This is a genomic window from Flavobacterium psychraerolatum, assembly GCF_025960985.1.
Lineage (GTDB): Bacteria > Bacteroidota > Bacteroidia > Flavobacteriales > Flavobacteriaceae > Flavobacterium.
In genome coordinates this window covers 1-57,671 of the sequence record NZ_JAOQMX010000026.1, presented here as the reverse complement: position 1 = coordinate 57,671, position 57,671 = coordinate 1, and the positions used below count along the sequence as shown (strand labels likewise).

46 protein-coding genes and 1 pseudogene (1 of these 47 running past the window's edge) are annotated in these 57,671 nt (G+C 33.3%); 28 read left to right on the top strand and 19 right to left on the bottom strand.

Features of this window, described 5'->3' with window-relative positions:
- The 3 genes in view from rimO to M2326_RS10895 are tightly spaced (at most 39 nt apart) and all read left to right on the top strand, a layout consistent with a single transcriptional unit that may run on beyond the window.
- A protein-coding gene (rimO, locus tag M2326_RS10905) for a 30S ribosomal protein S12 methylthiotransferase RimO (RefSeq protein WP_264619591.1) crosses the window boundary here: on the top strand, nucleotides 1-129 show its 3' portion. The gene continues 1,185 nt to the left of window position 1, outside the view; 129 of the gene's 1,314 nt are visible here — the last part of the coding sequence; its start codon lies beyond the left edge, outside the window; the stop codon is at nucleotides 127-129.
- 39 nt (nucleotides 130-168) lie between these two features.
- Nucleotides 169-654: a hypothetical protein gene (locus tag M2326_RS10900; protein WP_264619590.1), complete on the top strand. Its 486-nt coding sequence runs from the start codon at nucleotides 169-171 to the stop codon at nucleotides 652-654.
- A gap of 33 nt (nucleotides 655-687) precedes the next feature.
- Nucleotides 688-1,593 carry an N-acetylmuramoyl-L-alanine amidase gene (locus M2326_RS10895; protein ID WP_264619589.1) on the top strand — a complete coding sequence of 302 codons (906 nt, stop codon included), beginning with the start codon at nucleotides 688-690 and terminating at the stop codon, nucleotides 1,591-1,593.
- A gap of 165 nt (nucleotides 1,594-1,758) precedes the next feature.
- Here the strand turns inward: M2326_RS10895 and M2326_RS10890 are convergent, their stop codons facing one another.
- The 4 genes from M2326_RS10890 to M2326_RS10875 form a co-directional block, all read right to left on the bottom strand.
- Nucleotides 1,759-2,346 carry a 2OG-Fe(II) oxygenase gene (locus M2326_RS10890; protein ID WP_264619588.1) on the bottom strand — a complete coding sequence of 196 codons (588 nt, stop codon included), beginning with the start codon at nucleotides 2,344-2,346 and terminating at the stop codon, nucleotides 1,759-1,761.
- A gap of 331 nt (nucleotides 2,347-2,677) precedes the next feature.
- A complete protein-coding gene (locus tag M2326_RS10885; protein ID WP_264619587.1) occupies nucleotides 2,678-3,718 on the bottom strand; it encodes a porin in 1,041 nt (346 codons plus the stop codon).
- 527 nt (nucleotides 3,719-4,245) lie between these two features.
- Nucleotides 4,246-5,211, bottom strand: a complete 966-nt coding sequence (locus tag M2326_RS10880) for an aldo/keto reductase (protein WP_264619599.1) — start codon at nucleotides 5,209-5,211, stop codon at nucleotides 4,246-4,248.
- 6 nt (nucleotides 5,212-5,217) lie between these two features.
- Nucleotides 5,218-7,446 carry a B12-binding domain-containing radical SAM protein gene (locus M2326_RS10875; protein WP_264619586.1) on the bottom strand — a complete coding sequence of 743 codons (2,229 nt, stop codon included), beginning with the start codon at nucleotides 7,444-7,446 and terminating at the stop codon, nucleotides 5,218-5,220.
- A gap of 298 nt (nucleotides 7,447-7,744) precedes the next feature.
- On the opposite strand from M2326_RS10875, the gene M2326_RS10870 reads away from it, so the two are divergent.
- The 4 genes from M2326_RS10870 to M2326_RS10855 all read left to right on the top strand — a co-directional run bounded on the left by M2326_RS10870 (nucleotide 7,745) and on the right by M2326_RS10855 (nucleotide 13,773).
- Nucleotides 7,745-8,551, top strand: a complete 807-nt coding sequence (locus M2326_RS10870; protein ID WP_264619585.1) for an SDR family oxidoreductase — start codon at nucleotides 7,745-7,747, stop codon at nucleotides 8,549-8,551.
- A gap of 2 nt (nucleotides 8,552-8,553) precedes the next feature.
- Nucleotides 8,554-11,148, top strand: coding sequence for an MGH1-like glycoside hydrolase domain-containing protein (locus tag M2326_RS10865; protein WP_264619584.1), 2,595 nt, complete (start codon nucleotides 8,554-8,556; stop codon nucleotides 11,146-11,148).
- Between the two features lie 546 nt (nucleotides 11,149-11,694).
- Nucleotides 11,695-13,284: a bacillithiol biosynthesis cysteine-adding enzyme BshC gene (gene bshC, locus M2326_RS10860; protein ID WP_264619583.1), complete on the top strand. Its 1,590-nt coding sequence runs from the start codon at nucleotides 11,695-11,697 to the stop codon at nucleotides 13,282-13,284.
- 69 nt (nucleotides 13,285-13,353) lie between these two features.
- Complete coding sequence (locus tag M2326_RS10855; RefSeq protein WP_264619582.1) at nucleotides 13,354-13,773, top strand: nucleoside-diphosphate kinase; 420 nt, start codon at nucleotides 13,354-13,356, stop codon at nucleotides 13,771-13,773.
- Between the two features lie 91 nt (nucleotides 13,774-13,864).
- On the opposite strand, the gene M2326_RS10850 is transcribed toward M2326_RS10855, so the two are convergent.
- Nucleotides 13,865-14,161 carry a DciA family protein gene (locus M2326_RS10850; RefSeq protein ID WP_264619581.1) on the bottom strand — a complete coding sequence of 99 codons (297 nt, stop codon included), beginning with the start codon at nucleotides 14,159-14,161 and terminating at the stop codon, nucleotides 13,865-13,867.
- Nucleotides 14,142-14,582: a lipocalin family protein gene (locus M2326_RS10845; RefSeq protein ID WP_264619580.1), complete on the bottom strand. Its 441-nt coding sequence runs from the start codon at nucleotides 14,580-14,582 to the stop codon at nucleotides 14,142-14,144. The genes M2326_RS10850 and M2326_RS10845 overlap by 20 nt, the downstream gene beginning before the upstream one ends.
- A 695-nt stretch (nucleotides 14,583-15,277) precedes the next feature.
- Between M2326_RS10845 and M2326_RS10840 the strand changes: the two genes are divergently transcribed.
- The 7 genes from M2326_RS10840 to uvrB all read left to right on the top strand — a co-directional run bounded on the left by M2326_RS10840 (nucleotide 15,278) and on the right by uvrB (nucleotide 29,058).
- Nucleotides 15,278-17,503, top strand: coding sequence for an NADP-dependent isocitrate dehydrogenase (locus M2326_RS10840; RefSeq protein ID WP_264619579.1), 2,226 nt, complete (start codon nucleotides 15,278-15,280; stop codon nucleotides 17,501-17,503).
- A gap of 136 nt (nucleotides 17,504-17,639) precedes the next feature.
- Nucleotides 17,640-20,048 (top strand): TonB-dependent receptor, encoded by a 2,409-nt coding sequence (locus M2326_RS10835; RefSeq protein ID WP_264619578.1) that lies wholly within the window; start codon nucleotides 17,640-17,642, stop codon nucleotides 20,046-20,048.
- A gap of 4 nt (nucleotides 20,049-20,052) precedes the next feature.
- The gene (locus M2326_RS10830; RefSeq protein ID WP_264619577.1) at nucleotides 20,053-20,874 is read left to right on the top strand and encodes a DUF4249 domain-containing protein; all 822 of its coding nucleotides are present in this window, start codon (nucleotides 20,053-20,055) and stop codon (nucleotides 20,872-20,874) included.
- Between the two features lie 176 nt (nucleotides 20,875-21,050).
- Nucleotides 21,051-21,713, top strand: a complete 663-nt coding sequence (locus tag M2326_RS10825; RefSeq protein ID WP_264619576.1) for a thiamine diphosphokinase — start codon at nucleotides 21,051-21,053, stop codon at nucleotides 21,711-21,713.
- Between the two features lie 100 nt (nucleotides 21,714-21,813).
- Nucleotides 21,814-22,779 (top strand): 23S rRNA (adenine(1618)-N(6))-methyltransferase RlmF, encoded by a 966-nt coding sequence (gene rlmF / locus M2326_RS10820; RefSeq protein WP_264619575.1) that lies wholly within the window; start codon nucleotides 21,814-21,816, stop codon nucleotides 22,777-22,779.
- A gap of 820 nt (nucleotides 22,780-23,599) precedes the next feature.
- Complete coding sequence (locus tag M2326_RS10815; protein ID WP_264619574.1) at nucleotides 23,600-26,938, top strand: TonB-dependent receptor; 3,339 nt, start codon at nucleotides 23,600-23,602, stop codon at nucleotides 26,936-26,938.
- A 131-nt stretch (nucleotides 26,939-27,069) separates the two neighbouring features.
- Nucleotides 27,070-29,058 (top strand): excinuclease ABC subunit UvrB, encoded by a 1,989-nt coding sequence (uvrB, locus tag M2326_RS10810; RefSeq protein WP_319800840.1) that lies wholly within the window; start codon nucleotides 27,070-27,072, stop codon nucleotides 29,056-29,058.
- A gap of 83 nt (nucleotides 29,059-29,141) precedes the next feature.
- On the opposite strand, the gene M2326_RS10805 is transcribed toward uvrB, so the two are convergent.
- Nucleotides 29,142-29,546 carry an excinuclease ABC subunit B gene (locus tag M2326_RS10805; RefSeq protein ID WP_264619573.1) on the bottom strand — a complete coding sequence of 135 codons (405 nt, stop codon included), beginning with the start codon at nucleotides 29,544-29,546 and terminating at the stop codon, nucleotides 29,142-29,144.
- Nucleotides 29,547-29,771: 225 nt separating this feature from the next.
- Between M2326_RS10805 and M2326_RS10800 the strand changes: the two genes are divergently transcribed.
- From M2326_RS10800 to M2326_RS10790, 3 genes are read left to right on the top strand one after another with little or no spacing between them, the layout of a single operon-like run.
- Nucleotides 29,772-30,782, top strand: a complete 1,011-nt coding sequence (locus M2326_RS10800; protein WP_264619572.1) for a dipeptide epimerase — start codon at nucleotides 29,772-29,774, stop codon at nucleotides 30,780-30,782.
- 4 nt (nucleotides 30,783-30,786) lie between these two features.
- Nucleotides 30,787-31,809, top strand: a complete 1,023-nt coding sequence (locus M2326_RS10795) for an aminotransferase class I/II-fold pyridoxal phosphate-dependent enzyme (protein WP_264619571.1) — start codon at nucleotides 30,787-30,789, stop codon at nucleotides 31,807-31,809.
- Nucleotides 31,810-31,859: 50 nt separating this feature from the next.
- On the top strand, nucleotides 31,860-32,330 hold the full coding sequence (locus M2326_RS10790; RefSeq protein ID WP_264619597.1) for a DUF1456 family protein: 471 nt from the start codon (nucleotides 31,860-31,862) through the stop codon (nucleotides 32,328-32,330).
- Between the two features lie 42 nt (nucleotides 32,331-32,372).
- Here the strand turns inward: M2326_RS10790 and M2326_RS10785 are convergent, their stop codons facing one another.
- From M2326_RS10785 to M2326_RS10750, 8 genes are all read right to left on the bottom strand, one after another.
- Nucleotides 32,373-32,711 carry a hypothetical protein gene (locus tag M2326_RS10785; RefSeq protein WP_264619570.1) on the bottom strand — a complete coding sequence of 113 codons (339 nt, stop codon included), beginning with the start codon at nucleotides 32,709-32,711 and terminating at the stop codon, nucleotides 32,373-32,375.
- 695 nt (nucleotides 32,712-33,406) lie between these two features.
- A complete protein-coding gene (locus tag M2326_RS10780; RefSeq protein WP_264619569.1) occupies nucleotides 33,407-33,745 on the bottom strand; it encodes a hypothetical protein in 339 nt (112 codons plus the stop codon).
- Nucleotides 33,746-34,400: 655 nt separating this feature from the next.
- The gene (locus M2326_RS10775; RefSeq protein WP_264619568.1) at nucleotides 34,401-35,852 is read right to left on the bottom strand and encodes a lipopolysaccharide biosynthesis protein; all 1,452 of its coding nucleotides are present in this window, start codon (nucleotides 35,850-35,852) and stop codon (nucleotides 34,401-34,403) included.
- A 111-nt stretch (nucleotides 35,853-35,963) separates the two neighbouring features.
- Entirely contained in the window at nucleotides 35,964-37,322 is a 1,359-nt protein-coding gene (locus M2326_RS10770; protein WP_264619567.1) for a bifunctional cytidylyltransferase/SDR family oxidoreductase, read from the bottom strand.
- A gap of 57 nt (nucleotides 37,323-37,379) precedes the next feature.
- The gene (locus tag M2326_RS10765; protein WP_264619566.1) at nucleotides 37,380-38,696 is read right to left on the bottom strand and encodes a CDP-glycerol glycerophosphotransferase family protein; all 1,317 of its coding nucleotides are present in this window, start codon (nucleotides 38,694-38,696) and stop codon (nucleotides 37,380-37,382) included.
- A gap of 2 nt (nucleotides 38,697-38,698) precedes the next feature.
- A complete protein-coding gene (locus M2326_RS10760) occupies nucleotides 38,699-39,796 on the bottom strand; it encodes a DegT/DnrJ/EryC1/StrS family aminotransferase (protein ID WP_264619565.1) in 1,098 nt (365 codons plus the stop codon).
- Nucleotides 39,793-40,764, bottom strand: coding sequence for a GNAT family N-acetyltransferase (locus M2326_RS10755; protein ID WP_264619564.1), 972 nt, complete (start codon nucleotides 40,762-40,764; stop codon nucleotides 39,793-39,795). The genes M2326_RS10760 and M2326_RS10755 overlap by 4 nt, the downstream gene beginning before the upstream one ends.
- Before the next feature lie 181 nt (nucleotides 40,765-40,945).
- Nucleotides 40,946-41,548, bottom strand: coding sequence for a trimeric intracellular cation channel family protein (locus M2326_RS10750; RefSeq protein ID WP_264619563.1), 603 nt, complete (start codon nucleotides 41,546-41,548; stop codon nucleotides 40,946-40,948).
- A 232-nt stretch (nucleotides 41,549-41,780) separates the two neighbouring features.
- Here M2326_RS10750 and M2326_RS10745 point away from each other — a divergent pair, with 232 nt between their 5' ends.
- The 10 genes from M2326_RS10745 to M2326_RS10700 all read left to right on the top strand — a co-directional run bounded on the left by M2326_RS10745 (nucleotide 41,781) and on the right by M2326_RS10700 (nucleotide 53,916).
- The gene (locus M2326_RS10745; protein ID WP_264619562.1) at nucleotides 41,781-42,566 is read left to right on the top strand and encodes a TrmH family RNA methyltransferase; all 786 of its coding nucleotides are present in this window, start codon (nucleotides 41,781-41,783) and stop codon (nucleotides 42,564-42,566) included.
- 228 nt (nucleotides 42,567-42,794) lie between these two features.
- Entirely contained in the window at nucleotides 42,795-45,014 is a 2,220-nt protein-coding gene (locus M2326_RS10740; protein WP_264619596.1) for a RelA/SpoT family protein, read from the top strand.
- A gap of 189 nt (nucleotides 45,015-45,203) precedes the next feature.
- Nucleotides 45,204-45,713 carry a Fur family transcriptional regulator gene (locus M2326_RS10735; RefSeq protein WP_264619561.1) on the top strand — a complete coding sequence of 170 codons (510 nt, stop codon included), beginning with the start codon at nucleotides 45,204-45,206 and terminating at the stop codon, nucleotides 45,711-45,713.
- A gap of 89 nt (nucleotides 45,714-45,802) precedes the next feature.
- Complete coding sequence (locus M2326_RS10730; RefSeq protein WP_264619560.1) at nucleotides 45,803-47,074, top strand: adenylosuccinate synthase; 1,272 nt, start codon at nucleotides 45,803-45,805, stop codon at nucleotides 47,072-47,074.
- 49 nt (nucleotides 47,075-47,123) lie between these two features.
- Nucleotides 47,124-47,705 carry an NUDIX domain-containing protein gene (locus M2326_RS10725; RefSeq protein WP_264619559.1) on the top strand — a complete coding sequence of 194 codons (582 nt, stop codon included), beginning with the start codon at nucleotides 47,124-47,126 and terminating at the stop codon, nucleotides 47,703-47,705.
- A gap of 304 nt (nucleotides 47,706-48,009) precedes the next feature.
- Nucleotides 48,010-48,471 carry an IS200/IS605 family transposase gene (gene tnpA, locus M2326_RS10720; protein ID WP_264619558.1) on the top strand — a complete coding sequence of 154 codons (462 nt, stop codon included), beginning with the start codon at nucleotides 48,010-48,012 and terminating at the stop codon, nucleotides 48,469-48,471.
- A 1,960-nt stretch (nucleotides 48,472-50,431) separates the two neighbouring features.
- Entirely contained in the window at nucleotides 50,432-51,016 is a 585-nt protein-coding gene (locus tag M2326_RS10715) for a helix-turn-helix domain-containing protein (RefSeq protein WP_264619557.1), read from the top strand.
- Nucleotides 51,017-51,085: 69 nt separating this feature from the next.
- Nucleotides 51,086-51,529 carry a response regulator gene (locus M2326_RS10710; RefSeq protein WP_264619556.1) on the top strand — a complete coding sequence of 148 codons (444 nt, stop codon included), beginning with the start codon at nucleotides 51,086-51,088 and terminating at the stop codon, nucleotides 51,527-51,529.
- Between the two features lie 423 nt (nucleotides 51,530-51,952).
- The gene (locus M2326_RS10705) at nucleotides 51,953-52,120 is read left to right on the top strand and encodes a hypothetical protein (protein WP_264619555.1); all 168 of its coding nucleotides are present in this window, start codon (nucleotides 51,953-51,955) and stop codon (nucleotides 52,118-52,120) included.
- The gene (locus M2326_RS10700; protein ID WP_264619554.1) at nucleotides 52,108-53,916 is read left to right on the top strand and encodes an alpha-amylase family glycosyl hydrolase; all 1,809 of its coding nucleotides are present in this window, start codon (nucleotides 52,108-52,110) and stop codon (nucleotides 53,914-53,916) included. The genes M2326_RS10705 and M2326_RS10700 overlap by 13 nt, the downstream gene beginning before the upstream one ends.
- 243 nt (nucleotides 53,917-54,159) lie before the next feature.
- On the opposite strand, the gene M2326_RS10695 is transcribed toward M2326_RS10700, so the two are convergent.
- The 3 genes from M2326_RS10695 to M2326_RS10685 form a co-directional block, all read right to left on the bottom strand.
- A complete protein-coding gene (locus M2326_RS10695) occupies nucleotides 54,160-54,798 on the bottom strand; it encodes a peroxiredoxin (RefSeq protein ID WP_264619553.1) in 639 nt (212 codons plus the stop codon).
- 91 nt (nucleotides 54,799-54,889) lie between these two features.
- Nucleotides 54,890-55,810: an AEC family transporter gene (locus M2326_RS10690; protein ID WP_264619552.1), complete on the bottom strand. Its 921-nt coding sequence runs from the start codon at nucleotides 55,808-55,810 to the stop codon at nucleotides 54,890-54,892.
- 92 nt (nucleotides 55,811-55,902) lie between these two features.
- Complete coding sequence (locus tag M2326_RS10685; protein WP_264619551.1) at nucleotides 55,903-56,922, bottom strand: quinone-dependent dihydroorotate dehydrogenase; 1,020 nt, start codon at nucleotides 56,920-56,922, stop codon at nucleotides 55,903-55,905.
- A gap of 169 nt (nucleotides 56,923-57,091) precedes the next feature.
- Here M2326_RS10685 and M2326_RS10680 point away from each other — a divergent pair, with 169 nt between their 5' ends.
- Nucleotides 57,092-57,499, top strand: a complete 408-nt coding sequence (locus M2326_RS10680) for a DUF1003 domain-containing protein (RefSeq protein WP_108740616.1) — start codon at nucleotides 57,092-57,094, stop codon at nucleotides 57,497-57,499.
- 64 nt (nucleotides 57,500-57,563) lie between these two features.
- Here M2326_RS10680 and M2326_RS10675 read toward each other — a convergent pair.
- Nucleotides 57,564-57,671 (bottom strand): annotated as a pseudogene (locus M2326_RS10675) (IS1595 family transposase); the annotation flags it as partial.

Here is a 57,671-nt window from a genome sequence, read left to right as displayed (position 1 = left end):
TTTGATAGTCCTGATGTTGATAATGAGGTATTGATTGATGCTTCAAAACATTATGTAAAAACAGGAGAGTTTGCCATGATTAAAATTACGGAAGCAACGGAATTTGATCTTTATGGTGAACCGGTCTAATTATTGATTGTTAAAATTGGTAACTATATTTAAAATATCATGATAAAACAGCACTCATTAGTATTCTTTATCCTTTTCTTATTAACCATTGGAACAGCAAATGCGCAGTATGGAAATGGATACGGAAATGGAGGTGGTTACGGTAACGGATACGGAAATAGTAACGGATACGGAAGTAATCGAATGGACAGATCCAATCAAGTTCAAGATACTCCTGAAAAACCTAAAGAAATTCCGGTAGAAGTTACAGTGGGTGAGATCATGAAGAAAATGACTCCTGAATTAAAACTGGATGCTTTACAAGAAATCGCCATTGGTAATGTTCTAAAAGAAAGTATCCGCGAACAAGGAATAATTATTAAGGATGAAAAAGTAGGTCAAGATCAAAAACTAAAGGAAGTTACTGCGCTTAGCGAAATTACTACTCGAAAAATAAATGAATACTTGAATCCAGATCAAAAAGATCTTTACAAAAAATGGATTGCGCAAAAGACTGATTCTAAAAAATCTAAACGTAAAAAATAATTCCAACGGTAATTTTATCTCGTATTTAATCCAATGAAAAAATTAACATTCACTTTATTATTTGCACTGCTTATTGTTTCTTGCGGGACCAAGAACCCTTATAAAGAAACGGACAAAGTTTATAAAGAAAAAATAAAGGTCTTAAAGAAACAAATTGATTCTCAAGAAGCTAAACCATTACCTGTTGTTACCAAGACTGTAATATCTATCGATACGTCTTACACAAAAGTATTGTATAAATTTAGTGAAGCTATTACCGATGTTGGTTCTAAAACATTAAAAAATGGTCAAGAAACAAAGTGGATTGGTACTGTTAATTTCAATTTAAGAAAACCAAATTTAATTATCCTACATCATACTGCTCAGGATTCTATTCAGCAAACGATTCGTACTTTTACTTTGAGTAGAACACAAGTAAGCGCACATTATATCATTGGTGATGATGGTAGCGTGGTACAAATGCTAAATGATTACCTACGTGCTTGGCATGCGGGTAATGGATCATGGGGTAAAATAAAAGACATTAATTCTTGTTCGATCGGAATTGAATTGGACAACAACGGAAGCGAACCTTTCTCTGAAGCTCAAATTTCGAGTCTAATGGCTTTATTAACAAGGCTTCGAAGTGAATTTGGGATTCCAAGAGAAAATATTATTGGTCACTCAGATATTGCTCCTACCCGAAAAATTGACCCTAGTACTCTATTTCCATGGAAAACATTGGCTGAAAATGGTTTTGGACTTTGGGTTGACGAGATTTTACCTACGGCTCCAGCTGACTTTAATATAGAACAAGGACTTCGTATTATTGGTTATGACACATCCAATCTTTCTGCTGCTATAATGGCTTTCAAACGTCATTTTATTCAAACTGAAACTACAAGTACTCTCGACCAAAAAACAATAAACTCTATCTACAATATTTATTTAAAGAGTTAATTGATTAGAAAGCAAAAGCAATTTGAATTTCAAAAAATCTAGTTTTGATATCTAATGAATTAAGATAATTATTAAGTAGACATAAGATAAAAGCCTCGTTTACTTACAAACGAAACTTTTGTCTGAATTCTATTTATGATCTAATTTATTTCATTACGTTTTTAATCATCTTTTTAACCAACCCGTTATACTCATACGCGGTACGTTTGTTTCTAATACTTCATGAAACAAATCACAACTTTTAAAGAATACAGCTTTTCCAAAATCTGGGCTGATATTTTGAGGAATATCATTCATATAAATACACAGCTCACCTCCATCTCCTATTTTCCAATTTTCGTTCAAATAAATAATCATAGAAAATTGCCTGCTATCACTATTTATAAACTGGTCTTTGTGTTTGCTATAAAAAGTTCCCGGCTTGTATAATGCATAATGAAACTCATGACTTATAATTCCTGCAAAGCATTGTTGATTAAGATAAGCTACAAAGGCATCCATTGTATCTAAGAAAGCATTCTCGAATACATTGTTATGAGAACGGTCCAACCAATAAATAACATCGCTACGAACTGATTTATTCAATACTGCTATATTGTTACTTATTCCTGCTGTACGTAATGCTTGAGAAGCTGTTAAACGTTGAAGATTTAGTTTTAACTGGAAAGCTAAGCTTGTTTCTAAAAAATTATCACAAACTCCAAAATCATCATTAATATACTTGTCAATCAAGTACTCAAATTGGTCTTGCATCGGGCTGATTCTATAATTAAAATTCAGCACCATGCTAAAGATGGTGTGAAGGTAGTTATAATAACCTTTACTTAATCAAAGAATATTTGTAAAAACAAAAATTTAAAAAGCCATTAAAAATAACAAAAGCAATAGCCATTCTACCAAAAATAATGGACCAAAATTTAGTATCAAAATTGTTTTCGAAATCTAAAAATAGCTTCACTATTGGTACTATCTTATTTAGTTAAACAAAAAAAAACTGTCAAAACATCTATTAAAAAATGTCTTGACAGTAAAAAAAAAATATTTTTAAATAAAGCTATCGCTAGTTGCTAGGCTTTTGTATGATTTAGAATCCGTACACACATGCTAATGTAAATTGTGAAGCAGATTTAGAAGTCAAAGGTACTCCTGATGAATTAGCAAAAGTATCTTTCTTGTTACTATCTAATCTAAGTTCAGGAATAAAAGTAAGGCCACCCGATTTCAAGTTTGCTGATAAGGTAAAAGCAGTTACTGATGAATCAGAATTTCCTGCAGCATTTGCATATAAATTTTTATAATCAAAATATTCAGCACGTAATCCTAAACCAAAGTTTTCTGTAACGGTATATGATGGATATAAAGCTATACCTTTATAATCATAATCTAATGCATTACCATGTTTAAAATCAGCAGCATTTAATCCTAATGTAAGTTTATCAGATAAAACGAAAGAGGCAGTCAAATCAATAATGGTTCCTGACTCAGATCCATCCATGAAATTAATATAAGCGCTAACCCCTTCAGTAGGTGTCAGTGATAATTGAGCTCCAATAGTACTCAAACCTTTTACAGAATTAGCTTGGTAACTATTCCATGTATCATTAAAAGCTCCCACCATAAAACCAACTTTATCAGATATAGCATAATTTGCTTTTATCCCTGCATTTTGGAATGGTCCGTTTGTAAATAAGTAAGAAGTTGAATAATGGAAATTTGCTAAAGGAGAAATTACTTCATAACCAACAAATGTACCCATGTATCCAGCTGATAAAGTCAATTTATCCGTTGCAGCATAAGCTACATATAAATTTTGAAGGTGAAATGAATTGGCTGCATTAGAAGCACTTTCATCTCCATTTGGAATTGATTGATATTGACCTCTTGGTCCAAATGAAAGTTCACCTACGAAGGAAGTTTTACCAGTTGTTTTTGATAAAGCAATATCTAACATTCCTAATGATACAGAGTTTTGATCAGTTGCAAAACTCGTTGGTATATTTGCTGTTTTAGCAAAATCATATTTATAGTAAGCATCTGCAGAACCAGAAATTTCTAATGGTGTGTCTTGAGCAAAAGCCATGTTTCCTGTTAGCGCTAAAGCTAAAATAATAATTACTTTCTTCATGTTTAATCTTGTTTTGATTTAATAATTAATTGATGCATTTGTTTTTATCTATTTTTTTTATGATTAGAACTCTAACTTATAATTTTAAAAAAACTCAAATGCACTTTATTTTTTCATTGTTACATGGCGAATATATTAAGTTAATATTAACTAAAATAAGAATGACTTTGTTTTTTGATTCATTTTTGACCGTTTTATTAATATGCCCAAATCAAATCAGAAAAAATAGACTATCCTCATAAAAAAGGTGTAAAATTACACAATTCATAATCACATAATTTACAATTAACCCCATAAATTCAAACAAAAATAGATATTAAAAGTATTTTAAAACGAAATATCAACCAAAAATCAACCATAAAACTAAACAACCCTATAAAAACAGGGGTTAAAAAAATATAATGAATAAATTAAGAAAAAACAATCAACAAGCAAACGGCAATATATTATTTAGAACAGCAAACAAAAAAAACATAAAAAAAGCCTCAAAATAATTTGAGGCCATTTCAACTATTCGTAATACAATGTTAATTCAAACTTTTTAAAATTTGCTCAATAGCACTCATTTCGTCCCCTGTGAATGTTGTATGCTGTAAACTTTCCAAATTATTATTTAACTGTCCTATAGAACTCGCTCCAATTAATACAGAAGTAATTCTACTGTCCTTCATCAACCAAGTCAAAGCCATTTGCGCCAGAGATTGACTCCTGTTTTTTGCAATTTCGTTCAATTGAATTAACTTCTGAATTTTCTCATCCGTTACCTCATCTCTTTTTAAATGACCATTTGGATTGGAAGCACGTGAATTTTCAGGAATCCCTTTTAAGTATTTATCTGTCAATAAACCTTGTGCTAATGGCGAGAAGGCAATGCAGCCAACTCCTTTATCTTCTAACACATCCAGTAATCCATCCTCAACCCAACGTTGCAACATCGAGTATTTGGCTTGATGAATTAAACAAGGTGTTCCTAATTGCTTTAAAACTTCAACAGCCATTTTTGTTTGCTCGGCTGAATAATTACTAATCCCTACATATAATGCTTTCCCGCTACGCACAGCATAATCCAGAGCCATCATAGTTTCTTCTATTGGTGTTTCGGGATCTGGACGGTGAGAATAGAATATATCCACATAATCTAAATTCATTCGTTTCAAGCTTTGATCCAGACTTGATAATAAATATTTTCTAGAACCCCAATCCCCATAAGGACCATCCCACATGGTATATCCCGCTTTGGTCGAAATTACCATTTGGTCTCTTAGATTTCCCTGAAAATTATTTTTTAGAATTTTTCCAAAATTTGTTTCTGCCGAACCCGGAATAGGACCGTAATTATTAGCCAAATCAAAATGAGTGATACCTTTATCAAAAGCTTCCTTGACAATATTTTCTCCATTATTAAAATCATCGACAGATCCAAAGTTATGCCATAAGCCCAAAGAAATTTGTGGTAACAATAAACCACTCTTCCCACATCTATTGTATTTCATCATTTGTTATAGTATTAATAGTCCGTAATCCCTTAATATATGTATTGGTTTTGAATACCAAAACAACTCAAAGTCTTCAAGCTGCTTTTCAAATTCAGTCTTTAATTCTTGAAAAGTGTATACCTTATTATTAGTCACTGTCAATTGTGTCAAAATTGCAACCAACCACTCCCCTTCCTCTTTATTAGTTTGAATATCGAAACTTTCCTTTTTGTGGTGAAAAGTCATCCGCATCATCTCCCAGGTATTTCCTTTTTTAGATTTTGTAAAGTATTCTATTTCGGGTTTTCCACCCAACCATATTATTTTGGCCGTTGGCTTAACCGTAAGTATCGTTTCTTTTGCTAAAGCATTTTTAATAAAATTGCTTGCAATTTTAGTTTTAGGAATTTTAAACTCAAACCAATCTTGCAATTCGTAATCAAAACAAATTCCGTGCATAAAATTAAATAAAGACTTTTTCAATCCATAGCTAAATTTCTCATGATCGATTCCTGTTTTATCCTTAAAATCAATATCATTATTGGCAAAGAGACCGTTTTCTACTCCTTTTAAAACTGGTGAAACTGGAATAACACCAAAAGCTTCTGGGTCAATCCCCACTGGGCTATGTGCTGTCATGGCAAATTGATGCCAAAAACCAGATTGCAAGATACCAACTTCAAATAATTGACGCACCATTTCGAGACTATCCACAGTTTCCTGAATCGTTTGTGTTGGATAACCGTACATTAAATAGGAATGTACCATAATTCCAGCTTCGGTAAAATGTTGTGTTACATTGGCAACTTGCTCTACCGTCACCCCTTTGTCTATTAATTTTAATAAACGATCTGAAGCTACTTCGAGCCCACCAGAAACAGCAATACAACCAGATGCTTTTAACAACAAACACAAATCGGCAGTAAAACTTTTTTCGAATCGAATGTTTGTCCACCAAGTAATGGATAATTTCCTTCTCAAAATCTCTAGCGCTAGAGCACGCATCAATGCAGGTGGCGCAGCTTCATCTACAAAATGAAAACCATTTTGACCTGTTTGTATAACCAATTCTTCGATTCGATCACAAAGTAAATTGGCAGTAACTGGTTCGTAAATTTTTATATAATCTAATGAAATATCACAAAAAGTACATTTCCCCCAATAACATCCGTGGGCCATGGTGAGTTTGTTCCAGCGCCCATCACTCCACATACGGTGCATGGGATTGACAATTTCAATAACAGAAATATATTTATCCAAGAGTAAATCTGAATAATCTGGTGTTCCTACTTGTGCTTGCTTGTAATCGGGTTTGGTAGAATTATTTTTATAAACGACTTTGCCGTTTTCGAGAATAAAAGTTCTTTTTAAAGATAGGGGTTCTTCGTTAATTGTTTTTGCATTCTCCAAACTTAATAACAATTCTTCGATCGGTGCTTCACCATCATCAAGTGTTATAAAATCAAAGAACTCAAAAACACGAGCATCCGATAGAGACCGTAATTCTGTGTTAGGAAACCCTCCACCCATTGTAATTTTAATTTCGGGATGCACTTTTTTTAACCATTGAGCAGACCGAAAAGCACTGTATAAATTCCCAGGAAAAGGAACTGATATTAAAAACAAATCGGGTTGAACAGTTTCGATTCTTTCTTTTAAAATCGAAAGTAAAACTGCATCAATATAAGTGGGTTCTTGCATTAAGGCTTCGTACAACTCATCAAATGAATTGGCAGATCGTCCCAATCGCTCGGCATAACGACTAAAACCAAAATTAGTATCTACACATTCAACAATATAATCAGAGATATCCTCTAGGTATAAAGTAGCTAGATGTTTGGCCTTGTCTTGTGTACCCATAGAGCCAAAAGCCCAATCTAACTCTTCCAAATGTGCAAAACGAGAAGCTTCTGGCAGATAATCTTCTTGACATATTTGAAGTGCTAATGTTGGATTTTTCCCTTGAAGAAAAGCAATAACCGAATCTATAGTTTTACTATATTCCTCTTGCAAAGCACTAATTCTTTTTGAATTAGCAGAAAGCTCTTTACCTTTACTCTTCAAATTCCCTTCTTTAAAAAGACTTTTTAATCCTTCTTTCGAAAATAAAGTCAAAATCACCTCAATCCCTAAATCTGCTTGAACTGAGGTTACATTCAAAGTATTCAAAAAACCTTTGATATAAGCCGTTGCTGGATAGGGCGTATTGAGTTGTGTAAAAGGCGGGGTAATAAGAAGGAGTTTTGATTTCAAGAGAAAATTTTTTTATACAAAAATAAGGCATAAAAAAGATATTCACGTAAAAACCAATCACTAAAAAGGAAATTAAGCATACCAACCTTTTTAAGTTACAAATACTTTATTAATCCACCATTTGATTGAATTGGTAATACATTCAATAGTAGTACTGAAAATCCTTTTGTTTCAAAAAAAGGAAATAGTAAAATTAAAGTAATGTTAATCTTCTAAATATCCATTTATAATTGAATAATTTTATATGATTATCGTAGGAAAAATAAAATTTCTGATACATAAATAAAACTAATACAAAATGGCAGAAAAAAAACTAATAGGACAAACAGCCCTTGTCACTGGGGCAAATTCTGGAATAGGAATGGGTGTTGCTCTATCCTTGGGGCAAGCTGGTGCAAATGTGATTATTAATTATGTCTCCAATCCAGAGGCAGCCAATGTGCTTGTTGAACAAATAAAGTCTTTGGGCACCAATGCAATTGCAATTAAAGCAGATGTGAGTAAGGAGGATCAAGTTCAAAATATGTTTAAAGAAGCTATCGAAATCTTTGGAACCATAGATATTTTGGTTAACAATGCAGGATTACAACAAGATGCAAAATTTGATGAAATGACATTGGCTCAATGGCAACTGGTTATTGATGTAAACTTAACGGGACAGTTTTTATGTGCTAGAGAAGCCGTTAGAGAGTTTCTACGTCGCGGAATGATTCCAGAAAGATCAAAAGCATTGGGTAAAATAATCTGCATGAGTTCTGTACATGAATTAATTCCTTGGGGAGGACATGCCAATTATGCCGCAACAAAAGGAGCTATTAAAATGCTAATGCAAACTCTCGCACAAGAATATGGAGGTCGAAAAATTAGGGTTAACAGCATCTGCCCTGGAGCTATACAAACACCTATCAACAAATCGGCTTGGCAAACTCCCGAAGCATTGAATAATTTAATGTCTTTAATACCCTATAATCGTATTGGACAGCCAGAGGACATTGGTAATTTGGCCGTATTTTTAGCCTCTGATGATTCCGATTACATTACTGGTGCAAGTATTTTTATAGATGGTGGAATGACAGTTTTCGAAGGGTTTTCAACAGGAGGATAATTATGAATGAAGAATTAAAAAGATTACAAGAGAATAGTACCAAGAATGTACCCTTAGTAAAATGGGGCTCTTACCTATCAGAACGTCAATGGGGTACTGTTCGAGAAGATTATAGTGCCAATGGCGATGCATGGAATTATCTCCCTCATGACCATGCTAGATCACGTTCCTACCTTTGGGGTGAAGATGGGTTAGGTGGTATTTCGGATAATAGACAAAACATTTGTTTTGCACTTGCTCTATGGAATGGTAAAGACCCCATTTTAAAAGAAAGACTATTTGGATTGACTAATAGCGAAGGGAATCATGGCGAAGATGTAAAGGAATTGTATTATTATTTGGATAATTCACCAACACATTCTTACATGAAGTTTTTGTATAAATATCCTTTCGCTCCCTACCCTTACGAAGAATTACTTACTAAAAATGGCCAACGGACTAAACTTGAAAATGAGTTCGAATTATTAGACACTGGTATTTTCGATAATAAACAATATCATGATGTATATATCACCTATGCAAAAAATAATCCTGACGATATCTGCGTCAAGATTGAAGTTTATAATCGAAGTAACGAACCGTCTACGTTAACAATTTTACCGACACTTTGGTTAAGAAACAATTGGAATAAAAAAATAGGAGACAATAAACCCGTTCTAAAACAAGATTCTGAAAATAGAATTTCTATAAATAATGAAGAATTAGGAGATTACTACCTTTATTATCAAGAAACTTCAGAGGTTTTGTTTACTGAAAATGAAACCAATAAGCAACGTATTTTTAACACCAAAAACGACTCTGTTTTTGTTAAAGATGCTTTTCACGAAGCTCTTTGTGGTGAAAATACAGTATTGAGACAACAACTTTCTATAAGAAATTTTGGAACTAAATGTGCCCCCGTTTATGAACTTAAAATCGATGCAAACGCTAGCAAAACGATTACGTTAAGACTTACTAACCAACTACTAAACCAGCCTTTCGATGCCTCTTTTTTTACTGTTTTTGAAACTAGATTAGCTGAAAATGATACTTTTTATGAATCCTTCCTTCCTGAAAAATGGACTGATAATCATAAACTAATTCAACGTCAAGCCTTTGCAGGCTTACTGTGGAGTAAACAATTTTACAGTTATAATATTAATGAATGGTTGCGCTATAATCCAGAAATTAATCCTTTACCAACAGAACGACTTGTTGGACGAAATACGAATTGGAAACATCTTGTAAATCAAGATGTCATATCTATGCCTGATTGTTGGGAGTATCCGTGGTATGCGGCTTGGGACTTAGCTTTTCATTGTATTCCAATGGGCATGATTGATCCCGCTTTTGCAAAAAATCAACTACTTTTAATGATGCGGGAATGGTATATGAGTCCTGATGGCCAAATCCCGGCTTATGAATGGAACTTTTCGGATGTTAACCCACCCGTTCAAGCATGGTCTGCACTTTTAGTTTATCGATCTGAATATCAATTATACAATATAAAAGACATTGATTTTTTAAAAAGAATTTTTCAGAAATTACTAATTAATTTTACTTGGTGGGCCAATAGACAAGATGATAATGGTAACAACATTTTCAATGGTGGTTTTTTGGGACTAGATAATATTGCCGTAATTGATAGAACAAATTTACCTGTAGGATACACACTAGAACAAGTAGATGCAACTGCTTGGATGGCTATGTATGCTATTAATTTAATGGAAATGGCTTCAGAAATCACTTTGTTGGATTCTACTTTTGAAGATCTTATCACAAAGTTTTACGAGCACTTCATCTTAATTGCTAACTCTATTAATGATGCATTATGGGATGATAAGGATCATTTTTTTTATGATGTCCTTTTTTACCCTGATGGCGAAAAAGAGTCCCTAAAAATACGATCCATCGTAGGCATCACTTCATTATTTGCTGTTTCCATATGTAGGCATGAATGTTACAGTAAAATGCATGATTTTCAAAAAAGAAGGGCGTTCTCAAACTCAATTGTTTCTGACGAAGAGTATGTCCAAACAAATGAAAACGGAGATATATTATTTTCGCTCCTTAACAAAAGTCGTTTAGAGAAACTATTGACTTATTTATTAGATGAAAATGAATTTCTAGCTGATAATGGTATTCGAGCAGTTTCTAAATACCATTTGGAACATCCCTTTATTATAAAAATAGAAGGAGTAGATCACACGATATACTATGAACCAGGGGAATCTAGGTCTGATATGTTTGGAGGAAATTCAAATTGGCGCGGTCCGATTTGGATTCCGATCAACTATTTAATCATTAAATCCTTGGAGAAATTTGGTGACTTTTACGGTGACTCTTTTCAAGTTGAGTTCCCTACAAATTCTGGTAATCTAATGACCCTTTCACAAATTTCGAAAGAATTAAGTAAAAGAATTAGTGCCATTTTTGAAATTGATACCGATGGAAAAAGAATTGTACACAGTGATCATACAGAATTTTACCAACAAGAAGAAAACAAAAATTTGATCTTGTTTTATGAATATTTTCATGGAGATTCTGGACGAGGAGTTGGTGCATCTCATCAAACAGGATGGACCTCTATTGTGGCCGAATTGATTGCTAATTTATAGGTGAAAAAGCAAAAAACACTTTTATTACAAGAGCAAAACAGTTAATTTAACTTTTAAAAGATAGTATACCATTTTTTTTAATCAATAAAATCCATCTAATAAGATGGATTTTATTTTGTGTATTATTTAAAACAAATTAATTTTCACTAATTACACTCTATAAAGTATTTTGATTCAGAAAAATAAATATAATATATTAATAGACAACCCTTAACTTTGTCAAAATTTTAGTACTAGAGCCAAAAAAGTATTCTGTCAACAAAATTGCTAATATCTTATCAAGTGTTTGCAATCTCATTGCCAGATTACAAGAAAGAGATCGTATTTTCACAAAAACAAGTTCTACCAATTCTCTTGATTTTAGTTTAATATTTCCATTGAACATAAATTATTCATAGACGATCTGACCAAAGACAGGATACTACAACTTAACAAGCACATTGGACTACTCAAAGCTACTTTACCTAACATTTGCTAAAGCTTTCATAAACTAACAAAGGATACCATAACTTTTCTTATTTTTACATTAAATTAAGAATCATACACATGCCAACCGACTGTATAAGCTACCAGACATCAGGATACTTCAGTACTTTAATGCAAGATTACCTGAACCAAAAATCCAATCTTACCCCACTCTACAATCACTTTCCAGTTATAGAAAATTTTGAAAAACAAATTTTCGAAAAGAAAAAAAATTACAACTCCAATTCAAGAGCTACATTAGTGTCTGCCTTGAAGCAACAATATAAAACTAGTAGCACTTCACCTCTTACGCTTCAAAATATAGAAGCATTAAGTACCGAAAATACTTTTACTATCACCACCGGTCACCAGCTCAACCTATTTAGTGGGCCTTTGTATTTTTTGTACAAAATTATTTCGACAATCAATTTGACCAACGAGTTAAAAACCAAACATCCAGAATACAATTTTGTACCCATTTATTGGATGGCTACAGAAGACCATGATTTTGACGAAATCAATTACTTTAACTTCAAAGGGAAAAAATTTCGTTGGAATACCGACAGTACGGGACCCGTTGGAAGATTAAGTACTGAAGGACTGGAAGAGTTTTTCGAAATATTTGCTTTAGAATTAGGACATACAACAAACGCAAACAAACTAAAAACACTTTTTCAAGAAGCTTATTTACAACATCCCAACCTAGCCGATGCGACAAGGCATTTGGCTAATACATTATTTGGAGAATATGGTTTGGTAATTATCGATGCTGACAATAAAGAGTTAAAAAAATGCTTCGCTCCTTATATAAAAGAAGAACTAACGCAACAAACAGCACATACCGCAGTAACTGAGACAATACAAAAACTAAGTAATTACAACATTCAGGTAAATCCGCGTGAAATAAATTTATTTTTTATCGAAAACACCATTCGTGAACGCATTATTTTCGAAAATAATAAATACATTGTTAACAACACCACTATAACCTTTACAGAAAAGGAAATAGTAGATTTGGTCAATTCCAATCCCGAAAAATTTAGTCCCAACGTGATCATGCGTCCATTGTACCAAGAAGTAATTTTACCCAACCTCTGTTACATTGGAGGAGGAGGTGAAATTGCTTACTGGCTTGAACTCAAATCGTTTTTTGATGAAGTGAAAATTACTTTCCCAATGCTTTTAGTTCGGAATTCTGCACTAGTAGCTACCAAAAAACAAGTTTCAAAAATAGACAAGCTCGAACTTTCATGGTCTGATTTGTTTTCCAAACAAACTGTTCTCGAAAATAAGTTAACTCAAAAACTATCTTCTTTCTCAATCGACTTGACACCACAAAAGGAACAATTGCAAAAACAATTCAAAGACCTTTTTGAGATTGCACAGCAAACAGATCCTTCTTTTGCAGGAGCCGTAAAAGCACAAGAAATCAAACAAATAAAAGGACTGGAAAATCTTGAAAAGAGATTACTGAAAGCGCAAAAAAGAAAACTAAAAGACCAATTGGAACGTGCTACCAACTTACAAAACGAATTATTCCCGAATAAAAGTCTGCAAGAACGCCAAAACAATTTCTCTGAATTCTACTTAGAAACAGGTATCGATTTAATTCCGATAATGATGAAGCAATTAAAACCATTAGAACAAAATTTTGAAGTGATTCTGTTTTAAAATATAACAAATAAAAGTTATTTCAACAAAAAAATAACTAATTTTACACTAATTAAAAATACAAATAAAATGACAACCAATAGAACTTTTACAATGATTAAGCCAGATGCAGTGGCAAATGGACACATCGGAAACATACTTGCTATGATTACCAATACAGGCTTCAAAATTGTATCTTTAAAATTAACACAATTGACTGTTGCAGATGCACAAGCTTTTTATGAAGTGCACTCAGAAAGACCTTTCTACAACGGATTGGTAGAATTCATGTCAAGCGGACCAATCGTTGCAGCAATTTTAGAAAAAGAAAATGCAGTAGCCGATTTTAGAACTTTGATCGGAGCTACCAACCCAGCAGATGCTGCAGAAGGAACTATCCGTAAATTATATGCAACTTCATTAGGAGAAAATGCAGTTCACGGTTCAGATAGCGATGAGAATGCAGCTATAGAAGGGGCTTTCCATTTCTCTGGTAGAGAATTGTTCTAGTATTTATTGAGAGCATCGTATAATAAAAAATCCATTTGCGTAAGCAAATGGATTTTTTATTACCCTAAATTCACAAAATGGAAACCGAAAATTACCTAAGCACTACGTTAGTAATCACTTCACGTCCCAATTCTTCATTTATCATTTTAATAATTTTAGATTTCCCCAAACTCAATTCCTCCCGCAATACAGACGAAGTTAACTCTACATACAAGGTACTATTTTTCAAAGCAACATTTTGCGTATAACTATTCACACCATTCCCCATCAAACTCTCCCAAGCTTCCTTCACATTAATTTGGTCCATCCCTGGTTGCAACTTATTACCCTGAATGATCTGCTTTAAAACATCACCAACTGTACTTTGATTATTTAGTCTTTTCGCCATCTCCTGTTAAGTTTATTGGTCCTGTTCTTTTATAATGATATTCTTTCTTCTCGTCATTCTTCACCACCAACTCATCATTTGTCAATGTTATCAACTCTTCCGACCATTTTGCAAAATCTGTTGAATAATCCAAAAAAACTTTTTCTTTTTCAAAACGTACAGCTACATTTTCATAAGTATCATTCACAATAAAAGTACCATCCAATTGAGGCATCACTTTTTTACGAATCCCTTTATCCTTTATTATGGCAAAAAAGTCATAACTTTCATTAATTTTGAAATTTTTATCTTCACCATCAGGAAAATCTACCTTTTCAATTTCCCAATAACCATTTAAGAGCGCTACATCTGCTGGCACTACCTTGTGTTTGCACCCCACGATCAATAAGGCAATCAATGCTACTTTAAAAACATTTTTCATACGTAAATACTATTTATATCATTTTTTTTGGAGCTTAATCCTGCTGTCCGCTATATCTTTTTATTTTGCAAAAAAAGCAAAACAAAAAGGATACCGCTCCCATCAGGGCTAGGTAAACAGGAATAATATAACCCTTATAATTCCCTGCAAAGTTACTCTTTAATAATCTATTCAAAAGAAAAAAAAGAAAAACTGATTAAAGTATTTATATCACATATTATAAAATATTCTAGTTGTATTATATTTAAAAAATGTGATTCTCAACTATTAAACTTTCAAAACAAAAAAGGCAAGAAATTCTCAAAAATCCGATAAATCACAATAAACCCTCATAGCACCGATAGGAGCGTTATCCTTTGCTTTTTTTCTTTAAAAAAGCAAAAGTATAGCGGATGAACGAAACGATAACAGCAAAATTAGCTTCAGTTTCTGCTTCAAAAATATAAATCACGCAAACGATTGACAACTAACTCCCAAAGATGATTGATCTGATCCGTGGTATTCTCAAAAAAAATGACTTTATTTAAAAAAATAACATTTTACGACATTGTCGTTAGTTATCCTATAAATCGGTTATTTCTCAGGGAAAATACTCAATATTTTGGCTTGTTTTTTATATCTTTGCTCGGCTTTATTCAAAGCAAATCATACATTTCACATTCTTTCTAAAGAATTACGATTATAAAATAAAAAACATGACACAAAAATCAAAGATTGTTTACACATTAACTGACGAAGCACCTTTGTTAGCTACTTATTCATTTTTACCAATTGTTCAAGCTTTTACCGCAACGGCAGGAATCGAAATTGAAACGGAAGATATTTCGGTTGCAGCTCGTATCCTTGCTAATTTCCCAGAGTTTTTGACTGAGGATCAAAAAGTAAAAGATTCATTGGCTGCATTAGGAAAATTAGCTACTGATCCACAAGCAAACATTATCAAATTACCTAACGTTTCTGCTTCTATACCACAATTAAAAGGGGCTATTGCAGAATTGCAAGCGCACGGATACAAGATCCCTAATTTCCCAGAAGACCCACAAACGGATACTGAAAAGGAAACCAAGGCAAAATATGCAAAAATTACAGGTTCTGCTGTAAACCCTGTTTTACGTGAAGGAAACTCAGATCGTAGAGCTCCAAAAGCAGTAAAAAATTATGCAAAAGCAAATCCACACTCTATGGGAGCTTGGACTGCTGACTCTAAAACTGCAGTAGCCTCAATGAGCGAAGGTGATTTTTATGGAAGTGAAAAATCGGTTACAATTGCTGACGTTACCGATGTGAAAATTGAATTTGTTGCACAAGATGGCGCTACTACTGTATTAAAAGCGAGTACTCCTTTGAAAGTAGGTGAAATCATTGACAGTTCTGTAATGCACTTGAACGCTTTGAAAGCTTTTGTTGCTAAAACAATTGCTGAAGCAAAAGCAGAGGGCGTTTTACTTTCTGTACACTTAAAAGCTACGATGATGAAGGTTTCTGACCCAATTATCTTTGGTGCAATTGTAGAAGTTTATTTTGCTGATGTTTTTGCAAAATATGCTACTTTATTTACTGAACTTGGAGTAAATACAAAAAATGGTTTAGGTGATGTATATGCAAAAATTGCAGGTCGCCCAGAGCAAGCTGAAGTTGAAGCTGCCATCACTGCAGCAATTGAAAATGGTCCAGCCTTGGCAATGGTGAATTCTGATAAAGGAATTACCAACCTGCAAGTTCCATCGGATGTAATTGTTGATGCCTCTATGCCGGCAATGATACGTACTTCCGGTCAAATGTGGAATAAAGAAGGAAAATTACAAGATACTATTGCTATTATTCCAGACCGTTGTTATGCTGGAATTTATACAGCTACTATTGATTTTTGTAAAAAACATGGTGCTTTTGACCCAACTACAATGGGTTCTGTTCCAAACGTAGGTTTGATGGCTCAAAAAGCAGAAGAATATGGTTCTCATGACAAAACTTTCCAAATGTCGGCCAACGGAACTGTTCGTGTGGTTGATCAAAACGGAAAGGTTTTGATGGAACAAGCAGTAGAAGCTAACGACATCTTTAGAATGTGCCAAGCAAAAGATGCTCCAATTCAGGACTGGGTTAAACTAGCTGTAAACAGAGCTCGTTTATCTGAAACTCCTGCTGTCTTCTGGTTGGATGAAAACAGAGCACACGATAGAGAAATTATCAAAAAAGTAAATTTATATTTAAAAGATCACGATACAACTGGACTAGACATTCGTATCTTGAACCCTATCGCTGCAACTGAATTCACTTGTGAAAGAATCATCAAAGGATTGGATACTATCTCTGTAACTGGAAATGTATTACGTGATTACCTTACTGATTTGTTCCCAATTCTAGAAGTTGGAACATCAGCAAAAATGTTATCAATCGTACCATTAATGAATGGTGGAGGATTGTTTGAAACAGGTGCAGGTGGATCGGCTCCAAAACATGTGGAACAATTTACACAAGAAGGTTATTTACGTTGGGATTCATTAGGTGAATTTTTGGCTCTTGGTGCTTCATTAGAACATTTAGGTCAATCTTTAAATAATGAAAAAGCAATTGTTTTGTCTGAAACTTTGGACCAAGCAAACGATGCTTTCTTGCAAAACGACAAATCTCCAGCTAGAAGAGTTGGTGGAATTGATAACCGTGGTTCTCAATTTTATTTAGCTTTGTATTGGGCTCAAGCCTTGGCTGCTCAAACCAAAGATACTGGATTACAAGCTACATTTGCTCCAATTGCAAAAGAACTTACAGAAAACGAAGCTACAATTAATGCAGAATTAATTGATGCTCAAGGAAAACCTCAAGCTATTGGTGGTCATTACCAACCGACGCCAGCTTTATTAAGCAAAGCGATGCGTCCTAGTGCAACTTTCAATGCCATTATAGCAAAAATCAAGGCTTAAACATTAGCCCATAATTATTCTCAAAAAGACAACCCGTAACGGTTGTCTTTTTTTTTTCATTAACACCATTTTAAAGTTTGTTTGTTAGTTAATTACTTATATTTTTATCAAATTTGTATTTCAAATTAAACAAAGTATGTTAAACAGGAAAATATTTACCTTAATACTATTTCTAACCTATAGCTTTTTTACTTTCGCACAAGATAATAGTGATATTGAACTATCAAAACAAAAGTACACTCTAAGCGGAACCATATCTGACACCAAGAACAACGAAACTTTAATTGGTGTAAACATTTACATTCCAGAGACGCAATCTAGTATTAATACCAACCAGTATGGATTTTATTCCATTACCTTACCTCAGGGCTCATACACGATACTAGTAAGTTATATTGGTTTTCAAAATGTATCGAAAAAAATTACCTTAAACAAAAGCACTAAATTAAATCTCAATTTAATAGACAGTCAAGAAATGCTCGAAGAAGTGATCGTGACAGGTACAAATACCAGTACTCAGATTCGAAAACCAGAGATGAGCATGAACAAACTTTCTATCTCTTCTATCAAAAAAATGCCGGTCGTACTGGGAGAAGTCGATGTAATCAAATCATTATTATTACTTCCAGGAGTTACTAATGCAGGCGAGGGAGCATCAGGGTTTAATGTTCGAGGAGGAGGTGCCGACCAGAATTTAATTCTGTTAGACGAAGCTACAATTTTCAACTCCTCACACGTATTTGGATTTTTCTCCGTTTTCAACCCAGATGCCATCAAAGATTTAAAGCTATACAAAGGCGGAATCCCTGCTAATTATGGAGGAAGAGCCTCATCTGTTTTAGATATTTATCAAAAAGATGGTAGCAGCAAGGCTTTTCATGCTAGTGGAGGAATCGGCTTAATTGCCAGCCGTGTCTTACTTGAAGGACCTATAGTAAAAAACAAAGGTTCATTCCTTATTGGTGGAAGAACTTCATATGCACATTTGTTTTTAAAACTATCCAATGACCAAAAAAACAATACGGCTTACTTTTATGATTTGAATACCAAATTGAGTTATAAACTTAATGAAAACAACAACTTATACTTGTCTGGTTATTTTGGACGTGATGTATTTGCAATTAGCAAAAGCTTCTCCAATTCTTATGGAAATGCAACACTTAATTTAAGGTGGAACCATTTATTCTCCGATAAATTATTCTCCAACTTATCTTTAATTTATAGCGACTATTACTATGGATTGGACTTGGATTTTGTAGGTTTCAAATGGGATTCTGGAATTAAGAATTATAACTTTAAATATGATTTTAAAAATTATGTGTCTGACAAATTCAAACTGAATTATGGTCTAAATGCTATTTACTATTCCTTCAACCCAGGAACCATAAGACCAACCGATGCTAATTCTGGAATCAATTTTGACCAATTGGACAAAAAATATGCTTTCGAACCTGCATTATACGTAAGCGCAGAACAAGAAGTATCCAAGAGAATTGCCGTTACGTATGGCTTGCGATACAGTTTATTCTATAGATTAGGTCAATCTACAGTAAATATCTATGACAATAACAATCCAGTAATTTTCAACAAAGATGTACAAATATATGAGAAAGCAACACCAACGGGTACAAAATTTTACAATAAAAATAAAGTAATAAAAAGTTACAACAACCTAGAACCCCGGTTGGCATTATCCTATCAATTAAATGAAAATAGCTCATTAAAAGGAAGCTACAACCGCATGGTACAATACTTGCAATTGATCTCCAATACCTCCTCACCTACTCCCTTGGATGTATGGATGCCTAGTGACAATTTTATCAAACCACAAATTGCTGACCAAGTAGCCGTAGGTTATTTCAAAAACTTCCAAAATAATATGTTTTCCTTAGAAGTCGAAACCTATTATAAAAAAATTAAAAACCGTCTGGACTATATTGATGGTGCCGACTTAATTGCCAACAAAGCCATAGAGCAAATTGTACTCAACGGGCAAATGCGTTCCTATGGTCTCGAAATCATGTTGCGTAAAAATGAAGGTAAATTAAATGGTTGGATTTCTTATACATTATCCAAATCCCAACAACAAACTCCCGGAAGAACACCCGAAGAACTAGGAATCAATAATGGGCAATGGTACCGTTCCATTTACGACAAAACACATAATCTTGCCGTGACAGGATCTTTCAAAAAAAGCGAAAAATGGAGTTTTGGTGCCAATTTTGTATTACAAACAGGACAACCTGTAACCTACCCGAACAGTCAATACTATTACTCTGGAGTTGTAGTTCCTAGTTATGGTTTACGAAATGAAAATCGTTTACCTGCTTACCATCACCTTGACGTTTCAGCAACGCTAACTCCTACAAAAAACAAAGGTAGAGACTGGAAAGGCGAATGGGTATTTAGTATCTACAATCTATACAATCGAAAAAACGCTGCCTCCATCAATTTTAGACAAAATACAGATACAGGCGCCAATGAAGCTGTACGAACCTCTATTTTTGGAATGGTTCCTGCCGTAAGTTATAATTTCAAATTCTAGAAATATGAAAAAAATACACCTCATACTATCCTTATTTACACTCCTTTTTTTTTATAGTTGTGAAGAAGTTGTTCAAGTAGACCTCGATACAGCACCACCAAAATTGGTTATTGAAGCAACTATCAAATGGCAAAAGGGAACAACAGGAAAGGAACAAAAAATAAAATTAACCACAACAGCCTCTTTTTACAGTACACAAATACCTACTGTTTCTGGAGCAATTATTACAGTCCAAAATAGCAGCAATACCAACTTCAACTTTAGAGAAGTAGCTGGTACAGGTGAATATATATGTACCAATTTTATTCCAAAAATAGACGAAACATATACATTAAACGTAAAACACAACGGAGAAACCTACACTGCCACCGAAACCTTAAAATCAGTGGCACCAATTGAAAAAATAGAACAAAAAAATGATGGTGGCTTCACTGGAAAAAACATACAAATTAAAACCTACTTTACCGATCCCCCTTTAGTAACAAATTATTACTTGTATCAATATACTTATACCGACCAAATAACACAGACCTTTTACGGGGATGTGGATACCTATTTTCAAGGAAATCAATTTTTCAGCCTATCTCAAAACGATGACTTAAAAGCTGGTGATGAAGTTAAAATTGTTCATTATGGAGTTTCAAAATCATACTATAATTACATGAATATCCTAATTAGTATTGCAGGAGGTGGTAGTGGAGGCCCTTTTCAATCTCCTCCCGCAACTGTACGCGGAAACGTTATCAACAATACCAACAAGAGTAACTATCCGTTGGGCTACTTTGCCTTGTGCGAAATTGATAGCAGAACATATTTAGTTCAGTAATTATTTAATAGCAATAAATTATTTGGGCGTGACCCGCTAAAAAATCGCGGGTCGGGCTATACGTTCTCGCTTTTTTTATCTTGCAAAAAAAGCAAGATAAAAAAGAGCTCCACTTCTATCCCTCACGCAAAAAAAAACCACCAAATTCTTTATCTTTACAACACAAAAAAATAACTATGTCCTCACATCATATCGTACGAGACGATCAAGAACCAGCTTTAATTATTGCCAATGGTGCATCTTGTAATCCTGAATTATTAGGACAGTTACTAGAATGGTCACCAATAGTGATAGTACTAGATTCAGCCATAGAACGAGTAATAAAAATGGATATCAAAGTAGATGTCTTGCTGGGGGATTTTGATCGAGATTTTGATGCAAATTATTACAAAGAACAACAATACCCACTTGAAGTCATCCATACACCAGACCAAAATAAAACAGATCTCGAGAAAGCTTTTGATTATTTGATCGAAAGAAAGATTCCAGCTGTGAATGTAGTTTGGGCAACAGGACGTAGGACCGATCACACCATTACCAATTTAACCAACATTGTTCGCTACCGTGATCTACTGAAAATTGTGATTTTGGACGACCACTCCAAAGTTTTTTTACTACCCCGAAAATTCAAAAAATGGTACACAGAAAACACCCCAATATCCTTAATACCAATAGGACATGTAAGTGGAATAACTTCTGAGAACTTATTTTATCCCTTAAAAAACGACAGCTTAACCATTGGTTATAAAACAGGTAGTAGCAACCATGTTACCAAAGACGGTATCGTAAAAATAGAACATACCGAAGGTGATTTACTCCTCATGGAATGTATGGATTAATTTAATCCGTAAAAACATAGAAAAGTTATACTTTTTTATATAACTTGCTCGTGATTAGGATAAAATATATTTTTCAAATCCTTTTCCCGAAACAGAAAGAATGATGGCTAAGCAGCTCACCGAAAAAACCAATTTACACCCAAGAAATCAACATCGATCACGATACGATTTTAAACTATTAATAGAACAATATCCGGCATTAAAAAGCTTTGTTGCTATTAATGAACATCAGATTGAAACTATAGACTTCAGTAATCCTGATGCGGTAAAAGCTTTAAACAAAGCGCTATTAATCATGCACTACGGAATAAAAAATTGGGATATACCCAAAGATTATTTATGTCCACCTATTCCTGGTAGAGCAGATTATATCCACAATATTGCCGATTTATTAGCCTCCTCAAACGGAGGCATTATACCTGTAGGGGAAAGCATTCAAGGTCTTGACATCGGCATTGGAGCCAATTGTATTTATCCCATATTAGGAAACTCAATTTACAACTGGAGCTTTGTCGGAACTGATATTGATGATAAAGCATTAAAAAACTGTAGTAAAATCATCGAATCAAATCCTAATTTAATTGATGCCATCAGTCTACAACAGCAAACTGAATCCCGTTTTATCTTTAAAAATATTATTACTCCCGAAGATAAATTTGAATTTGTTCTTTGCAATCCTCCCTTTCATACTTCTCAAGAAGAAGCCACACAAGGAAGTATCCGAAAAGTAAACAATTTAGAAAACAAAAAAACAACCAAACCAATTTTGAACTTTGGTGGCCATAATGCCGAATTATGGTGTGAAGGTGGTGAGTTTCGATTTATCTCTCAAATGATTTATGAAAGCGCCAAATATCCTATGCAAGTTTTATGGTTTACAACTTTGGTTGCAAAACAGTCCCATCTCAAAAGCTTATACAATGTTTTGAATAAAGTAAAAGCGTCAAACATAAAAACAATGGATATGGCACAAGGACAAAAAACAAGTCGCATTCTTGCATGGTCTTTTTTGAGCGAACAACAACAAGAAGATTGGAAATTTCAAAAGAGTGATCAAGTAATTTAATTACAGACCTAATAATTGAACACTTAGATGTAATCACAAAACTGAATCTTTCTATACTACTAATAAATATAATACAAAGTAAAATATTCTTTTGCTACCCGAATCAAATAGGTATCAATATACACAAAATGACTACTTCTACAATTTGATATAATTAGTAACATCAATCTCCAATACATCCTATTAATTGGAGATTGTAATGTAAAGGAAACTATAACGGAGTCAATCTACTGAAAGTTCAACTATCATACTCTTATTTCCATATTCTACAATTTTCGTTTGAACATAAGATAATCAATAAAACAGCCATAGCTATATTTGATTAAATCCATATTAATAAAAAACATCAATTACACATACAGTCAAAATAGTTGTATTAAGGAGCTAAATTCTTTGATAAATAAGAATTAGCAAAAAATTACTCAAATAACAGTAAAAACATTTTCTTAACATAGTAAAAAAAGTTTTAACAAAAAGCAGTAAAAACAACCAATTATCTAACAAATTGACAGATTAATTATTGGTTTCAAATTAATAACTTAGCACAAATGCTGTATTCGCAAAAACACTTTATTTCACTCCACAAAACACCATAGAAAACAGCTCTATTTTTGTACTAAAATAGTTTCAGAAACCAAATAAAAATAAGCAAAAAAAAGCTTTAAAACAGCCATTTCTTAACATTAAGTTAACCTGTGTAATTTTTTTCATTCAAAAAAAGCAGTATGAATCATATTATCTTCACAACTTGTTAACAATTTCTTAATATAGATAAGCAAAAATTAGAGGAATTTTGTGAAAAAATTTAAACAATTTTAACATGAGAAAATTACTTTTTATTTTACTTCTTGCTTATACTTCCATTGGAATGGCACAGGTAACTAAATCTTCTATTTCTGGAACTATAAAATCTGCCAAAGGCGAGGCTTTACCAGGAGCAACTATTGAGGTTATCCACGAACCGACTGGATCAAAGTATTATGCAAATTCCGACGTGAACGGAAGGTACACCGTTCCTGCTATTAAACCAGGAGGACCATACACTGTGAAAGCTACTTATGTGAGCTACACTACCACTGAGATCACTGAGATCAATGCTCCATTAGGAAACAACATTACTATAAATATTGTACTGAAAGCAGAAATGAATGCTTTACAAGAAGTTGTAGTACTATCATCAAGAACAAATGCTTTGTTTTCTAAAAATAAAACAGGTGCTTCTCAACAATTTTCTAATAGGGAAATTAATGCTGTCCCAATTACAGGATCACGTTCTATCAATAGTGTAACAAAATACAACGCAAATGCTGGAAGTAACGGATCGTTTGGAGGACAAGATTCTCGTTTAAATAACTTTACTATTGATGGCTCTGTATTCAATAACGGTTTTGGTTTGGGTGGTGACGCACAAGCTGGGGGCCGTACAGGATCAACTGCTATTTCTATGGATGCCATTGAACAATTACAAGTTAATATCGCTCCTTTTGATGTACGTCAATCAGGATTTATAGGAACTGGTATTAATGCTGTTACAAGAAGTGGTAGTAATAATGTAGAAGGATCTGTTTATCATTCATACCAAAACAATTCTAAAACATATTTGGGAACAAAAGCAGGAGATAACACTATTTCTCCAGGTAAATTCAATCAAAAAATTTATGGTGCTAGATTGGGTATGCCAATCATCAAAAACAAATTATTCTTTTTTGGTAACTTTGAAACAGTAGACAACGTTTCTCCAGCCACTAACTGGATAGCAAATGATGGATCTGGAACTCAAACAGGACAGGTTACAAGAACTTCTGTAACAGACCTTAATTTAGTTTCAAAAACATTATTTGATAATTTTGGATATGTAACTGGACCTTACCAAGACTATGATGCTAATTCAACCTCTACAAAATACTTAGCTCGTATTGACTGGAATCTTAATGACAATAACAAATTGAATGTTCGTTATGTTCACCATGACTCAGAGTCTGATCAATTAATTTCAAACTCTACGTCAGCAGGTGCTGGTAACAGAAGAACAAATGTAAACTCATTATCATACCAAAATAGTGGGTATACTGTACAAGATAATACCCGTTCGATCGTATTAGAATTGGATAGTAAATTATCGAACAGGACTAATAATAACTTTATTGCAGGTTATGATAAACAAATTGAGAACAGAGGACTACAAGGTGGAGGTATCTTCCCTACGATAGATATTTTGCAATCTGGTTCAACATATATTTCTGCAGGTTTAGACCCTTTTACAAAAGGAAACAAATTAGATTATTCTACACTACATTTCACAGACAACGTTACTGTTACAGCAGGAAAACACACGATGGTTTTTGGAGCAAATTACGAAAGGTTTATTTCAAATAACTCTTTTATAATTGCTAATAATGCTGCGTACACCTTTAACTCAATAGCAGATTTTGTTGCTACAATGAACGAAGCAGCAACATTAAACGGTGCTTTAACTACCGTTAACAAACCAAGTAGAACACAATATAACTATTCTTTACTAGGTGGAGACGATGCTAACCAAGTATTTAAATCTAATAAAATTGATTTGTACGCACAAGACAACATCAAAGTAAGCGAAAAATTAAACATTACATTTGGTTTAAGAGCTTCACAACTTTGGTTTGCTAATACTGGAATTTCTAACAAATTCTTAACTGGTTATACAACAGCAGCTGGTGTTGATGTAGCACCTCTTACTTTTGCTGATGGACAAACATTTGATTCAGGAAAAGGGCAAAAAAGTCAAATATTGTTTGAACCAAGATTTGGTTTCAATTTAGATGTTTACGGAGACAAAACAACACAATTACGTGGAGGAACAGGAATCTTTACAGGACGTCCTCCTTATGTATTATTGAGTAATGCAATTGGAAATAGTGGTGCAATCATCAACGGGTTTAGCAATATTACCAGTGGATTTACAGCAGATCCAAGTAAATTTTTAACACCTTCATCTTTAGAGCCGTCACCAAATTTCCAACTTAACGCGACAGCTACTAATTATAAATTTCCACAAGTTTGGAAATCTACTTTTGCAATTGATCAAAAATTACCATTTGGTTTCACTGGAACTGTAGAAAGTATTTTTGGACAAAACATCAATGCAGCAACATATTATGATGCGAATTTAGAAGCACCAACTGGTAATTTTTCAGGAACTGATAATAGAGCGCGTTACGCAAGAACTGATGCAGGTGTACGTGTTGTAGATAATGTTAATGGAGCTTATGTATTAACAAGTAAAAGCAAAGGTTATTTTTACTCTACTACATTCAAGTTAGAATATGCTTACCAAAGTGGACTATGGGGATCATTAGCTTATACACACTCAGGTGCATATGATTTAAACTCAGTAGGTTCAACAGCGGCTAGTGCTTATAATGGTACTGCTACAGTAAATGGAAATAATGATTTGACCTTATCAAAATCAAATAACAATACACCTAACCGTATTGTTGGAACTCTAGGGTACAAAATTCAATATGGAGGAGAATTTGGAGGAGCTACCTCTTTCAGTTTAGGTTATATTGGAGAACAAACAGGAGCAAACAGTTACACAGTTAATGGTGATATGAATGGTGACCAAATTAAAGGAAACGATTTGATCTATGTACCAAACTCTGCATCTGAACTTGAATTTAACAATATTACTGCTGGTGATCTAAATTCTTCAATACGAGGAACTGCTGCTGGAAATGTAGTATTATTTACTCCTGCACAACAAATTGCTGCATTTGATGCTTATATCAATCAAGATAAATATTTATCAACTAGAAGAGGACAGTACGCACAAAGAAATGCATCTACTATCCCTATGTTACACCGTTTGGACTTATCTATAACTCAAGATTTCTTTATCAAAGCAGGTAAGCATAAAAATAGCTTACAAGTAAGAGCAGATATATTGAACTTTACAAATATGATCAATAAAAATTGGGGTGTAAGCCAACGTTTTACTAATACAAGTCCTTTAATTTCCAAAGGGATTGACACAGCTACAAACAAACCAATTTACACGATGGCAACACAAATTTCAGCTGGAAATCAAGTTTTGCTTAAAGATACTTACCAAAAAAATACTTCTACATCTGATGTATGGCAAGCTCAATTGACTTTGCGTTATACATTTGGAAAGTAATTTATTATTCTAAAAAAGTAATAAGTAGACAAAGCCATCAACGAAAGTTGATGGCTTTTCTATTATAAAGAACCTTCTATTTACCAATTACTTTGTAACTTTGCTCATATAAACTTTGCAACGAAATACCAATGAACTTCCAAGTCGTATCTGATTATCAACCCAAAGGTGACCAACCCGAAGCAATCAAAAAACTTGTTCAAGGACTTAATGATGGTGATCCTTATCAAACCCTACTAGGAGTTACAGGGTCTGGGAAAACTTTTACGGTCGCCAATGTAATTCAGGAAGTACAGCGCCCTACTTTGGTTTTGGCACACAACAAAACCTTGGCAGCACAACTATACTCCGAGTTCAAGCAATTTTTCCCTAATAATGCAGTAGAATATTTTGTTTCCTACTACGACTACTATCAGCCCGAAGCATTCATGCCTGTAACCGGCGTATTTATCGAAAAAGATTTGTCTATCAATGAAGAATTGGAAAAAATGCGTTTGAGTACCACCTCTTCCCTACTATCGGGGCGACGAGATATTTTGGTGGTCGCATCTGTTTCTTGTTTATATGGTATTGGAAATCCTGTAGAGTTTCAGAAAAATGTGATCGAGATCGAAAGAGATCAAGTAATTTCGAGAACTAAATTACTGCATCAATTAGTACAAAGTTTATATTCTAGAACAGAAGCTGATTTTACTCCCGGAAACTTTAGAATAAAAGGAGATACTGTAGAAGTATATCCTAGTTATGCTGACGATGCCTATAGGATTCATTTTTTTGGCGATGAAATTGAAGAAATAGAATCTTTTGATATCAAAACATCAATGGTAGTTGAAAAATTCGGAAAGCTAACTATATATCCCGCCAATATGTTTGTCACTTCTCCAGACGTTCTACAAGGTGCTATTTGGGAAATCCAACAAGATTTGGTCAAACAAGTAGATTATTTTAAAGAAATCGGAAAACATCTTGAAGCCAAACGTCTCGAAGAACGCACCAATTTTGATTTGGAAATGATTCGGGAATTGGGCTATTGTTCAGGTATTGAAAATTATTCTCGATACCTTGATGGTCGATTGGCAGGAACGAGACCTTTTTGTTTATTAGATTATTTCCCAAAAGACTTTTTAATGGTCGTAGATGAAAGCCACGTAACGCTTTCTCAAGTACATGCTATGTATGGAGGTGATCGCAGCCGTAAAGAAAATTTGGTAGAATATGGTTTCCGACTACCTGCAGCGATGGACAACAGACCATTAAAATTTGAAGAGTTTGAAGCCATGCAAAATCAGGTAATTTATGTTTCTGCAACTCCTGCTGATTATGAATTGGAAAAATGTGAGGGGGTATATGTAGAACAAGTTATTCGTCCTACTGGACTATTGGATCCTATTATTGAAATACGTCCAAGTTTGAACCAAATTGATGATTTGATTGAAGAAATCCATGTACGTTGTGAATTGGATGAACGTGTACTAGTTACGACTTTAACAAAAAGAATGGCTGAAGAATTAGCAAAATACCTAACCAAAGTAAATATACGTTGCCGTTACATACACTCTGATGTAGATACTTTGGAGCGAATAGAAATCATGCAAGATCTACGAAAAGGAATATTTGACGTTTTAATAGGTGTCAACTTATTAAGAGAAGGTTTGGACCTACCCGAAGTTTCCTTGGTAGCGATATTAGATGCTGATAAAGAAGGTTTTTTGCGTAGTCACCGGTCTCTCACTCAAACCATTGGTCGTGCAGCACGTAACTTAAATGGAAAAGCAATTTTATATGCAGATAAAATTACGGCAAGTATGCAAAAAACCATAGACGAAACGGACTACCGTCGTACCAAGCAGATGAACTTCAATACTGCCAATAATATCGTTCCGCAAGCACTAAATAAAAAAATTGAAAGCGCTTTTGTCAAAAGCTCTTTGGTGAATTATGAATTAGGAAATAGTCTTGATACGGCCGCAGAACCAGAAAACGAATATTTATCGAAAGCAGAACTAGAAAAACGCATACGCGAAAAGCGTAAAAACATGGAAAAAGCGGCAAAAGAACTAGATTTTATGCAAGCAGCAAAATTAAGAGATGAGATTAAAGCCTTACAGGAAAAATTATAAAATCAATTAAGTCTATACTTTATTCTTCATTCAAAATATAAATTCTGTTACTGATCCATCATCAAATTTAACTAACAAATAAATCAATGATATTCAACATCTTTGAATATTCGCAATAACTCATTGATACTTATCTGTGTATCTGGTGCTATTTTCATTTTTTTAAGTACTTTTTTAACTGCATCAAGGTTTACCCCCATATGAATGGAAAACTGTTTGATAGCAGTAGCATCCTTCATAAACAAAATTCCATCTTTTTGCATTAATATAGCAAGTCTGTAAAATTGCAAAATACGAACAGATTGATCTTTCAGCAATTTCAAAGTAGTTCCTTTATAGAATAACTCCATAAATCCTCCTCTTTCTATGTCCAAGGTATTGGCTAATAAAAATAAAAAGTCAAATTCCTTTTTATCCAATTCTCCATCGACTGTCGCATAAGCGATCATATCTAGTAATAAATTCTTCTTTTCTTGATAAACGTCCATTCGAATATTAATTTATGCTAATTTATCATTTTTATCACAATAACCAAAAAACAATTGATTATTTGAGAATATAATTTTTAGCACCTGTACATTTTAACAAAAACATACTAAATCGTTAAAGAATTATCTATAACTACAAAAACATTTTTAAAAACAAAGCATAACAATTCTTGCTTAAATTCACTAAATTTAATTTTATTATAAAAACCTATAATAGTTATATTTATGGAACTAATCATCAGAGCATACGACTTAAAATTAAAACATACTTTCACCATTTCTCGGGAATCATTTGACATTCAGCCGTCCATGATTGTTGAATTAAAAGCTGATGGGTTTTCAGGATTTGGAGAAGCGACCTCCAATCCTTACTATAATATCACAATTCCAAAAATGACAGCCGACTTGGAAACGATACGCCCTCAGATTGAAAGTATAACCAATGATACACCAGGAGAATTTTGGTCTAAAATGCATGTTTTTCTTAAAGATGATTTATTTGCTTTGTGTGCTTTGGACATGGCCTACAATGACTTATATGCTCGAAAAAAAGGAAAAAAATTATACGATTTATGGAATTATACCACTGAAAATAATCCAATAACAAATTATACAATCGGAATTGATAGTATTGAGAAAATGATTACTAAGATGGAAGAACTTCCTTGGCCCATTTATAAAATAAAATTGGGAACAAAAGAAGATCTCGCTATAGTCAAAGAACTAAGAAAACGCTCTAATGCCATCTTTAGAATTGATGCTAATTGTGGTTGGGGAGTTAATGAAACAATAAAAAATGCCATCGAATTAAAAAAGTTAGGTGTCGAATTCCTAGAGCAACCCTTAAAAGCAGACAACTGGGAGGGTCATACAAAAGTTTACAAAGAATCTGTTTTACCCATTATTGCAGACGAAAGTTGTATTATTGAAACAGACGTAGCGAAATGCTACCAACATTTTCATGGTGTAAATATTAAGCTTGTAAAATGTGGTGGTCTTACCCCTGCTCGTAGAATGATTCAAGAGGCCAAAACATTTGGTCTAAAAACTATGGTAGGTTGTATGACAGAATCCTCTGTCGGCATATCTGCTATTGCTCATTTGCTACCTCAACTTGACTATGTTGATATGGATGGTCCACTACTATTGGCAGAAGATATTGCAAACGGAGTACAAATTACACAAGGAAAGATCACCTATGCTACAGGACATGGAACAGGAGTAGTTCTAAAATAAAAATATGAAAGTAACACAATGTCCAGATAGAATCCTCACGATTGACCACCAAAAATACCTCTATTTTGGTGGAACATCTTATTTGGGTCTACCCAATCATAAAAAATTCAAAAAATTATTGATCAAAAATATTTTAAAATGGGGTACAACCTATGGAAGTTCTAGAAATGCAAATATTCAGCTTACGGCTTATGATGATGGTGAGCAGTTTTTAGCTAATTTCATCCAATCAGAAGCTGCATTAACAGTTTCCTCGGGAATGTTGGCAGGAAAAATTATCATCGAAATCCTCACTCCATCAACAGATTGTTTTTTTCATTTTCCAAATATACACACTGCTTTGCAAGCTCCGAATAGTCTTGCAGTATTTATAGAAGGTAAAATTAATCCAAGATTGCTCAATGGAACCAAAGAACAAATCACCATTTTGACAGATGCTGTACCTTCATCACTAATCAAAGCCAATGACTTATCGGTATTAGAAATGATTTCGAAAACAAAAATTATCACTTTGGTTCTAGATGAGTCACACTCCCTTGGGATCTTAGGAACACATGGGTGTGGTATTTTTTCGTCCATAAAATATCCAACAATTCAACGAAAGATAATGTTCTCGTCATTAGGAAAATCAATGGGACTAACCGGAGGTGTAATTGCATCTGACATGGATTTTATAGCACAAATTCGCAAAAATGCAAGCTTTGTCTCTAGTGCCGGCATGAATCCCGCTTTTGTTCAAACTATTGCCGAAGGGAAAGACATTTATAAAAAGCAACATATAAAACTGCTTCGAAATTTAGCTTATGTCGATTCTAAACTTTATTTCGATAAAAAAAGCAACTTCACCCCTTATTACCCAGTGATTTACCCTAAAATACCCAATTTAAAAACAATCCTTAGTAAGGAAAAGATTATTATCACACATTTTGCATACCCCAATCTAGAGGGTGAATTATTCCGAATTGTATTTACTGCCAATCACAAAAAAAAGGATTTGGATAAAATAATAGCTATTCTCAATCAATAGTAAGCAGAATTACTTTTAAAACGTACCTTTGTAAAAAATAATAAGCAATGATGACCAATAACGATATTTTCAAAAAATTGCGAGTAGCCTTGATGCTTCGCGATGATCAAATAGTAGAAATTCTAGAACTTGTAGATTTTAGAATTACTAAATCTGAATTAGGAGCTTTTTTTCGTGATGAAAAACATCCTAATTACATGGAATGTGGCGACCAAGTATTGCGCAACTTTTTGAATGCATTAGTAATTCATTTAAGAGGTACAAAGGAAAATCCTAAGAATCCAACAGATGTACTAGCAAAACACAAAGCACAAATTCCAGCCAAAGAAGGAACTAAGGAAAGAGCAGAATTTAAAGCTACTCCTAGAGATAGTGAAGGTGCAAGAGGTGATCAAAAGCCAGGAGGTAAAGCAGATTTCAAGAAAAAGCCTTCTTTTAAATCAAAAGATAAAAAAGCGGCTCCGAAAGTACAAGTTGTTGAAAAAGTAAAATACAGCAACGGAAACAAAAAAAAATCCTAAGTTCATAACTTAGGATTTTTTTTTACTTAGAGAAGATTATGATTAAGATCTGAAGTTTACTTCAAACTCATATTTATGTCCAGGTTTTATATCACTTGAAGACAATTTTTTATAATTCAATGATTCTTTAATGTACTCATCCAATTCTGGTGTAGCACTATTTGTTTTCAAAACTACTATTTCATTTATTGGAGTTATTAAAACACTTACTTTTACTGAAACATCTTCTTCCATATTAGCAATATCATTTGAAGGAGTTAGTAAATTTGAAATTTCATGTTTTATAGCACTATGATTTTTCTTAGGTCTTAATTCTTTAGCTGATAGTGTTCCGAAACTCATAACCATTGCAAGTGCCGATAATATAATTGCTTTTTTCATTTTTTTATTTTTTAAAAGTATTTCTTCGACAAAGGTAGAGTATAATGTCAGTGTAAAAAACATACTTTTTTTTCGTTAACATTTAGAACTAAGTAACAATTCACCTCAATTTTATGAAGCGTTTTAATAAAACTATTCTATTTTAATAGATGTATAAAAAAAAGCACTTAAAATTACACATCACATACAAATGAGCTTTTTTCATTTTATACACAAAAGAAGAAATATTAACATCCAAAACCTATTTTAACTTAAAATGAACACACTTTTCCTACGCTTAAGTATTAAAATAATTTTATATCAAATCAATAAGGATTTATTTTTGAAAAAAAAATCTAGAATAGCATAACTACGAAATATCATTCATAGTAGCTTATATAGGAGTAAATCTCATTAGTTGTATTCAAAAAATAAACTAGAGTATCAAGACGAGAAGAAATTAAGACAAAGGCTTTTATAAGCCTTAAAATAGACAAAGTAACTACCACTGGGGGAAGAACCCAATAAAAAACTATAGTGTAATTCAGAATCTTTAAAACAAAAACTTTATCTACACTTTTCATGCATAAATTGCATAATAAATTATAGGAGTTTAAATGAAAATGATACTTTCGATAAAAAACAAAAAAAAATCCTAAGCTTTTCAACTTAGGATTCTTAATTTTCAATCGGGTTAACCTCTTTCATAAAACACATTATGATTTAAAGTTAACAGCAAACTCATACTGAGCTCCAGGAGTTAATTCATTTGTAGCAAACTTTTTATAGTTTAAACTCTCTTTAATGTAATAATCCAAAGATTCATTATCTGTATCTGCACTTAACACTACGATAGAACCTGTTTCAGTAACAAGAATTTTAACTTTAACAACTTGACTTTCTTCCAACAAACCTACTGCTGAATCTGGGTTCAATAACATTGATAATTCTTGATTTACTTTTACGTAATTCTTTTTTGGAAACATGTCCTTTGCTGATACCGATGCTACATTGGCCATCATTGCAACTACTAACATTACTACTAATTTTTTCATGATATTTCTGTTTTTCAATTATTATGGTACAAATGTACAGTGAAGTTTTAGATGCACAATATCATGAAACATTGAAGAAACATAGTGGAATCACAACACAAAGGGCATATTTTTTTTGAGTACTTAATAAAACGTTTTATAATTTAGTAGATATATAAAAAAAAACACTTAAAATTATGCTATATCTATAATTTCGAGAATATAAATATTTTAAAAAAAAGAAACATTTAACAATTAAGAAACATTTACGTAACATTAAATTTACATTAAGGCAGTAATTCATGATTTTTGCTTCTTGAAAAATTCTCAACAAATAACCAATAACAGCTTTTATTCCATTAACAAAAAATAAAAAACATATAAATCATTACATAAAACGCAACAAAACAAGATAACTATAACGTTTTAGTAGATTCTAACAATTGCGATAACTCGTCATATAGGTTAAAGTTATTACAATCCAAACTGATCCTTTTTAGCAAAAAGGGAAATATTGAAAATATTTACTAAATTTCAAACTAAAATAGTAATCTAAGTTATTTAATAATAGCGCCATTGCATAGTTTTGAATCTATTTCTATATTATCTGGAAAGCCATTATTAAAAACACACTTTTATACAAATTAAATAAAAGTAGTTTTCAAAGTCTCAAAAACTATTTAATTGGTGTAGAGCGTTCTGTAAATAATCTAGATAGCAATTCCCAAGATTCTGACAATTCTCTTAGTTTAAAAAGTTTACAAATACTTAAATATGAAACAAGGCCAACAAGTATACCTAAAAGTAACTGTAGAAGAAAGCCTTCAACTATATAGGTAGTAATAAAAACAAAGCCCGCCATTATTATAGTTATTCCAAAAATTGGCATCATATCTTTTAATTGGTGTAACGGACCATAACCATAAAATTTACCCGGGAGGTAAGCATTAATTATAAATGACAAAGCCGATGTAATTACATGTCCTATAATCATTGCTTTTACCCCTAATGGAAGGGTGATAATTAATGCTATAACTGTTAATGGAAATTTAGACAAATCAACTTTTAAAAATAAATCGGATCGTCCAATTGCATTTAATAAACTTAAATTAATTACACTCATGGGCAAAAAAATCCTAGCAAAAACCATCCATTGCAAAAGCGGAATTAAAGAAATCCATTTATCCGTTAGTAAAACCAATACTATTGGTTTTGATAACAAAGCAATTAGGGTCATCATTGGGATAATAACAAATGCCGAAAGACGTATCATTTTACTATAAACAAATACTACTTTCTCCTTATCATTTTGTACTGATGCCAACAAAGGAAATGTAACTTGCTGTAAGATACTAGAAATAGTACCCGATGAAATATCGGCAAAATTTTTAGCTCTTGTATAATACCCTAATGTCGAAGTCGGGTAGAACTTACCTAAAAATATATTATATACATTATTTAGTAATTGTGCATATAGCCCAGCTATCAAAAGTTTGGAACCAAAGTTAAACAGTGATTGAAAAGATTTTTTAGAAAACACAAATGATGGCTTCCAATTGCTCAAAAACCATAATACAATGCAAGACGCAAATGACCCTACTAGAATTTGATAAACCAAGGACCACACACCATAACCATTCATTGCAGCAACCACACCACTAATGCCTCCAAAAATTACACCAACAACATTACTCTTTGCAATCGATTTAAAATCAAGAATAATCGTTAATTGGGTGCGCTGCACAATCGAAAAAGCAATTATAAAAAGATTCAAACTTAAAACCCTAAGTAAAGCAACTAATTGTGGTTGTTTAAAAAAACTAGCTATATATGGAGCCGAAAAAAATAAAACAGAATAGATTAAGGTACTTACAACAAGGTTAAAAACAAACAATGTAGAAAAATCTACTTTAGTTCTTTCTTGCCTTTGAATCAGCCCCGTACCTAAACCACTCTCTATAAAAGTTTGTGAAATAGCAATAAAAACAGCCAACATTCCTATAAGTCCAAAATCTTCAGGCAGTAAGATTCGAGCAAGCAATATACTCACCGAAAATTGCCCAAATTGAACAGCAAATTTATCAATAGCTGACCACATTACCCCTTTAACTGCCTTTGATTGCAACAATCTATTTTATATTTAAAAAAATTAATACTAGTTTCTATACACTACAGATATAGTTTGAATCACAGTTGGCAGAATCCAAAACAAATAATTACTCCTTATTATATGCTTTTATTACAGTAGTCGTACATCAATCACTTGCCCAGTACAGTTTGATTGCAAAGTTTGTATACATCGCAAGGCAACTAACTCTGGCTTCAATAATGTATCTTCAGATTCGTTACCAAAATTTTTGACTCTCATGGGGGTCTGTGTACGCTCTGGATTGATACAATTAACTTTGATTCCAAAAGACTCCCATTCTTGCGAAATTGCTTGAACAAAGTTAACAGTTGCAGCTTTTGTAGACGAATAAATACTATAAAATGCCCTACCCCTAGTATATGAACTTGATGTAAAAAACAAAATATGCCCTTTTGATTTCTTCAAATAAGGTAAAGACGAAAGTGCTACATGTAACATTCCAAAATAATTGGTATTAACTGCATCACAGATAAATTCATAACTCATTGTTTCGAGAGGCTCTTTGTGTAAAACAGCAGCAGTATTAACAACAAAATCTATTTTTTTTTCTATCTGAAATACTTCTAGTAATGCTTTCTTAACATCCTCAATTTTGGAGATATCAGTATTATTGTGAGATCGAGAAAAATTGTAAACTTTAACTCCATTTAAAGTCGCTAGTTTAACTATACTTTCTCCTATTCCATAAGTACCACCAAATACTACCATAACTTTATCGACTAATAGTTCTGGTGATAAGGGAAAATTTTGAATCTCGGCTGAACGCAATTGAAATAACTTATCTAATATATAGGTATCCTCAGGATAAGTCAATTTCATATTGACCTCTTCACCGCTCACTACAAATATTTTTTCTTTGGGTAAATATTTCTTAACAATTCCACAATCATCCGTTGCTTCAAAATTTTCATCCTTGAGAGCTAATTTATATGCTTTTGCAATAATTGCTTGTTTAAAACCTTGAGGTGTTTGCCCTCTTCTCATTTTTGCTCGGTTTGGAATAGCAGTTATAATATCCTTCTCTACTTCAATAATGGTATCAGCAGAATTAATAGCAACATCTATTGCACTATAATGCTCCATTGCAAGAATCACATCATTAACAATTCTTTGACTCACTAATGGTCGGGCAGCATCATGAAAAATCAAATTAGCTTCCTTAAAATCTTGATAAGCATTTATTGCTGCTAAACTAGAATGATAACGTTCCTCGCCCCCCTCCAAAATACGTTTCACTTTAAACCAACCATTCTTAATAATCATATCTTCCACCATAAAAGTATAATGACTATTGATTACAATGGCTATTTCATCGATCATTTCATTTTTTTCGAACACATCAACCGCATGCTCAATTACCATTTTCCCTGCCACCTTAAAGAATTGCTTTGGAAGTGATATCCCCAATCGTGTTCCTACTCCTCCTGCTAAGATCACAGCTATATTCATTTATTTTATTTTTATTATTGTTATCTAAATTTTAATAAGTACAATCAAAGGTGTATATTAACTAAAAAGTTCATGTTCCAGGTTACGTAAAATTCTTTCGGACGCAGTTACTGTACTATTCTGTAGTAAAACATTTTGTACAAATGCAGTTCGTTTTTCTTTCATCTCATCTTTATCATTCAACACTACATTCTCTATAAAGTCCTCGACTTGTTTATTATTTCTGGATTGATAATGCATCTCAACTGTTTTCTGTCCATATTCACTCCATTCCTTCATGACAGATTCATTCCGAATCATAAAAAGTGAAGGTTTTCCAGTAACAAGATACTCCGACATAAAGGATCCGCAATCATGTATCAAAGCATCAGATGTTAAAAAAAGATCTTCATAGCTGCCATTTTCAAACTGTCCATTCTCCAATCTATTCCATCTTTCGTAGTAAGCATCTGTTCGTTCTTTCCCCCAATCGGGATCTTTTTCTAATTTTAATCTCAATAATGGATGTGGTTTAAATGCTATTTGTATTTTATCCTGATAGCGCTGGGCTAACTCTAAAAAATAATCATAATATTCTAAAAAATTTGAAACTTTATTTAATTCTTTCATCGAATGATGTGGTGCCCAAATAATTTTCTTCAACTGATGAGGACTTACCTTCCAGACTGCACTATTTGGTGACTTGTTGGTGATTAGTTGATCAAAACCTGGAAAACCAGTTACGATACTATTTCGTCCTTTAATTTTTTGTCTATCGACCAAAATTTTGTGATGTATTGGTGTTTCCGAAAAGATTCTCCAAATAATATTATGAAAATCTAAGTTATAAAACGACTCATAATTCGTAGTCATAATAGCATAGGGCACATAACACATTAAAGTTTTAGGAAATTTATGAATGTAATACCTATGATCAATAAGACCTTCGTAAGGGTTGGTGTAGAAAATAATATCTGGTGCGTAAACTTTTTTTATATCCAAGTATTTTTGGCTTTGAACATCAAATGTTCTTATTACATTATATCCTTTACTCTTATAACTTTTGTATGACTTATCCATTTCAAAAAGCATACTTTCTTGTCCATAATTAATAACTGGACAGACAAAAATTATAGGATCAAATTTGGGATGTGCAACCATTAATTTATAAAGGTGATCATATTTCCAAACTGATTCATGAATTAAAAAAAAAGCAACTATCACTTTTTCTTTTTTTTGAATTATTCTTAATGCTTTTTGTTGTCTTATTGGCGCACGATTAAACAAATAGAAGGCATAAAATCTATTGGTAATAATAAACATACAACAATCCACAAGAAACCTCCATAGCTTGGGGTGCATATATTTTCTAATAACTGCTTTTATCTTTTTCATTATTAAAATAAATTTAAAATTTTAATAACCAAACTCACTTCCTCTTCAGTTAATACAGGACTTATGGGTAAACTCAATACTTCATTATGTAGTGTCTCAGTAATTGGATAAGAAAAACTATTCCATTCTTGCAGTGCTTTTTGCTTGTGTGGTGGAATCGGATAATGGATAACGGTCTGAATACCATTCTCGAATAAAAATTCTTGTAAAGCATCTCTTTTTTTACAACGAATAACAAATACATGAAAAACATGAGTATTTGATAAATCCCAAACTGGCAATATTATTTTATCATTTGTGATCTCAGACAAATATCGTTTTGCTATATCTCTACGATTCTGGTTATCTGCATCAAGTTTTGGTAATTTCACATTCAAAAAAACAGCTTGTAACTCATCTAGTCTAGAATTTACGCCTACAAATTCATTCTCATATTTCGCTTTAGAACCATAATTTCTTAGGGAAAATAACACTTCTGCCAAGGCATCGTCATTAGTCGTTATTGCTCCACCATCACCCAATGCTCCTAGATTTTTACCCGGATAAAAACTAAAGCCAGACGCATTGCCTAAATTCCCTGCTCTTTTAAAGTTTAAAACTGCCCCATGAGCCTGAGCTGCATCCTCAATAACCAATAAATTATAAGCTAAAGAAATCTCAGTAATCGCCACCATATCACAAAGTTGTCCATACAAGTGTACCGCCAAAATTACTTTCGTCTTAGTGGTTATTTTTTCCTTTATCAACTCTGGATCAATAGTATAACTCGTATTCTCTGGCTCTACCAAAACAGGTACTAAGTCTGCTTGTAAAATTGCTAAAATACTTGCTATAAAAGTATTTGCAGGTACAATGACTTCATCCCCTTTCTGCAGCTTGCCTAACTGAATATATCCTTTTAATATCAATACCAAAGCATCCAAGCCATTACCAACCCCTATACAGTGCTTGGTTCCACAATAGGTTGCAAATTGCTTTTCAAAAGCTGTAACTTCATCTCCTAATATATACCATCCTTTTTCGAAAAAAGATTTCATTTTTTGTTCGAATGAGGATTGATAACCTTCATTTATTTTATGCAAATCAAGGAATTTTATCATAATAATGGAATATCTAGTCTATTATAATTTTTAGTTTCCACCCGATAATAATTTTGAACAGTTGTCTTAGCACCAAAGCTTTCTTTCCAGTAAGCCAATCCACTATTTAACTTTAAGCCACCATTTTCTGTCGAGCTACCAAAACTCACATACCGATTATCGGCATATTTTTGAATAATATAATCAAATAGTATATCCAATGCTGCAGTATCTGTACGATCAGCTCCGCCAGAACTGTACTGAAAATGTACAACCCCACTCATCAAAAAAATAACTACACCTGCTTTTAAAACATCGCCTTGGTAAGCATTAAAGAGTTTAATATTTTTAGGAAATAATTCTGCTAGCTTTTTTATTTCTTTATAGGAATGCACAGGAATTACACCAAAGCGTTCCTGCAAATTAGGTGTTAAAATAGTCTTCCAAAATGTAGTATAATCTAGTTCTTCTTTGATTTCAATCTGAAGTAAAGTAGCTTTTTTCAAGGCTCTTTTTCTATTTCTATTTGGCTCATAAGGACATATCATATCGATTACCAAATAAGCGTCTGCTCTATAAATAGTGGACTGTAATACAAAAAAAGCATAATCGATTTCATCACATAATGTCTGATTATATATTTTAGGAATTATTTTCAAGTCTAAAATCAATATATTTTTTGAATTCAAAAAAAACAAGACAGCTTTCAATACCAATAAATAATCTTTTATTCTAAGTTCTTTAATCACCAATCCACCATAGCTTAACCCTTGATGAGAATATACCGTATCACCTACTCTATTGGCGGGGATAATAGCAACTATTTTTTCACCTTCAAAAACCATCAAAGAGCAATCTTCAAATCGTTCTTGATGATACTCCATAAAATCACGATGAAATAAAAAGGTAGCATTCATGGCTTGCCCAACAAAGTCATTCCATTGCTTATAATTAGAAGTTTGATATAGTTTTACTTGGTATTGATTCACAACGTACAATATATTAAAATGTGAAAATAAGACTTTTTATCGATTTTACAGACTAAAATCCCCATCAACAGAATAATCATCACAAAATAAGGATATAAAGCGGAGTCGTTTTATTTAATTCGAAAAAAACTATTTAATACTATGGTAATCTAGGCTTCAAATAGAAAATTTAAGGTAGAATTTATTTGTGTTGCAAAGTAGGTAAAGACCATTTGAATTGCACTGCCAATAATCTAATTCCAATAATCACAGATGAAGTAATCAAATACAAAATATCTTCATTTAAATTAAATTCTTTTAAACCAAAAAATATAATTCCACCAAAAATACAAATAGTAGCATAGACTTCTTTTCGAAAAATAACTGGAATTTCATTACATAAAATATCGCGAATTACACCTCCAAAACAAGCAGTCATAGTACCAATAGCAATACAAATTACGGGATGAAGTCCAATACCAATTCCTTTCTCAAGTCCTATTAAAGTAAAAACTCCCAATCCAATGGTATCAAATAAGAAAAAAGAAACTCGTAGGTATTCTAATTTTTTTCTAAAAATGATTGCTAGTACAAAACCTGCAATTACCAATTCTACGTAAAGTAAATCTTCCATCCAGCTTACAGGTGTCTTTCCTATTAAGACATCTCTTAAAGTACCACCTCCCAAAGCCGTTACAAAAGCGATGATAAAAATCCCAAAAGCATCCATTCTTTTGTTCATTGCTGTTAACGCTCCAGACATGGAGAAAGCCAAAATACCAATAATTTGAATTAAATAAAACATAGAACCAAGTACACTAAATTAAAAAACGCAAAAGTAACCAATTAGAAACAGAATACCCCTTATTTTACTAGCGTTCTCACGAATGTATTTTAAATTATAAAAATCTATAGTATCTTAGCCTTTTGAAATCGTTTCCCTTTTAATCAAAAGTAACATCAAGTAAAGTAGGTTGTAAAAAAACTAAGAGCTTAATGTAGATTACTTTTATAGATAACCCCATAAATACCAGCAATTGAAACAAATATCCTCCATCCAAAATCCTTATATAAAATCACTTGTTTTACTACAAGATAAAGCTAAAAACCGCAAACAAACCGGTACTTTTATCATTGAAGGAAAGCGAGAAATTGAAATCGCTATTAAGGGAGGGTACACGATTCAAACGGTACTTTTCTACCCTGAAATATGTACCGAAATCGAAGCAAAAAAGGTTATAAAATCGGTCGACTTCATTGAAATCAACAAAGAAGTTTTTCAAAAGCTAGCCTATCGTGATACTACCGAGGGCATTTTGGCAATAGCTGAAACAAAATCAATGCAGCTTTCCGATTTAAAATTATCTGACAATCCATTAATTCTAATTGCTGAAGCACCCGAAAAACCTGGAAACATTGGAGCCTTGTTGCGTACCGCCGATGCTGCAAACCTAGATGCAGTAATTATCGCAAACCCCAAAAGTGATCTATACAACCCAAATATAGTACGCTCTAGCGTGGGCTGTTTGTTTACCAATCAAATCGCTACAGGAACAACTGCTGAAATAATAAATTATCTAAAAGGAAAAAACATCAATTTCTATTGCGCTACATTACAAAATTCGACCTCGTATCACACGCAAGACTATACGACACCTACTGCTCTTGTTGTGGGCACAGAAGCTACTGGTCTGACTCAAGAATGGCGTGATGCTGCAACACAAAATATAATCATCCCTATGCAAGGTGAGATCGATAGCATGAATGTATCCGTCGCAGCAGCTATCTTAATTTTTGAAGCAAAAAGGCAGCGAGGTTTTTAAAACTGCAAATATTCAATTGCTAAACAACTGAAGTAGATATTTTAACAAAAAAAACTTTTTACTCTATACATTCCCATGATTAAAAAAACTAACAATGAACATCTGTTAATCAAAAACAGACTTGTTTGTGCTTAGACGTACCTTAATTTATTCTATCAAAATTAGCTTTCTCTTTCTCTTGCATATATCGTAACTTATACTTATTTTTAAATAATGAACACCCCAGTTATGATAGAAATCGACATCGAGAAAGAAAATAAAGCTATTGCTCAAGAATACAAGGAATTACTTCGCATCAGCTACCAAACTTTATCCTCTGAGGACAAAAAACTCATTAGAAAAGCATTTGATGTAGCCGTTGACGCACACAAAGAGCAACGCCGTAAATCGGGCGAAGCCTATATATTTCATCCTATTGCTGTTGCAAAAATAGTAGCTTCAGAAATTGGTTTGGGAGCAACTTCAATAGCCGCGGCATTAATGCACGATGTTGTAGAAGACACACCGATAACAGTCAAGGACATCGAACGATTGTTCAATCCAAAAGTAGCGCAACTAGTTGAAGGACTTACTAAAATATCATTGGTACAAAAAGACATGAAAGTCTCGATGCAAGCCGAGAATTTTCGTAAAATGATATTAACACTAAATGATGATGTACGTGTAATCCTAATCAAAATAGCTGACAGACTTCACAATATGCAAACCATGGACTCCATGGATGATTATAAACAAGAAAAAATTGCCTCAGAAACCTTATATATTTATGCACCACTTGCCCATCGATTAGGATTATACAATATTAAGACTAAGCTTGAGGATCTAGGATTAAAATATACAGAACCCAAAATTTACAACGAAATTGTAAGTAAAATAAAAGAGACAAAGGAACAGCAAGACAATTACATAAAAGATATATCTGCTATCTTAAAAGCTTCATTAGACATTGAAGGAATTGACTACATCATTAAAGGTCGTCCCAAATCAATCTATTCTATTCGTAGAAAAATGCAAGCTCAAAATGTAGGGTTTGATCAAGTATATGATAAATTCGCTTTGCGTATCGTCTACAAGTCCATCCCACACGATGAAAAATTTATTGCATGGAAAATCTATTCGATTGTAACAGATCATTATAGGCCTAGCCCTAGCCGCTTGCGCGATTGGATATCATCTCCAAAATCAACAGGTTATGAAGCATTACATATTACTGTTATGGGACCAAAAGGTCGCTGGGTAGAAGTACAAGTACGCAGCGAGCGAATGGACGAAATTGCGGAAAAAGGATATGCAGCCCATTACAAATATAAAAATGGTGGAGACGAAGAACATGGCTTAGATGTTTGGCTCAACCTTCTAAGAGAAGCCATCGAAAATGCGGAATCTAACGCAGTGGATTTTGTGGAAGATTTCAAAATGAATTTATATTCAAAAGAAATATATATTTTCACACCAAAAGGAGACATCAAATCCCTACCAAAGGGTGCAACCTCATTAGACTTTGCTTTTAGCATCCATTCAGAAATCGGAATTACAACGCGAGGCACGCGCGTGAACGGAAAACTTGTACCGTTAAATTACGAACTAAAAAGTGGAGACCAAGTAGAAATAATCACTTCTCCAAACCAAAAACCTACTGCAAACTGGCTAGATTATGTAACTACATCACGAGCTAAGACAAAAATTAAAAATGTTCTAAATGAAAATACTAAAAAGATAGCAGAAGACGGTAAAGAACTGCTTACACGAAAACTGAAACATTTAAAAGTTACTTTGAATGAAACTACTGTTAATGAAATGGTGAACTTTTTCAATCTAAAAACTAGTTTGGATTTGTTTTATCGTGTAGGTGTAGGATCAATTGAAAATCAGCAATTAAAAGATTATGCCTCTCAAAAAGGAAATACCTTAATTAATTTTTTCAAAAATAAAATAAAACGCTCTGAAAAAACTGCAGATCCAGACATCCACAAACATATCTTAAATCATAATTACGATATGTTGGTTTTTGGAAAAAAACAAGACAAATTAGATTATAAATTATCCGCTTGTTGTAACCCAATACCTGGAGATGATGTTTTTGGCTTTGTAACCATTAACGAAGGAATCAAGGTCCACAAAAAAGATTGCCCCAATGCTATTTCTTTACAGTCTAATTACGCATACCGAATCATGCCTGCCAAATGGATAGACTCCACTCGACAAGAATTCAAAGCCATGCTCAACATAACCGGTATGGATACGAAAGGACTCACCAATGAATTAACAAAAGTGATTTCGAACAATATGAATGTAAACATCCAAAGTATTTCCTTGAGTGGTGATGCTGGACTTTTCAAAGGACAAGTAATTGTAATTGTTCAAAACAACAGTATTTTAAAGAAATTAATAGACAATATCAAGAAAATTGACGGAGTAGACAAAGTAACCCGCGTGTACACCAATTAAAATTAACTCATATTAAACTCTATTTTTAATTGATTCTTCACGCTTTCGCGAAAGCGTGAATTTTATTCAAAAAAAGGGTTCTTTCCAATACTATCTAAACAGGAAATTTAGGACTATTTTTTGTTGAATTTTACAAAATTCAATTCAATCCTACGGAACTATTAAAATAATAATTTATCTTTGCCAAATATGACACTCATTTCCACAGATAACAACAAAAACCAAGAAATTGTAAAAAATGTTTTTACAATGTATCTTGAGAATAAAGGACATAGAAAAACGCCAGAACGTTATGCTATCCTTCAGGAAATATACGACAGTGAAGAACATTTTGATGTAGAAAATTTATACATCAAAATGAAGAACAAAAACTATCGTGTGAGTCGTGCTACCTTATACAACACAATAGAATTACTTTTGGATTGTGCCTTGGTTCGCAAACACCAGTTTGGTCAAAATCAAGCACATTATGAAAAGTCCTATTTTGACAAGCAACACGATCACCTAATTATGACCGATACCGGTGAAGTAGTAGAATTTTGTGATCCAAGAATCCAAATCATCAAAAAAACAATCGAAGAGATATTTGATGTAGATATTACCAATCATTCCTTGTACTTTTACGGTGCCAAAAAAAAACCAGTAGTAGAACAAACTACTGAAATAGAAGCAACAGTTGATAAGGAAGAAGAAAAATAAGCATAAGAAATATTTAGTTTATATAATAAGGTTGAGCCTAACTGTGTCTGACCATCAAAACAGATTAACGATTTAATAAAGAAATTAAAATGACCGTAGATTTATTACTAGGATTACAATGGGGAGATGAAGGAAAAGGAAAAATTGTTGACGTTCTTACCTCAAATTATGACATCATTGCTCGTTTTCAAGGAGGACCAAACGCAGGACATACTTTAGAATTTGATGGTATAAAACACGTATTGAGAACTATCCCTTCTGGAATTTTTCATAAAACTGCGGTAAACGTGATTGGAAACGGAGTCGTAATTGACCCAGTTGTTTTCCAAAAAGAAATCGAAGGATTAGCAAAATTCAATATCGATATCAAAAAGAAATTAATCATTTCTAGAAAAGCACACTTAATATTGCCTACCCACCGTTTGCTTGATGCAGCTTCTGAAGCTTCAAAAGGTAAAGCTAAAATTGGTTCTACTCTTAAAGGAATTGGACCAACATACATGGACAAAACAGGTCGTAATGGCCTAAGAGTTGGTGATATCGAATTGGAAGACTTCAAAGAAAGATACCGTGCACTTGCAGAGAAGCACCAAGCTATGATTGCTTTCCACGGTGTAGAATTAGAATACAACTTAGAAGAACTAGAAGCTGAATTTTTTGAGTCGATCGAAGAAATCAAAAAACTAGACTTTATTGATAGTGAAGAATACATGTACCAAGCTCAAAAAGCAGGTAAATCAATCTTATGTGAAGGAGCGCAAGGTTCTTTGCTTGATGTAGATTTTGGAACGTATCCATTTGTAACTTCTTCAAACACAACAGCTGCAGGAGCTTGTACAGGTCTTGGAATTGCACCAAACAAAATCAAAGAAGTATACGGAATCTTCAAAGCATACACTACACGTGTAGGTAGCGGACCTTTCCCAACAGAACTTTTTGACGAAGATGGTTCTACAATGGCAAGAGTTGGTAACGAATTTGGATCGGTAACAGGAAGACAAAGACGTTGCGGATGGTTGGATATCGTAGCTTTAAAATATGCTGTTCAAGTAAATGGAGTAACACAATTAATGATGATGAAAGGTGATGTGCTTTCTGGTTTTGATACCTTGAAAATATGTACATCATACCAATATAAAGGAAAAGAAATCAGTCATTTCCCTTACAACATCGAGCCAGAAAATGTAACTCCTGTTTACAAAGAGTTCAAAGGATGGAAACAAGATTTAACAGGAATGACAACTTATGATGAGTTGCCTATTGAATTAAAAGAATATATTGACTTTATTGAGAAAGAGGTTGAAGTACCTATCAAAATAGTTTCTGTAGGTCCAGACAGAAAACAAACGATACTTAAATAATACCAAACGCTCTGAATTTTCAGAGCGTTTTTTTTACCCAAAATATACCATGGAAAACCTTACTATAAAAATACAAAAAACAGAAGTACTTGCGAACGACTACTACTTACTCAACAAAGTTACTTTTGACTACCTCAACAAAAAAGGAGTTTGGATAACGCAAAAAAGAGAAGTGTACGATCGCGGTAACGGAGCAGGAATCCTTTTATACAACAAAGCACTAAAAACGATTATCTTAACACGTCAATTTCGCCTTCCCTCCTATTTGAACGGCAATCCAGGCGGTATGTTGATCGAAGTATGCGCAGGCCTACTCGATGCTGACCAACCCGAGCAATGCATCATCCGTGAGACCGAAGAAGAAACAGGCTACCGCATCACCGATGTTCAAAAAGTTATGGAAACCTACGTTTCTCCAGGTGCCGTAACCGAAATTTTATATCTTTTTGTGGGCGAATACACAGCCAACATGAAGGTAAGTGAAGGTGGCGGACTCGAACACGAGCAAGAAGAAATTGAAGTCCTAGAATGGCCATTCGAAAAAGCATATAATATGATTGCAAGTGGCGAAATCAAAGATGCCAAAACCATTTTATTATTACAATATGCCAAAATCAATTTAGGTTTGTAGAAAATTAGTAGTTGGCTGCCATTTCAGGCTATACACTGCAAGTCCGCACAGGTCACCCAAAAAAACATAATCCCCAAACGAGCTTCCTCCGGTCGCTGTTTGGGGATTTGTTTTTAAGGGCTCCCTGCTTGCGGGCTTTCCGTTTCTATCCTGGGCAGAATAGTCGTTTATCTAGTAAATTTAATTCTAAATCAGTTTGTATTTTAATTATCTTAGTAGCACTAACAAACACTGCATATTAGACTTTTAAAATTTCAAATACATTTAGATTACAGACCAATTTCAAGGAAAAAAAAACTAAGCTATGGCAAATACCTTCACACAAATACACCTTCAATTTGTCTTTGCCGTAAAATATAGGAACGGCCTAATTCATCCTTCTTTCAAGAAAGAATTATACCAATACATCACTGGCATAATACACCATAACAACCACAAATTACTTGCAATAAACGGAATGCCAGACCACATTCATCTGTTCATAGGAATGCGACCATCACAGTCCATTTCAGAATTATTACAAGACATCAAAGGAAATTCGTCTAAATGGATCAATGAAAAACGGTTTTTAAAGGTAAAATTTGAATGGCAAGAAGGCTATGGTGCATTTTCTTATTCGAAATCTCATGTCACCAAAGTAATTCAATACATTCAGAATCAAGAAGAACATCATAAAAAAGAATCCTTCAGGGAAGAATATCTGAAATTTCTAAAAGTCTTTGAAATAGAATTTGATGAACAATACATCTTTAAAGACCCAATCTAACAATATCTGGAATAGAATAAAAAATATATCATCCCTACGGGATTTAATTTCTAGACCATTTTTGTTTTCTACCGATATGTCATCCCTACGGGATTGGCTTGCATTCGCACCAATTCGATTATGATAATCAATTCGGGATTTTAATGCTAAACCTTATCTAATTTCTACCGATATTTCATCTTTACAGGATTGATAGAATGTCCCGTAGGGACAAAATATTGGTAGAAAAGACATTACAATAAATACAGTAGTCCCGTAGGGACGATATAAAGACACGATCTTTAAATAACATATTTGTTTAAATCTGATATCCATTATATACCATTCCTACGGGATTTAATTCCTAAACCGTTTTTGTTAGAATCTGATATCCATTATATATCATCCCTACGGGATTTAATTCTTGAACCGTTATTGTTTTCTACCAATATATCATCCCTACGGGATTGTCCCACATTAACATCAATTCAATAATGATAAACAATTCGGGATTTTACTACTTAACCGTATCTATTTCCTACCAATATTGCATCCCTACGGGATTGACAGAATGTCCCGTAGGGACAAGATATTGGTAGAAAAAACATTATAATAAATACAGTAGTCCCGTAGGGACGATATAATGAAATAATTTTTAAATGACGCTTTTTTAGAATTTGATATCCATTAATGTATCATCCCTACGGGATTAAATTCCTAATCCGTTATTGTTTCTACCAATATGTAATCCCTATGGGATTGGCCTTTATTTACACCTATTCATTATTGGTAACCAATTGGGGGGTTTATTGCTAAACCTTATTTATTTTCTACCGATATATCATCCCTACGGGATTGGCCTGTATTTGCACCTATTCAATAATGATAATCAATTCGGGATTCTGTTATTAAACCATATCTGTCTTCTACCGATACTACATCTTTACAGGATTGACAATATGTCCTGTAGGGACTAAATATTGGTAGAAAAAACATTATAGTAAATACAGTAGTCCCGTAGGGACGATATAAAGACACAATCTTTAAATAACATTATTGTTAGAATCTGATATCCATAATATATCATCCCTACGGGATTTAATTCCTAAACCGCTTTTGTTTTCTACCGATATGTCATCCCTACAGGATTGGACTGCATTTGCGCCAATTCAATAATGATAATCAATTCGGGATTTTATTGCTAAACCGATTATACTTGCAAACAATATTGAATCTCTACAGATTGACTACATGTCCTGTAGGAACAAAATATTGGTAGGCTAAAGATTAATACAAATACAGTAGTCCCGTAGGGACGATATAATGACACGATCTTTAAATAAAATTTTTGTTAGAATCTGATATCCATTACATATCATCCCTACGGGATTTAACCCCTAAACCGTAATTATTTTCTACCGATATATCATCCCTACAGGATTGGACTGCATTTGCGCCAATTCAATAATGATAATCAATTCGGGATTTTATTGCTAAACCGATTATACTTGCAAACAATATTGAATCTCTACAGATTGACTACATGTCCTGTAGGGACAAAATATTGGTAGGCTAAAGATTAATACAAATACAGTAGTCCCGTAGGGACGATATAATGACACGATCTTTAAATAAAATTTTTGTTAGAATCTGATATCCATTACATATCATCCCTACGGGATTTAACCCCTAAACCGTTATTATTTTCTACCGATATATCATCCCTACAGGATTGGACTGCATTTGCGCCTATTCAATAATGATAATCAATTCGGGATTTTATTGCTAACCCGCTTATCTTTTCTACCAATATCGAATCTCTACAGGATTGACAGAATATCCCGTAGGGACAAAATATTGGAAAAAAAAATCTCTCACAATAAAGTATTCCCGTAGGAACAATATAAAAACATGATTTACATAATGCACTATGACATAATATCTTGCATAAACTACTATATTTACAATCCAAATTCACAAAATGAAAATCTATATCAAGAATATGGCTTGCGAGAGCTGTAAAGTATTTGTAAAAGACGCGCTGGAAGAACTCAATCTCCACCCAATTAAAGTAGAACTTGGAGAAGTTCAAGTTAAAGAGGAATTAAGCGAAGAAAAGAAGCGCACATTAAATGCTAAAATAAAAACCGTTGGTCTTGAAATCATAGAAAGCAAAGGCGGAATTTTAATCGAAAAAATTAAACATTACTGCCAAGAATATGTGAACAGCGAAGAAAATATCAAAATTAATATATCTGATTATCTGAGTGAAAAATTAGATCTTGATTACAATTATATTTCTAATGCATTTTCTGAGGTCACTTCGAGTACGATAATTACCTATATCAATTTGATAAAAATGGAAAAGGCGAAGGAAATGATTTTATTTGAAGAATTAAATTTTTCCGAAATTGCTAGCAAACTTCATTTTAGTAGTCTTTCGGCATTCTCTACACAATTCAAGAAAGTAACAGGCTTTAATCCTACTCATTTTAAAAATGTGAAAGAAAAGCGACGCATTGCTATACAAGAACTCAGTCAATATTTAAAAGAAAAAAAACAATAAAATTCACAAATTTGCCTTACTATTTTTGAAATTATAAAAGATACTTTTACAATTTAAATATATTGACAAATGAATGAAATCACCATCTTTTATGCAGACGATGACGAAGATGACATCCTCCTTTTTACTGACGCTGTAGCTAGTATTTCGCAAAAATTTCACCAGCCTATACAACTTCATATCCACAAAAATGGTGAAAACCTTTTAGTTAACTTAAAAGAACTTAATCCAAAAAATGGAGTTGTTTTTTTAGATTTAAACATGCCCAAAAAATCAGGTTTACAATTTTTAAAAGATATTCGTGATGAAGTTACTACACAACAATTTCCAGTAGTAATTTACTCTACTAGCTCAAGCAAATTAGATATTGAATTGAGTCTCAACTTGGGAGCTAATCATTACGCAGTGAAGCCTTACAACTTCAATGATTTAATTAAAATGATATACAATGTCGCCACAATTAACTGGGCCGATCACTATGTAAACGAAAATAATTTTCTGTTACAAAAATAAATAGCTAGTATTTTTCTCCCAAACTCCCCCAATAGAACATCTACAACTATTCTTTCCCACTATCTTATTTAGATTATTTTGGTCCACTAAACCTCTAATGGGCTTTTATTAATGTACAAAATATTTCATGGAATTATTTTGCACATATTAATTACAAACATAATAATACTAAAAGACACAAAAAAAATAGCTAAGCTTATAATAAATTAAATTCTTGTCTATATAATATCCGTAACTACTTTCCCTGAAAATTTCTAAAGATGGCAATAGCAAATTGTGCATACTATTAAATTTTAATTTAAATAATCCACAAAATATTCTTTTAGTGCTAATTATATAAATTCTGAAATAAATTTTATAAGTTTCTACATTCACTTTTCATTCATCTTTGTAAAAAAATTTAGCAACAAAAATTCGCCATATATGAACACACAATTTGCAAAAGTCGGGAAAATATATCCAAAAGTACTCGTAGCCCTAAAGCAGGATGACTCATGGTCAAAATCTCCATCATTCAACAGCAAGGATGAAAAGAACGAGAAGATTGCTAGCATTGAAGTTCCTCAAAATTATAGATTATGGAAAAAGTAATAGAAAAAACTGCAGGCATGGGTGCGATAGTATCTAAAGCAGGAACCACCTTTAGAGTGTGGGCACCCAATGCGGACAAAGTGTATGTTACGGGCACATTCAACGAATGGAGCAAAAGTAAAAACAAACTCAAGGCAGAAGAAAATGGCTATTGGGCAGTTACGGTAAAAAATGCCAAAGCAGGTGATGAATACAAGTTCATTATACACAATGGTAAGCAAATCTTGGAACGTAATGATCCTTACGCCAAAGAAATGACTAACAGTAACGGAAACTCATTGGTTACAAACATTGAATTTCAATGGGAAGACCAAGATTTCGAAATGAAATCATGGAACAATTTGGTAATTTACGAATTGCACGTTGGTACCTTCAATAGAAAACAGGAAGACCAAGTGGCTACGTTTGAAGATGTAATCAAGAAAATTCCATATTTGAAGTCATTGGCAATCAATTGCGTTGAAATATTACCAATTGCCGAATTTGCTGGAGGTATCTCTTGGGGTTACAACCCATCGTATCCATTTGCCATTGAGCGTGATTATGGTGGTGCAGAAGCATTTGCAAAAATGGTCAATGCTTTTCACAAAGAAGGTATAGCTGTAATTTTGGATGTTGTTTACAATCATTTTGGCCCTTCTGATATGGATTTATGGCAATTTGATGGTTGGTCTGAAAATGATAAAGGTGGAATTTATTTCTATAATGATCACAGATCTGAGACTCCTTGGGGAGATTCACGACCTGACTATGGTCGCGAGGAAGTACGCCAATACATACGAGACAACGCTTTAATGTGGATTGAAGATTATCATTGTGATGGATTGCGTATGGACGCTACCTCATACATTCGTTATGAAGGTGGTGGATTGGGTTACGATAGTGAACTTCCAGAAGGAAATATGTTAATGAGAGATATTAATGCTGAGATTAACGCAAAATATCCGGGTAAATTAACTATCGCCGAAGATTTGAAAGGTGACGGTTTGGTTACACTATCTACTGAGAATGGTGGATTGGGTTATGGATCACAATGGGACATGAATTTTGTACACCCTGTTAGAAAAGTTTTAATTGAACAAGGAGATGAGCACCGCGATATGCAATCATTAGTTGATGCCATCTTATTTAAATACAACATAGATGCTTTTGAAAGAATTATATATACCGAATCTCATGATGAGGTTGCGAATGGCAAAGCGCGCGTACCTGAAGAGATTGAGCCAGGAAACGCAGATAGCTTCTTTGGCAAGAAGAGAGCAATCTTAGGAATTGCTATTACTCTAACATCACCTGGAATCCCGATGCTGTTTCAAGGTCAGGAATTTATTGAAGATGAATATTTTCAAGATACAGAAGCACTTGATTGGGACCAACAAAAAAAGCACAAGGGCATTACTAGAATGGTAAGAGACTTGGTACGCTTGCGAACTGAAGAAAAATTTGAAACCCAAGGATTAAAAGGGCAATTCACCAAAATTTTGCACTTTAATGAACAGAATAAAGTATTGGCCTACGCACGATCTACTAAAGAAGATTTTAGTGATTCGACAGTGGTGCTTATAAATTTATCAAACGTATCGTACGAAAATTACAGTTTTGGAATCACGCAAGCAGCGGGTTTTCAATTGGTATTTAATAGTGATTGGACAGGATATGATGAAGAATTTACCGACATGGAAGTTCATCCTATTCAAATCGATCAGGAAGGTTATGACAATGAAGCTATGAAGGCAACATCCAACTTGCCGGCTTATGCTGCATTAATTTTTGTACCTACAACAAACGAGGATTAGATTGTTTTTTGCGAAAAAGTAATAGAATAAGACTTTTGCAAATTCATCAAAATTATTGAACATAAAAAAGGGAATTCAAAACTAATTTGAATTCCCTTTTTTTTTTATGCTATGTAAGGAACATTTTGGTATCTCCTATTTTTGATATAGAAGTAAAACGTGCAAGACATAATTTTAATATTGTTTGACTAAGTTGATTCCTTCTAACTTGATAACACTTAATCGGTCAATTTGGTGACACCCTTATTTATTAGGTTGTGGCGTCATTCTCAAATAATATTTGATTCTGTTAAATCCTTTTGGGAATTTCGCTGGAATATCTTCGTCTTTGATAGCAGTTGAAATTACAACATCATCACCGTCTTTCCAATTTGCTGGAGTAGCTACACTATAATTAGCCGTTAATTGCAAACTATCAATCACACGAAGTAATTCGTCAAAATTTCTTCCTGTTGATGCAGGATAGGTCAAGATCAACTTCACTTTTTTGTCTGCACCAATTATAAATACCGAACGTACCGTTAGCGTATTATCAGCATTTGGGTGAATCATATCATATAGATTAGCCACTTCCTTACTTTCGTCAGCGATAATTGGGTATTGTAGGGTTACATTTTGCGTCTCCTCAATATCCTTAATCCATTTCAAATGCGACTCTACACCGTCTACGCTCAAAGCAATTACTTTGGTATTTCGTTTTTGAAATTCAGGAAAATAGTTTGCTACTGTTCCTAACTCGGTTGTGCATACAGGCGTGAAATCGGATGGGTGCGAAAACAAAACTCCCCAAGAGTCACCTAGCCATTCGTGAAAACTTATTTTTCCTTGTGTTGTATCTGTAGTGAAATCTGGAGCTATATCTCCTAATCGTATTGTTGCCATAGTGCTATGTAATTTTAAATTTTGATTAAAATTAGGAAAAAAAAGGCAAATAGTGCTAGTATCAAATCATAAATAAAGGCTAAAAGGACTTTTAGACGGCACTATATTGCGCAACAAAGTACCAAAAAATAAGAGAAATGAACGATAGCGGAATCCCATATCCGATCATCATGCTCGCTAGTCGAGGCTTGAGTCCGTAGCTTGCTGCCAAAATACTTGCAGTGATATTGGATGCCATAGCAGTTTCCATTAATACCACTCCAATCATGGCCGATTTTTGACCCAAAATCATCACATACAAAACATAGATCAATGCAGGAGTCAGAATTAATTTGTACAAAAGACCAAAACCCAAAAAGCGCCAATGTTGACTTTTACGCTCAAATCGCAACTGCAACCCTACCGATGTTAATGCCAATGGCGCCATAATACTTCCTAAACTTTTCAGGATGATTTGTAGATTTTCATTAATTGAAATCGAAAAGACATTCAGTAAGCAAGCGATAATAAAAAACACAAAGGGAGGAAATTTAAAAACTCTAACCAACATTTGCATGGGATTCAGATTGTCTTTCGAAAAATAAGTTGCCACAAAAATACCCAAAGTAGATAACACGACTACCGTACCTGGTTGATCAACCAAAATAGCAATCTTTAGCCCTGCTTCGCCATACAAAGCACTAATAATTGGGTATCCTAAGAACGATGTGTTTCCGAGACCAGCTGTCAAGACAAGGCAACCGATTAATTTGTTTGACCATCCCCATTTTTTTCCTAGAAAATAAAACAAAAGAAAAGCCACTACAAAACCGATCCACGCTGCACCAATAGGGTATAAAAGTTCATTGCTCCAAACTAATTTTGGAATATAATACAATACAATTGCAGGTAAACAAACCGTCACCACAATTTTGTTCAGGATTTTGTAAGCCGATAAAACTGGAAACCTTTTTATATTTTGCAAAACGATTCCCAACAGCAGAAAGACAAAAATAAGGATGATATTAAACATAGCCTGGTTTTAATTTGTACTATTTTAAAGTAAAAAAACCAACCGTATTTTTAAAAATAGGGTTGGTTAGCATAAAATTATAGATCGAAAAATTATTTTCTAGCCAAAATATTTTTATTAATGGCTTTGACCAATGCAGGGCCTTCATAAATAAATCCGGTATAGAGTTGTACTAAACTTGCACCAGCATCTAATTTTTCTAAAGCATCTTCGGCGGTATGTATCCCTCCTACTCCGATGATCGGAAATGATTTATTACTTTTTTGAGATAAAAATCGAATTACCTCTGTAGATCGTTTTGTCAATGGTTTTCCTGACAGCCCACCCATTTCCGTTTTGTTTTCAGATTGTAAACCTTCACGGGAGATTGTTGTATTGGTTGCAATTACACCTGCAATTTTGGTAGCATTAACAATATCAATAATATCTAGTAATTGATCGTCTGTCAAATCTGGAGCGATTTTTAGTAAAATTGGTTTTTGTTTTGGCTTAGCTATATTTTTATTTTGTAGTGTTTGCAACAATTGTGTCAATGGTTCTTTGTCCTGCAAGGCACGTAAATTGGGCGTGTTTGGTGAACTAACATTCACAACAAAATAATCTACGTGAGCATACAAGGCGTCAAAACAAATTTCGTAATCTGAAGTTGCCTCTTCGTTGGGTGTGAGTTTGTTTTTACCAATATTTCCACCAATCAAAACGCCGTTGTTTGATTTCAATCGTTCGACAGCTTCAAGTACACCACCGTTATTAAAACCCATTCTGTTGATAATCGCTTGGTCTTCTTTTAATCGAAAGAGACGCGTTTTTGGATTTCCTTCTTGTCCTTTGGGAGTTAAAGTTCCGATTTCGATAAAACCAAAACCAAAATTGGATAATTCCTTGTACAATTTCGCATCCTTATCAAAACCAGCTGCTAATCCGACCGGATTTTTGAATTTCAACCCAAACACTTCTGTTTCCAAACGTTTATCATCTACCAAATACAAGGATCTGTACAAAGCACTAAAACCAGGGATTTTTGAGGTAAAACGAACTAGTGAAAAAGTGAAGTAATGTACTTTCTCAGGATCAAAACAAAAAAGTAAGGGACGTAATAGTAACTTGTACATAGCTGATTTTTTAATTTTGGCAAAAATACTACTATCTAACCGAAATAGAAACAGTTGAGAAGTATTTTTAAGCTGCAATCTACCTAATATACATGCTATAAAAGTTTATTTCTTTATTTTAGCTCGTACTAAAAACTTTCGTTACTTTATATCGTAAAATTATACTCTTATGAATCTGAATAAAAACTGGCACCAAAGCTACCGTGAAAATCTAAATTATGGTGGCCGAATAGCTGATGCTGTCGCCAAAGGAATGGGATCTTGGCGCTTTATAATCATCCAAACTGTCTTTGTAATCATTTGGATGGGACTAAATATGGTTGCCTTTTTCAAACATTGGGATGCTTATCCATTTATTTTGTTAAACTTATTGTTTTCTACCCAAGCTGCTTATGCTGCACCTATAATTATGATGGCACAAAACCGTCAAAATGAACGTGATCGTGTACAAGCACAAGACGACTACAACACCAACAAAGAAGCAAAGCTCGAAATTGAAGCTTTGGCTGATAAATTAAACTCCATCGAAATCGAAAAATTAGATAAGATTATTCGAATTTTGGAGGAAATGAAATAACATACAAAACACAGATTTCACAGATTAGCACAGATTATTATTTAAGTTTTATTGAGGTAAGCAGTTAGTTACATATAATCTCCTTTTGACAAATATTATCTGCTTTTACCATTCTTTTGATTAAATTATTGAATATTGTGTCTTTGTTTTGTGAGCGGTTAATTCGGTAGCA

Coding starts and splice junctions, on each gene's coding strand:
- M2326_RS10900 (WP_264619590.1), top strand. CDS start 169: ATGATAAAACAGCACTCATTAGTATTCTTTATCCTTTTCTTATTAACC.
- M2326_RS10895 (WP_264619589.1), top strand. CDS start 688: ATGAAAAAATTAACATTCACTTTATTATTTGCACTGCTTATTGTTTCT.
- M2326_RS10890 (WP_264619588.1), bottom strand. CDS start 2,346: ATGCAAGACCAATTTGAGTACTTGATTGACAAGTATATTAATGATGAT.
- M2326_RS10885 (WP_264619587.1), bottom strand. CDS start 3,718: ATGAAGAAAGTAATTATTATTTTAGCTTTAGCGCTAACAGGAAACATG.
- M2326_RS10880 (WP_264619599.1), bottom strand. CDS start 5,211: ATGAAATACAATAGATGTGGGAAGAGTGGTTTATTGTTACCACAAATT.
- M2326_RS10870 (WP_264619585.1), top strand. CDS start 7,745: ATGGCAGAAAAAAAACTAATAGGACAAACAGCCCTTGTCACTGGGGCA.
- M2326_RS10865 (WP_264619584.1), top strand. CDS start 8,554: ATGAATGAAGAATTAAAAAGATTACAAGAGAATAGTACCAAGAATGTA.
- bshC (WP_264619583.1), top strand. CDS start 11,695: ATGCCAACCGACTGTATAAGCTACCAGACATCAGGATACTTCAGTACT.
- M2326_RS10855 (WP_264619582.1), top strand. CDS start 13,354: ATGACAACCAATAGAACTTTTACAATGATTAAGCCAGATGCAGTGGCA.
- M2326_RS10850 (WP_264619581.1), bottom strand. CDS start 14,161: ATGGCGAAAAGACTAAATAATCAAAGTACAGTTGGTGATGTTTTAAAG.
- M2326_RS10845 (WP_264619580.1), bottom strand. CDS start 14,582: ATGAAAAATGTTTTTAAAGTAGCATTGATTGCCTTATTGATCGTGGGG.
- M2326_RS10840 (WP_264619579.1), top strand. CDS start 15,278: ATGACACAAAAATCAAAGATTGTTTACACATTAACTGACGAAGCACCT.
- M2326_RS10835 (WP_264619578.1), top strand. CDS start 17,640: ATGTTAAACAGGAAAATATTTACCTTAATACTATTTCTAACCTATAGC.
- M2326_RS10830 (WP_264619577.1), top strand. CDS start 20,053: ATGAAAAAAATACACCTCATACTATCCTTATTTACACTCCTTTTTTTT.
- M2326_RS10825 (WP_264619576.1), top strand. CDS start 21,051: ATGTCCTCACATCATATCGTACGAGACGATCAAGAACCAGCTTTAATT.
- rlmF (WP_264619575.1), top strand. CDS start 21,814: ATGATGGCTAAGCAGCTCACCGAAAAAACCAATTTACACCCAAGAAAT.
- M2326_RS10815 (WP_264619574.1), top strand. CDS start 23,600: ATGAGAAAATTACTTTTTATTTTACTTCTTGCTTATACTTCCATTGGA.
- uvrB (WP_319800840.1), top strand. CDS start 27,070: ATGAACTTCCAAGTCGTATCTGATTATCAACCCAAAGGTGACCAACCC.
- M2326_RS10805 (WP_264619573.1), bottom strand. CDS start 29,546: ATGGACGTTTATCAAGAAAAGAAGAATTTATTACTAGATATGATCGCT.
- M2326_RS10800 (WP_264619572.1), top strand. CDS start 29,772: ATGGAACTAATCATCAGAGCATACGACTTAAAATTAAAACATACTTTC.
- M2326_RS10795 (WP_264619571.1), top strand. CDS start 30,787: ATGAAAGTAACACAATGTCCAGATAGAATCCTCACGATTGACCACCAA.
- M2326_RS10790 (WP_264619597.1), top strand. CDS start 31,860: ATGACCAATAACGATATTTTCAAAAAATTGCGAGTAGCCTTGATGCTT.
- M2326_RS10785 (WP_264619570.1), bottom strand. CDS start 32,711: ATGAAAAAAGCAATTATATTATCGGCACTTGCAATGGTTATGAGTTTC.
- M2326_RS10780 (WP_264619569.1), bottom strand. CDS start 33,745: ATGAAAAAATTAGTAGTAATGTTAGTAGTTGCAATGATGGCCAATGTA.
- M2326_RS10770 (WP_264619567.1), bottom strand. CDS start 37,322: ATGAATATAGCTGTGATCTTAGCAGGAGGAGTAGGAACACGATTGGGG.
- M2326_RS10765 (WP_264619566.1), bottom strand. CDS start 38,696: ATGAAAAAGATAAAAGCAGTTATTAGAAAATATATGCACCCCAAGCTA.
- M2326_RS10760 (WP_264619565.1), bottom strand. CDS start 39,796: ATGATAAAATTCCTTGATTTGCATAAAATAAATGAAGGTTATCAATCC.
- M2326_RS10750 (WP_264619563.1), bottom strand. CDS start 41,548: ATGTTTTATTTAATTCAAATTATTGGTATTTTGGCTTTCTCCATGTCT.
- M2326_RS10740 (WP_264619596.1), top strand. CDS start 42,795: ATGATAGAAATCGACATCGAGAAAGAAAATAAAGCTATTGCTCAAGAA.
- M2326_RS10735 (WP_264619561.1), top strand. CDS start 45,204: ATGACACTCATTTCCACAGATAACAACAAAAACCAAGAAATTGTAAAA.
- M2326_RS10730 (WP_264619560.1), top strand. CDS start 45,803: ATGACCGTAGATTTATTACTAGGATTACAATGGGGAGATGAAGGAAAA.
- M2326_RS10725 (WP_264619559.1), top strand. CDS start 47,124: ATGGAAAACCTTACTATAAAAATACAAAAAACAGAAGTACTTGCGAAC.
- tnpA (WP_264619558.1), top strand. CDS start 48,010: ATGGCAAATACCTTCACACAAATACACCTTCAATTTGTCTTTGCCGTA.
- M2326_RS10715 (WP_264619557.1), top strand. CDS start 50,432: ATGAAAATCTATATCAAGAATATGGCTTGCGAGAGCTGTAAAGTATTT.
- M2326_RS10710 (WP_264619556.1), top strand. CDS start 51,086: ATGAATGAAATCACCATCTTTTATGCAGACGATGACGAAGATGACATC.
- M2326_RS10705 (WP_264619555.1), top strand. CDS start 51,953: ATGAACACACAATTTGCAAAAGTCGGGAAAATATATCCAAAAGTACTC.
- M2326_RS10700 (WP_264619554.1), top strand. CDS start 52,108: ATGGAAAAAGTAATAGAAAAAACTGCAGGCATGGGTGCGATAGTATCT.
- M2326_RS10695 (WP_264619553.1), bottom strand. CDS start 54,798: ATGGCAACAATACGATTAGGAGATATAGCTCCAGATTTCACTACAGAT.
- M2326_RS10690 (WP_264619552.1), bottom strand. CDS start 55,810: ATGTTTAATATCATCCTTATTTTTGTCTTTCTGCTGTTGGGAATCGTT.
- M2326_RS10685 (WP_264619551.1), bottom strand. CDS start 56,922: ATGTACAAGTTACTATTACGTCCCTTACTTTTTTGTTTTGATCCTGAG.
- M2326_RS10680 (WP_108740616.1), top strand. CDS start 57,092: ATGAATCTGAATAAAAACTGGCACCAAAGCTACCGTGAAAATCTAAAT.